At 61.8% G+C, this 55,185-nt stretch carries 58 protein-coding genes and 1 tRNA gene (1 of these 59 only partly in view); 27 read left to right on the top strand and 32 right to left on the bottom strand.

Annotated features, from left to right (window positions below; genetic code table 11):
- Nucleotides 1–10, top strand: the 3' end of a protein-coding gene (gene purC / locus B348_RS0111840) for a phosphoribosylaminoimidazolesuccinocarboxamide synthase (RefSeq protein WP_017736329.1). It extends 704 nt beyond the left edge of the window; only the last 10 of its 714 coding nucleotides appear in the window; the start codon falls outside the window, past its left edge; it ends in the stop codon at nt 8–10.
- An 84-nt stretch (nt 11–94) separates the two neighbouring features.
- A tRNA-Ser gene (locus B348_RS0111835) sits at nt 95–184 on the top strand.
- 84 nt (nt 185–268) lie between these two features.
- Here the strand turns inward: B348_RS0111835 and B348_RS0111830 are convergent.
- The 8 genes from B348_RS0111830 to B348_RS0111790 all read right to left on the bottom strand — a co-directional run bounded on the left by B348_RS0111830 (nt 269) and on the right by B348_RS0111790 (nt 6,722).
- The gene (locus tag B348_RS0111830) at nt 269–556 is read right to left on the bottom strand and encodes a type II toxin-antitoxin system RelE/ParE family toxin (RefSeq protein ID WP_017736328.1); all 288 of its coding nucleotides are present in this window, start codon (nt 554–556) and stop codon (nt 269–271) included.
- A complete protein-coding gene (locus B348_RS0111825; protein ID WP_017736327.1) occupies nt 546–785 on the bottom strand; it encodes a type II toxin-antitoxin system RelB/DinJ family antitoxin in 240 nt (79 codons plus the stop codon). The genes B348_RS0111830 and B348_RS0111825 overlap by 11 nt, the downstream gene beginning before the upstream one ends.
- 437 nt (nt 786–1,222) lie before the next feature.
- Complete coding sequence (locus B348_RS0111815; RefSeq protein ID WP_017736325.1) at nt 1,223–2,449, bottom strand: MFS transporter; 1,227 nt, start codon at nt 2,447–2,449, stop codon at nt 1,223–1,225.
- 172 nt (nt 2,450–2,621) lie between these two features.
- Nucleotides 2,622–3,647: an AraC family transcriptional regulator gene (locus B348_RS0111810; RefSeq protein ID WP_017736324.1), complete on the bottom strand. Its 1,026-nt coding sequence runs from the start codon at nt 3,645–3,647 to the stop codon at nt 2,622–2,624.
- A 28-nt stretch (nt 3,648–3,675) separates the two neighbouring features.
- Nucleotides 3,676–4,497, bottom strand: coding sequence for an SDR family NAD(P)-dependent oxidoreductase (locus B348_RS0111805; RefSeq protein ID WP_017736323.1), 822 nt, complete (start codon nt 4,495–4,497; stop codon nt 3,676–3,678).
- A gap of 176 nt (nt 4,498–4,673) precedes the next feature.
- On the bottom strand, nt 4,674–5,051 hold the full coding sequence (locus B348_RS0111800; protein WP_017736322.1) for a type II toxin-antitoxin system HigA family antitoxin: 378 nt from the start codon (nt 5,049–5,051) through the stop codon (nt 4,674–4,676).
- A 3-nt stretch (nt 5,052–5,054) separates the two neighbouring features.
- The gene (locus B348_RS0111795; RefSeq protein ID WP_017736321.1) at nt 5,055–5,357 is read right to left on the bottom strand and encodes a type II toxin-antitoxin system HigB family toxin; all 303 of its coding nucleotides are present in this window, start codon (nt 5,355–5,357) and stop codon (nt 5,055–5,057) included.
- Nucleotides 5,358–5,924: 567 nt separating this feature from the next.
- Complete coding sequence (locus tag B348_RS0111790) at nt 5,925–6,722, bottom strand: hypothetical protein (protein WP_017736320.1); 798 nt, start codon at nt 6,720–6,722, stop codon at nt 5,925–5,927.
- A gap of 201 nt (nt 6,723–6,923) precedes the next feature.
- Between B348_RS0111790 and B348_RS0111785 the strand changes: the two genes are divergently transcribed.
- Nucleotides 6,924–7,826 carry a LysR family transcriptional regulator gene (locus tag B348_RS0111785; RefSeq protein WP_017736319.1) on the top strand — a complete coding sequence of 301 codons (903 nt, stop codon included), beginning with the start codon at nt 6,924–6,926 and terminating at the stop codon, nt 7,824–7,826.
- Here B348_RS0111785 and B348_RS0111780 read toward each other — a convergent pair.
- Nucleotides 7,818–8,570 carry a substrate-binding domain-containing protein gene (locus B348_RS0111780; RefSeq protein ID WP_017736318.1) on the bottom strand — a complete coding sequence of 251 codons (753 nt, stop codon included), beginning with the start codon at nt 8,568–8,570 and terminating at the stop codon, nt 7,818–7,820. The genes B348_RS0111785 and B348_RS0111780 overlap by 9 nt on opposite strands.
- A complete protein-coding gene (locus tag B348_RS0111775; protein ID WP_017736317.1) occupies nt 8,570–9,874 on the bottom strand; it encodes an MFS transporter in 1,305 nt (434 codons plus the stop codon). The genes B348_RS0111780 and B348_RS0111775 overlap by 1 nt, the downstream gene beginning before the upstream one ends.
- A 198-nt stretch (nt 9,875–10,072) precedes the next feature.
- On the opposite strand from B348_RS0111775, the gene B348_RS1000000131755 reads away from it, so the two are divergent.
- Nucleotides 10,073–10,216 (top strand): hypothetical protein, encoded by a 144-nt coding sequence (locus B348_RS1000000131755; protein WP_177325329.1) that lies wholly within the window; start codon nt 10,073–10,075, stop codon nt 10,214–10,216.
- Between the two features lie 142 nt (nt 10,217–10,358).
- Here B348_RS1000000131755 and B348_RS0111770 read toward each other — a convergent pair whose 3' ends face one another.
- A complete protein-coding gene (locus B348_RS0111770) occupies nt 10,359–10,751 on the bottom strand; it encodes a VOC family protein (protein ID WP_017736316.1) in 393 nt (130 codons plus the stop codon).
- 40 nt (nt 10,752–10,791) lie between these two features.
- Nucleotides 10,792–10,971, bottom strand: coding sequence for a hypothetical protein (locus B348_RS0111765; protein WP_017736315.1), 180 nt, complete (start codon nt 10,969–10,971; stop codon nt 10,792–10,794).
- A gap of 128 nt (nt 10,972–11,099) precedes the next feature.
- Between B348_RS0111765 and B348_RS0111760 the strand changes: the two genes are divergently transcribed.
- A complete protein-coding gene (locus tag B348_RS0111760) occupies nt 11,100–12,023 on the top strand; it encodes a LysR substrate-binding domain-containing protein (protein ID WP_017736314.1) in 924 nt (307 codons plus the stop codon).
- Between the two features lie 55 nt (nt 12,024–12,078).
- Nucleotides 12,079–12,441 (top strand): 5-carboxymethyl-2-hydroxymuconate Delta-isomerase, encoded by a 363-nt coding sequence (locus B348_RS0111755; RefSeq protein WP_017736313.1) that lies wholly within the window; start codon nt 12,079–12,081, stop codon nt 12,439–12,441.
- Nucleotides 12,442–12,445: 4 nt separating this feature from the next.
- Here the strand turns inward: B348_RS0111755 and B348_RS0111750 are convergent, their stop codons facing one another.
- From B348_RS0111750 to B348_RS0111735, 4 genes are all read right to left on the bottom strand, one after another.
- Complete coding sequence (locus B348_RS0111750) at nt 12,446–13,381, bottom strand: LysR family transcriptional regulator (RefSeq protein WP_032864824.1); 936 nt, start codon at nt 13,379–13,381, stop codon at nt 12,446–12,448.
- 137 nt (nt 13,382–13,518) lie between these two features.
- Complete coding sequence (locus B348_RS0111745) at nt 13,519–14,706, bottom strand: cyanate transporter (protein WP_017736311.1); 1,188 nt, start codon at nt 14,704–14,706, stop codon at nt 13,519–13,521.
- A 256-nt stretch (nt 14,707–14,962) separates the two neighbouring features.
- The gene (locus B348_RS0111740) at nt 14,963–16,393 is read right to left on the bottom strand and encodes an aldehyde dehydrogenase family protein (RefSeq protein ID WP_017736310.1); all 1,431 of its coding nucleotides are present in this window, start codon (nt 16,391–16,393) and stop codon (nt 14,963–14,965) included.
- A complete protein-coding gene (locus B348_RS0111735; RefSeq protein WP_017736309.1) occupies nt 16,390–18,015 on the bottom strand; it encodes a 5-guanidino-2-oxopentanoate decarboxylase in 1,626 nt (541 codons plus the stop codon). Before B348_RS0111735 ends, B348_RS0111740 begins: the two co-directional genes overlap by 4 nt.
- Before the next feature lie 111 nt (nt 18,016–18,126).
- Between B348_RS0111735 and B348_RS0111730 the strand changes: the two genes are divergently transcribed.
- Nucleotides 18,127–19,005: a LysR substrate-binding domain-containing protein gene (locus B348_RS0111730; protein ID WP_017736308.1), complete on the top strand. Its 879-nt coding sequence runs from the start codon at nt 18,127–18,129 to the stop codon at nt 19,003–19,005.
- Between the two features lie 213 nt (nt 19,006–19,218).
- Here B348_RS0111730 and B348_RS0111725 read toward each other — a convergent pair whose 3' ends face one another.
- Nucleotides 19,219–19,833 carry an NAD(P)-dependent oxidoreductase gene (locus B348_RS0111725; protein ID WP_017736307.1) on the bottom strand — a complete coding sequence of 205 codons (615 nt, stop codon included), beginning with the start codon at nt 19,831–19,833 and terminating at the stop codon, nt 19,219–19,221.
- A gap of 34 nt (nt 19,834–19,867) precedes the next feature.
- Nucleotides 19,868–20,734: an MBL fold metallo-hydrolase gene (locus tag B348_RS0111720; RefSeq protein ID WP_017736306.1), complete on the bottom strand. Its 867-nt coding sequence runs from the start codon at nt 20,732–20,734 to the stop codon at nt 19,868–19,870.
- Nucleotides 20,735–20,841: 107 nt separating this feature from the next.
- On the opposite strand from B348_RS0111720, the gene B348_RS0111715 reads away from it, so the two are divergent.
- Complete coding sequence (locus B348_RS0111715; RefSeq protein WP_026136745.1) at nt 20,842–21,747, top strand: LysR family transcriptional regulator; 906 nt, start codon at nt 20,842–20,844, stop codon at nt 21,745–21,747.
- 100 nt (nt 21,748–21,847) lie between these two features.
- Entirely contained in the window at nt 21,848–22,024 is a 177-nt protein-coding gene (locus B348_RS1000000131750) for a hypothetical protein (protein ID WP_177325328.1), read from the top strand.
- A gap of 131 nt (nt 22,025–22,155) precedes the next feature.
- Here the strand turns inward: B348_RS1000000131750 and B348_RS0111705 are convergent, their stop codons facing one another.
- Nucleotides 22,156–23,034 (bottom strand): helix-turn-helix domain-containing protein, encoded by an 879-nt coding sequence (locus B348_RS0111705; protein ID WP_017736303.1) that lies wholly within the window; start codon nt 23,032–23,034, stop codon nt 22,156–22,158.
- 189 nt (nt 23,035–23,223) lie between these two features.
- Here B348_RS0111705 and pobA point away from each other — a divergent pair, with 189 nt between their 5' ends.
- Nucleotides 23,224–24,408: a 4-hydroxybenzoate 3-monooxygenase gene (gene pobA, locus B348_RS0111700; protein ID WP_177325330.1), complete on the top strand. Its 1,185-nt coding sequence runs from the start codon at nt 23,224–23,226 to the stop codon at nt 24,406–24,408.
- Between the two features lie 166 nt (nt 24,409–24,574).
- On the opposite strand, the gene B348_RS0111695 is transcribed toward pobA, so the two are convergent.
- Genes B348_RS0111695 through B348_RS0111685 form a run of 3 tightly spaced genes read right to left on the bottom strand, consistent with a single transcriptional unit; the run spans nt 24,575 to nt 26,602 of the window.
- Nucleotides 24,575–25,414 carry a cache domain-containing protein gene (locus B348_RS0111695; RefSeq protein ID WP_026136744.1) on the bottom strand — a complete coding sequence of 280 codons (840 nt, stop codon included), beginning with the start codon at nt 25,412–25,414 and terminating at the stop codon, nt 24,575–24,577.
- Nucleotides 25,415–25,468: 54 nt separating this feature from the next.
- Nucleotides 25,469–25,939 carry a cyanase gene (gene cynS, locus B348_RS0111690; RefSeq protein WP_017736300.1) on the bottom strand — a complete coding sequence of 157 codons (471 nt, stop codon included), beginning with the start codon at nt 25,937–25,939 and terminating at the stop codon, nt 25,469–25,471.
- A gap of 30 nt (nt 25,940–25,969) precedes the next feature.
- Entirely contained in the window at nt 25,970–26,602 is a 633-nt protein-coding gene (locus B348_RS0111685) for a carbonic anhydrase (RefSeq protein ID WP_017736299.1), read from the bottom strand.
- 112 nt (nt 26,603–26,714) lie between these two features.
- On the opposite strand from B348_RS0111685, the gene cynR reads away from it, so the two are divergent.
- The 8 genes from cynR to B348_RS0111645 all read left to right on the top strand — a co-directional run bounded on the left by cynR (nt 26,715) and on the right by B348_RS0111645 (nt 39,693).
- The gene (gene cynR, locus B348_RS0111680; RefSeq protein ID WP_017736298.1) at nt 26,715–27,578 is read left to right on the top strand and encodes a transcriptional regulator CynR; all 864 of its coding nucleotides are present in this window, start codon (nt 26,715–26,717) and stop codon (nt 27,576–27,578) included.
- A gap of 245 nt (nt 27,579–27,823) precedes the next feature.
- Complete coding sequence (locus B348_RS0111675; protein WP_017736297.1) at nt 27,824–29,194, top strand: glutamine synthetase family protein; 1,371 nt, start codon at nt 27,824–27,826, stop codon at nt 29,192–29,194.
- Nucleotides 29,195–29,295: 101 nt separating this feature from the next.
- A complete protein-coding gene (locus B348_RS0111670) occupies nt 29,296–29,901 on the top strand; it encodes a class I SAM-dependent methyltransferase (RefSeq protein ID WP_017736296.1) in 606 nt (201 codons plus the stop codon).
- Between the two features lie 123 nt (nt 29,902–30,024).
- On the top strand, nt 30,025–31,158 hold the full coding sequence (rnd, locus tag B348_RS0111665; RefSeq protein WP_017736295.1) for a ribonuclease D: 1,134 nt from the start codon (nt 30,025–30,027) through the stop codon (nt 31,156–31,158).
- Complete coding sequence (locus tag B348_RS0111660; protein WP_017736294.1) at nt 31,155–31,448, top strand: YcgL domain-containing protein; 294 nt, start codon at nt 31,155–31,157, stop codon at nt 31,446–31,448. Before rnd ends, B348_RS0111660 begins: the two co-directional genes overlap by 4 nt.
- A 107-nt stretch (nt 31,449–31,555) precedes the next feature.
- On the top strand, nt 31,556–32,488 hold the full coding sequence (locus B348_RS0111655) for a D-2-hydroxyacid dehydrogenase (RefSeq protein ID WP_017736293.1): 933 nt from the start codon (nt 31,556–31,558) through the stop codon (nt 32,486–32,488).
- Between the two features lie 145 nt (nt 32,489–32,633).
- A complete protein-coding gene (locus B348_RS01000000129925; RefSeq protein WP_157356502.1) occupies nt 32,634–36,104 on the top strand; it encodes a hypothetical protein in 3,471 nt (1,156 codons plus the stop codon).
- 49 nt (nt 36,105–36,153) lie between these two features.
- Nucleotides 36,154–39,693, top strand: coding sequence for a hypothetical protein (locus B348_RS0111645; RefSeq protein ID WP_256204292.1), 3,540 nt, complete (start codon nt 36,154–36,156; stop codon nt 39,691–39,693).
- Nucleotides 39,694–39,778: 85 nt separating this feature from the next.
- Here the strand turns inward: B348_RS0111645 and B348_RS0111640 are convergent, their stop codons facing one another.
- Nucleotides 39,779–40,363 (bottom strand): nitroreductase family protein, encoded by a 585-nt coding sequence (locus B348_RS0111640; RefSeq protein ID WP_017736290.1) that lies wholly within the window; start codon nt 40,361–40,363, stop codon nt 39,779–39,781.
- 153 nt (nt 40,364–40,516) lie between these two features.
- Between B348_RS0111640 and B348_RS0111635 the strand changes: the two genes are divergently transcribed.
- Together B348_RS0111635 and B348_RS0111630 are read left to right on the top strand one after the other, a co-directional pair.
- Nucleotides 40,517–40,966 (top strand): YcgN family cysteine cluster protein, encoded by a 450-nt coding sequence (locus tag B348_RS0111635; protein ID WP_017736289.1) that lies wholly within the window; start codon nt 40,517–40,519, stop codon nt 40,964–40,966.
- A gap of 13 nt (nt 40,967–40,979) precedes the next feature.
- Entirely contained in the window at nt 40,980–42,200 is a 1,221-nt protein-coding gene (locus B348_RS0111630; protein ID WP_017736288.1) for a hypothetical protein, read from the top strand.
- A 127-nt stretch (nt 42,201–42,327) separates the two neighbouring features.
- Here B348_RS0111630 and B348_RS01000000129920 read toward each other — a convergent pair whose 3' ends face one another.
- The 4 genes from B348_RS01000000129920 to B348_RS0111610 form a co-directional block, all read right to left on the bottom strand.
- Nucleotides 42,328–42,627 (bottom strand): DUF2892 domain-containing protein, encoded by a 300-nt coding sequence (locus B348_RS01000000129920; RefSeq protein ID WP_017736287.1) that lies wholly within the window; start codon nt 42,625–42,627, stop codon nt 42,328–42,330.
- Nucleotides 42,628–42,694: 67 nt separating this feature from the next.
- A complete protein-coding gene (locus B348_RS0111620; RefSeq protein WP_014717486.1) occupies nt 42,695–43,162 on the bottom strand; it encodes an RNA methyltransferase in 468 nt (155 codons plus the stop codon).
- Nucleotides 43,163–43,339: 177 nt separating this feature from the next.
- Nucleotides 43,340–43,714 carry a YajD family HNH nuclease gene (locus B348_RS0111615; RefSeq protein WP_017736286.1) on the bottom strand — a complete coding sequence of 125 codons (375 nt, stop codon included), beginning with the start codon at nt 43,712–43,714 and terminating at the stop codon, nt 43,340–43,342.
- Between the two features lie 59 nt (nt 43,715–43,773).
- Nucleotides 43,774–44,460 (bottom strand): spermidine synthase, encoded by a 687-nt coding sequence (locus tag B348_RS0111610; RefSeq protein ID WP_017736285.1) that lies wholly within the window; start codon nt 44,458–44,460, stop codon nt 43,774–43,776.
- A 78-nt stretch (nt 44,461–44,538) separates the two neighbouring features.
- On the opposite strand from B348_RS0111610, the gene B348_RS0111605 reads away from it, so the two are divergent.
- Nucleotides 44,539–44,823, top strand: coding sequence for a hypothetical protein (locus B348_RS0111605; RefSeq protein ID WP_017736284.1), 285 nt, complete (start codon nt 44,539–44,541; stop codon nt 44,821–44,823).
- Here the strand turns inward: B348_RS0111605 and B348_RS0111600 are convergent.
- Nucleotides 44,820–45,293, bottom strand: a complete 474-nt coding sequence (locus B348_RS0111600; RefSeq protein WP_017736283.1) for a cyclic nucleotide-binding domain-containing protein — start codon at nt 45,291–45,293, stop codon at nt 44,820–44,822. The genes B348_RS0111605 and B348_RS0111600 overlap by 4 nt on opposite strands.
- Nucleotides 45,294–45,362: 69 nt before the next feature.
- A complete protein-coding gene (locus B348_RS0111595) occupies nt 45,363–47,405 on the bottom strand; it encodes a S9 family peptidase (RefSeq protein ID WP_017736282.1) in 2,043 nt (680 codons plus the stop codon).
- A 24-nt stretch (nt 47,406–47,429) separates the two neighbouring features.
- Here B348_RS0111595 and B348_RS0111590 point away from each other — a divergent pair, with 24 nt between their 5' ends.
- The 3 genes from B348_RS0111590 to B348_RS0111580 are packed head-to-tail and all read left to right on the top strand — an operon-like array spanning nt 47,430 to nt 49,315.
- Nucleotides 47,430–47,963, top strand: a complete 534-nt coding sequence (locus B348_RS0111590; protein ID WP_017736281.1) for a hypothetical protein — start codon at nt 47,430–47,432, stop codon at nt 47,961–47,963.
- Between the two features lie 21 nt (nt 47,964–47,984).
- Nucleotides 47,985–48,761 (top strand): class II glutamine amidotransferase, encoded by a 777-nt coding sequence (locus B348_RS0111585; protein WP_026136743.1) that lies wholly within the window; start codon nt 47,985–47,987, stop codon nt 48,759–48,761.
- An 11-nt stretch (nt 48,762–48,772) separates the two neighbouring features.
- Nucleotides 48,773–49,315, top strand: coding sequence for a DUF2937 family protein (locus tag B348_RS0111580; RefSeq protein WP_017736279.1), 543 nt, complete (start codon nt 48,773–48,775; stop codon nt 49,313–49,315).
- 111 nt (nt 49,316–49,426) lie between these two features.
- Here the strand turns inward: B348_RS0111580 and B348_RS0111575 are convergent, their stop codons facing one another.
- Entirely contained in the window at nt 49,427–50,347 is a 921-nt protein-coding gene (locus B348_RS0111575; RefSeq protein WP_017736278.1) for a LysR family transcriptional regulator, read from the bottom strand.
- Between the two features lie 175 nt (nt 50,348–50,522).
- On the opposite strand from B348_RS0111575, the gene B348_RS0111570 reads away from it, so the two are divergent.
- The 3 genes from B348_RS0111570 to B348_RS0111560 are packed head-to-tail and all read left to right on the top strand — an operon-like array spanning nt 50,523 to nt 52,875.
- Nucleotides 50,523–51,263 (top strand): 5-oxoprolinase subunit PxpA, encoded by a 741-nt coding sequence (locus B348_RS0111570; protein ID WP_017736277.1) that lies wholly within the window; start codon nt 50,523–50,525, stop codon nt 51,261–51,263.
- Entirely contained in the window at nt 51,260–51,964 is a 705-nt protein-coding gene (gene pxpB / locus B348_RS0111565; protein WP_017736276.1) for a 5-oxoprolinase subunit PxpB, read from the top strand. Before B348_RS0111570 ends, pxpB begins: the two co-directional genes overlap by 4 nt.
- Nucleotides 51,961–52,875, top strand: coding sequence for a biotin-dependent carboxyltransferase family protein (locus tag B348_RS0111560; protein WP_017736275.1), 915 nt, complete (start codon nt 51,961–51,963; stop codon nt 52,873–52,875). Before pxpB ends, B348_RS0111560 begins: the two co-directional genes overlap by 4 nt.
- 106 nt (nt 52,876–52,981) lie before the next feature.
- Here B348_RS0111560 and B348_RS0111555 read toward each other — a convergent pair whose 3' ends face one another.
- Together B348_RS0111555 and B348_RS0111550 are read right to left on the bottom strand one after the other, a co-directional pair.
- Nucleotides 52,982–54,160 carry a VWA domain-containing protein gene (locus B348_RS0111555; RefSeq protein WP_017736274.1) on the bottom strand — a complete coding sequence of 393 codons (1,179 nt, stop codon included), beginning with the start codon at nt 54,158–54,160 and terminating at the stop codon, nt 52,982–52,984.
- Entirely contained in the window at nt 54,160–55,005 is an 846-nt protein-coding gene (locus B348_RS0111550; RefSeq protein ID WP_003189627.1) for a MoxR family ATPase, read from the bottom strand. The genes B348_RS0111555 and B348_RS0111550 overlap by 1 nt, the downstream gene beginning before the upstream one ends.
- Nucleotides 55,006–55,185 lie beyond the last annotated feature (180 nt).

Raw genomic sequence — 55,185 nt, 5'->3', positions numbered from 1 at the left:
ACCGCTTTAATCGACGCAAGCATCTGATAGCACGGAAAAAAATCTCCTTTCGAGCTTTGCTTTCCTGAACCACGCTGTTATGATGCGCGCCGTTGGAGAGATGCCAGAGTGGCCGAATGGGACGGATTCGAAATCCGTTGTACCTTCACCGGTACCTAGGGTTCGAATCCCTATCTCTCCGCCATTACATAGAAAAAGCCCCGTAGCTGAATAAGCTACGGGGCTTTTTTGTTTTGGTGATTTTTGTAATTGGCCACCCATTGCATGACTAGCTCAAACGATCTGCCGCCTTTTGATAAGCCTGATCACGCTCGCGCTTATCAACGGCCACCACTACCTCCGTGATTTCCTGATCAATGACTTGATAGACCAACCGGTAACCGCTGCTGCGCAGCTTGATCTTGTAGCAGTCCGGCAGCCCATGCAGGCGATTGGCTTCAATTCGTGGATTGTTAAGCATCTCCACTAACCTCTTCTTCAACTGCTGACGGATGGTGTTGCCGAGTTTTTGCCATTCCTTCAATGCGCGCGCATCAAAATCAAGGCTATAGGTCATCTATCGAAACCCTTACTCGTTGGGGGGATGCCAAACGTTCCCGCACGGTGGCCATCAAGGCTTCATCGTCTTCAGTCATGAGGACCGGCTTGAAAGGCAATTGACCGCGATCTGCCACGTATTGCAGGGCCTGGCGCATCAGTTCGGAAGGCGTGACGCCGAGTCTCTCAAGCTCGAGATAGGCGCGAGTTTTTAAGTCGTCGTCGATTCGAATGTTTATGGATGCCATGGAAGACTCCTCGTGTAATGACGTTTGTCATTGCATTGGGTCAAGACTGTCACGGTTGCAAGTCTGATTCGACAGGCATATGGCGTCCACGCCTCCCGCGCAAACCTACTTCTTATCCTTCGGCTTTGGCGAAGGTTTTTTATCCGTCTCCCTTACCGTCTCCCTCGGTCTTTTCTTTGCTTCACCCTCTGTCACGTACTCGCCGGTGACCGCATCACGATACTTCGTTGGCATATAAGCTCCTTATCAGCCTGTCGCCACGTCGGCGACTCTTTCAAGGCTAGTTCAGGCGCTTGGGCTTACACGTTCCATTGTGTGAGGGCTCATTACGAATGATTTGCCGAAACTGCGATTGCCGAAATGATGCTCCGGCCTAAAACTGAAAAAGCCTGCTGGGCTCAATGCTCAGCAGGCTTTTTTGGACGGTAACGTTCTGCTTAGGCCGGCTGAGCCACCAAGCTATTACTCACCTTGCGCCCCAACACCAGCACCGTCACAAACCCCGCACCCACCAACACCGTGGCCAGGCTCAGCAGTACCGCGCTGCCCATCTGGTCGACGATGCGCCCGCCAAAGAACGAGCCCAAGGCGATAATCACCTGGAACAGGGCGACGAACAGTGGCATGCCGCGTTCAACATCCTTGGGCGCGACGACAAACATCCAGATGCTGGCGCACGCCGGGAAGGCGCCGAAGGCGAAGCCCCAGAGCGCGATCAGCATTGCGGCGCCGGTCATGCCGGTGGCGAAGTGGGGGAACAACGCTGTGCTGGTGCCAATCATCAGCGCCACCAGCAGCAAGGTGTTGCGCACGCTGCGGTTGGCGGCGAAGCCGGCAAAAATATTACCGAATACCCCGGCCACACCGTAGAGCAGCAACAGCGAACCAATCGTCGGCCCATCGAACCCGGCGCTCTGTTTGAAGAAAGGTGCGACGTAGGTGTAGGCGGCAAAGTGCGCCAGGCCGATCAGCAATACCGCGATCAATCCAACTCGCGCTTGTGGGTTGATAAACAACGCCGGCAGGTCGCTGACGCGAATGGCCTTTTCCGGGGTCAGCCGGGGCAGCAGGAACACCTGTGCCAGCAGCACAGGCACGCCCACCAATGCGGTGACCAGGAAGGTCATGCGCCAGCCCATCAGGCCACTCAGCCAGGTGCCGACGGGTACGCCCAGCACGGTGGCCAAGGTCACGCCCATCATGATGATCGAGGTGGCCTTCGCAACGCCTACCCCCTTGGGCGCCAGGCGGCCGCTGAGGGCGATCGCCGTGGCCCAGAAGCCGCCGATGCTGATGCCCAGCAGCACGCGTCCGAACAGCAGCAGGTTGAAGTCACTGGCGAACGCCACGACCGAGTTGGCAATGATCATGATCAGCGTCAGGCTGATCAGTAGGTATCGCCGGTCCATGGTGCCAATAAACACCGACAGCAAAGGCGCGGCGAGGGCAGCCATGATGCCCGGCAGGGTCACCATCAGGCCGGCGTGGCCGGCGCTGATGCCCAGGTCGCTGGCGACGTCATTGAGCACGCCTACCGGCAGAAACTCACTGGTGACCAGGGCGAAGGCGCCCACGGCCACCGAGAGAATGGCCAGCCACTGCTGTTTGACGCTTTGTTGATTATGTTCGGGAAGGCCGCTAGGGGCCTGGCTGGCGCTTGGCATGGTGTCGGGGTTCCAGGGTGCATGTCGCCTGAAGCCAGGCGAGGGGAGGGAGTCAGGCGAGGATTATATGAATCGGTTGCGAATATCGAGCAGGCGCTCGTTTCGATAGTAATCATCAGTGCTATCGATGCGAAGCGTCTGGCCAGGCGCTTTTGTGTTCGCGCGGGCTGATTCAGTGGGGCGTCGCGAGGTGTTCCGCCCGCCAGCGCGCCGGAGTCGTGCCCTCCCAGGCGCGAAACGCGCGATAAAACGAGTTGGTGTCTTCGTAGCCCAGCAGGCAGGCAATCTCGTCGATTTCTACCGAGGGTTGACTGAGCAGGTGGCGCACCATCTCTTGGCGTGTCTCCAGCATCAGTTGGCGGAAGCTCGTGCCTTCTTCGGTCATACGCCGTTGCAAGGTGCGCTCGCTCATGCCGATTTCCCGCGCCACCTCGGCCATTTCCGGGCGGCCACTGGCAAGGGTGCGCTTGAGGGCGCTTTTCACTTGAAGGCTGATCGTGGACGGCGCGGTGGCTTCGGCCAACGCGGCGACCAGGGCCGGATTGAGCATGTCGAGCAGTTCGGGGTTATGACTGGGGAAGGGGCGGTTCAGATCGGCGGCGTCAATTATCAGGGCGTTGCGTTCGGCGCCGTAGCGTACGGTGCAGCCATAAAAATCGGCCAACGCGTTATCGCCGCTGTACGGTCGAGCCAGTTCGACACGGCGCGGGATGATATGCACCCTGGAGCCTCGTCTGCCCAACTCGACGAATGTGGCAAATGCCGCGTCGATCAATAGCGCAGGAGGCGGGGCTTGGGTGCGCAGCCAATCGATAGTGACGGTGCAGGTGGTGCCTGTTTCTGTGACCTGTAAGCGTTCAAGTGTGCACAGCTGTTTGAAGCGTGCGAGGCGGTGCAAGCCATCGCGAAAATCGCGGGCGATAAATGCCACAAAACTGGAGGGTGGCAGTGTGGCGCTATCCAGTTGGGTGACCATCAGGATCGCGGCGGCCGGGTTCGCATTGAGCGTCGCGACCGCTTCCCACAGACGGAAAAACTCCTCGGTACTGACCTGGCGACGTTCCCTGTGTGCATGCAAGTTGAGCGTGCCGGGCAGCCGCGCCTGACGCAACACCATCGCTGGTTCGAGGTCGATGGCTTTCAGGGCCTGCCAAAAGACATCGGAAATAGTGAAGCGCGATTGGCGTGCGTCAGGCATGGGTCACCTTTTGTTGCAAACAATCAAATCAGTCAGAGGCTGACACGCTGAGGTCACGCCATTTTTCGTCGGAGGCGGCCAAGTCTTCCGCCGCTATGGCGGCGTAGTGCACGGCATCGCTGCCGATCAGCAGGCGCAGCGGGGCGTCTTTGCTCAGCGCCAATTCAATCACGATCTCGGCAACCCGCGCCGGGCTGGTCGGTAAAATGCCAGGGGAGTTGAGCAGGTCAACCAGGAAGCCGACGCTTTGCTGGTAAGGCTCGCTGATCGGTCGGATGGTCATGGACGAACCTGCCCAGTCTGTGCGCATGCCGCCCGGCTCCAACACCGTCACTTGAACCCCCAGCGGGCTTACCTCTTGCGCCAGCACGGTCGAAAAACCGCTGACGGCCCACTTCGCGCTCTGGTAAGCCGCGAGCCCCGCCATGCCAATACGCCCGCCCACGGACGATACCTGAAAGATGTGCCCACTGCCCTGGGCGCGCAATACTGGCACCACGGCCTTGGTCACGTGTACCACGCCATACAGGTTGGTATCGATCTGCGCCTTGAAATCATCCAGCGTCACATCTTCAACCGACGCTAAATCGCCATAGCCTGCGTTGTTGACCACCACATCCAGGCGGCCGAAACGTGACACCGCAGCGTCGACAGCGTGCAAGACCTGTTGGTTGTCGGTCACGTCCAATTGCACGGGGAAAATCGCCGTGCCGTACTCGGCTACCAAATCATCGAGTTGGCGCAGATTGCGCGCAGTGGCAACCACGCGATCACCGTCGCGCAACGCCGCCTCGGTAATGGCGCGGCCAAGGCCACGGGAACTGCCGGTGATAAACCAGATCTTGGACATGTGAACACCTCTTCGTGGGGGACGCTTGAGTTAGCCAGCGCACGAAGGATGGTCGATGGAGGGGGCTTCTACACTAGCAAGAGGGGGCCAGTTGACTTGCAAAGTGCGCCAATTGTTGGATGGGTAATTGGGGAGGGGACTTGACCCAATACAAACCGGGGGCATCGTTTTCACATCTAACCTGGGACGTGTTTTACCGGCTTGATCAGACTTTCGGCAGGAATTCCAAACATTTCATGCAGCTTCCAGATCATTGGCAATGTCAGCGCTCGTTTGCCATTCAGCACCTCATAAACCCGATTTTGGCGACCAATCGCAGGCACTAGATCGGCTGCCGATAGCCCGGACTGTTCCATTCTGAAACGAATGGCATCGACCGGATTAGGCAGGTCCACGGGGAAGTGCTTCGCTTCATAGGCCTCGATCAAGGTGATCATCACATCAAAATAATCACCTTCCGGCGTGCCGGGTTCGGGCTCATTGTCGAATAGCGGGGAAACAGACTTGAGCGCGTCTTTGTAGTCCTGCTCAGTGTGGATAGGTCGGATATTCATGGGTTACTCCGTTTCAACGGTATCGGCGTCTATCGTGTCGTACTGCTTATGCGTGCCGACAAACTTGATATAGAGAGCGCCGTAGCGGTAAGCCACAGCGACCACGAGCCGGTAATCGTTGCCTTTGATATTGAAGACGACCCTTCGGCTCTTGAGAATGCTGACGTTTCGAAACTGCTCCTTGATCTCTGTCGGGTTGGACCAGTCGGCGTTTTTTGCTTCGTCTATCCAGGCGAGTAGTGTCTGTTCAGAATCAGGGTACTTCTGCCAAAACGCCTTGAGTTGGCTGATCGCGATAATTCTCATGGGAGGATCCTAGTCCCGCGATGGGACTTGTGCAAGCGGGGGGCTAGTACAACCATTTTTTTCTTGTCGCCTGTAGCTATCAAAGAAATTTTCCACAGAAGAAATTTCCCTCGTAGCTATGCATGATCGGCCCCAGGAACATGAAAGGGCCGCATGCGTACAGGTAGGACGGAGGCGGTCGTGACTGGCAAACGGGCAGTTTCAACGGCAGTGGCAACCCAACCCAAAGGGTCATGCCACACCATTCGCGTTCGGTTTCTTTCGCGGATGATTCCCGGTGACCTGGAACGGCTTCGTTTTTTTCATCGGGGACTGAAAGTTGGGCACCGACACAGCCAGCCAGGCAGGTGATCACTACAAAGGCGAGTAGAGTTTTTTCCATTTCAAACCGACTTGGGGGGAAGTTTTCGACGTTCTCAGTATTGTCGTTCGCCGGTGTTGTGCTCGTGAGTAGCACAAATAACTTATTGATATTTATGACTACTCGTTTCCCACTTGCGCCAGCGAAACGCTGACACCTAGCCAGCGTCGCAATGTCAGCCGCCGTGATCTGCGTCGGGATAGACGCTACTCAGGCGTCAGCTCCAACACCCGACTTCTGCCACCCTCGGCCACCAGATACGTCCCACGCCCGCTCGGCACAATCGACTGGGGGGCTTTGAGGAACGACAGAATGGTCTGCTGGCGCCCCTGCTTATCAATCAGCAGCAACCGCGCCCGGTGCGTGGCATCTTCGTTGATCCACAGCCCGCGCTCGTCGCACATCAGGAAGGTCGGCTGGTTCAAGTTGCTCAGCACCACCGGGTCGCTGCCGTCGGCAGTCAGTTCACGCACCACGCCCTTGCTCTTCTCGTTGTAGAGCAGGCGCCCGTCCGTGCAGCGCACGATGGCTTCGCCTTCCTGCACCTGGTCGCGCACTACGGTCAGCGATTGGTCGCTCCAGCGGTAGCGCAGCAGGCGCCCGGCCGGCTTGCGGTCTTCGATGGCATAGAGGTCATCGCCCTCAACCCACAAGCCTTGCACGCTGTCACCCTTGAACAGTTCGGTGACCACGCCGTCCTTGTAGAAGCTGACGGGCAAGTCGGCGGACTCCTGGCTGAATAACCAACCGCCACGGGTTGGCACCATGCCGTCGGGTTTCGACAGGTTGGCCACCACCACCTCACGCGAGCCGTCGGGGTGGATGCGCACGATGCTGCCCTTGCCTTTGTCGAGTTCCTGGCTGACCACCAGCGAACCGTCCGACAACGGCATCAGCGATGCCGCTTTCGCCACGTCGCGATGTACCACTTGCACGTTCCAACCGGCCGCCGCACTCACGGGGTAGAAGCTTTGCCAGGCGAAGAAACCGAGGGCGGCGATCACTGGAGCACCTGCAAGACAGGCCCCGCGTCGCCAGAGACGCAATGGGTTTTTGTTATTGGATGCGGTGGTCATTGATCGCTCAGTCAATTGGATTCGGCATGCAGACTACGCAGGTGAGGGGTTTTTTTAAATGCGCGTAGGCCTGTTGTCGGGATATTCGTACGATACTGTCCGGCAAATCGACCTCACTGGCCCCTCCTCGTGATCATCAACTTCGACCTCAACGATCTCCAAGCCTTTCGCGCCGTGGTGGACAAGGGCAGTTTTCGCGGCGCCGCCGAGGCTATCCGGATTTCGCAGCCAGCCCTCAGCCGGCGCATCGAAAAACTGGAGTCCGCCCTCGACGTCAAGCTGTTCGAACGCACCACGCGGCGAGTCAGCCTGACCATGGTCGGGCGCGCGTTCCTGCCGCAGGTGGAGCGCATGCTCGACGACCTCGACATCGCGCTGATGGGCATCAGCAACGTGGCCTCGACGCGCATGGGCAACGTCACCATCGCCTGTGTGCCGTCTACCGCGTACTACTTCATGCCCCACGTGATCTCCGAATTCCACAAGCTGTATCCGAAGATTCGCCTGCGTGTGCTGGATGCCAGTGCCGGCGAGGTGTGCAATGCGGTGGAAAGTGGCGAGGCGGATTTCGGCGTGAGTTTCAGCGGCAGCCTGGCCGACGAAGTGGAGTTCGAGTTGCTGTTGCAGGAGCGCTATGTGCTGGCCTGTCGTCGCGATCATCCGCTGGCGGGGCGCGAGAGCGTGCCGTGGGCCGAAGCCTACGAGCACGACTACATCACCGTGGACAAGACCTCCGGCAACCGTTTCCTGCTGGATCAGGCGCTGCGTGGCGTGCGGGTGAAAAAGCCGAGCATCTGCGAGACGCACCACGTGACCACCATGATCGGCCTGGTGGAGGCGGGGCTTGGGGTGGCGATGGTGCCATCGATTGCCATGCCGGCGAACGAGCATCCGATTCTGGTCAGCGTGCCGCTGGTGGAGCCGCAGGTGATGCGCAATGTGGGCTTGATCAAACGCCGCGGGCGGACATTGCCACCGGCGGCGCTGGAGTTGGAGCGGTTGGTGCGGGAGATGCCGTTTCGGTCAGCGTGACACCGAGTCCAGCCCGGTGGACTGCACCACCGGTTGTGCTGCGGGCGAGGCGAGGAATTGCAGCAGCGCCTTGGCCTCGGCCGGATGTTCGGCATTCACCGGAATGCCCGCCGCAAAACGCGTCACCGATTGCACGTCTTCCGGGATCTTGCCGACGTAAGTCACCCCCGGCACCGGTAACAATTCCGCGACCTGTTGCAGACCGACTTCGTAGTCCCCCTTGGCCACCACGGAGGCCACCGGGATGCGTTCGATCATGTTGCCCTTGGCCGGCATGCCGAGTTTGTGGAACAACTCCTTCTGCACATACACGCCGCTGGCGCTGTCGGAATACGCCACCGACTTGGCCTGGCTGAGCACGGCCTTGAGTTCGGCATCGGTGCCGATCGCCGGTTTGGCCGCGCCGGCCTTCACCACCAGGCCGATGCGCGAGTCCGCCAGTTCCACGCGGGAGGCCTTGTCAACCTTGCCTTGTTTGATCAACTCATCGAGGGCATAGCCGACCATGATCACCACGTCCGCATGTTCGCCACGGGCCAGGCGGTTGGGAATCGCTTCCGGCGCCTTGCCCATCGACGGGCCGAGGATGGTGTCCAAGGTGTCGCCACTCTGCTGGGCATACTGCGGGCCCAGCAGTTTATAGGCAGCGGTGAAGCCGCCGGAGGTCATCACCTTGAGCTCTTCGGCCTGGGCCGTCAGCGCCAGCGCGCCGAAAGCCAGGGCCATCAGGGGCATAAGCTTCATTACGAAGCCTCCTGCATCACCTGCCCGCGCGTGTTGGCGCGGCGATACAACGCCAGGGTCGAGCACAGGGCGCAGGCTGCCGCGAACATCATCCAGTAGGCCGGCGAGGCCTTGTCTGCGGTGATGTGGATGAACCAGGTGGAGATCGCCGGGGTGAAGCCGCCAAAGATCGCGGTCGCCAGGCTATAGGCCAGGGAGAAACCCGCCACCCGCACTTCCACCGGCATGATCTCGGTGAGCGCCGGGATCATCGCGCCGTTGTACATGCCATAGAGGAAGGAGAACCACAGCAGGGTCTCCAGCATATGGGCAAAGCTGGGCGCGTTGACCACGTAGGACAGCGCTGGATAAGCCGTCAGAACAGTCAGCGTGGTCATGGCGATCAGCACCGGCTTGCGGCCGAAACGGTCGCTCAGGGTGCCGCCGATGGGCAGCCAGACAAAGTTCGACACGGCCACCAGCAACGTCACCAGCAACGCATCGGAGGTACTCAGTTGCAGCACGGTCTTGCCGAAGGTCGGCGCGTACACGGTGATCAGGTAGAACGCGGTGGTGGTCATCGCCACCATGAGCATGCCGCCGATGACCACGGTCCAGTTCGTCACCAGGGTGGCCAGCACTTCGCGCATGGTCGGGCGATGCTTGCGGTTGGCGAACTCTTCGGTTTCCTGCAGGTTGCGGCGCAGCACAAAGATAAACGGAATGATCACGCAACCGACGGCAAACGGAATGCGCCAGCCCCAATCGGCCACCACGGCCGGTTCCATCCACACGTTCAAGCCATAACCCAGCGCGGCGGCGACCACGATGGAGATCTGTTGGCTGCCCGATTGCCAGCTGGTGTAGAAGCCTTTGCGGCCCGGGGTGGCCATTTCCGCCAGGTACACCGACACACCGCCGAGTTCCGCACCGGCCGAGAAGCCTTGCAGCAGGCGGCCCAGCAGCACCAGCAGCGGGGCCCACAAGCCAATGGTGTGATAACCCGGCACCAGCACGATCAGCAGCGTACCGCTGGCCATGATCGACAGGGTCACGATCAACCCTTTGCGGCGGCCGACGTCATCGATGTAGGCACCCAGAATGATCGCGCCCAGCGGACGCATCAGGAAGCCCGCGCCGAACACGGCGAAGGTCATCATTAATGACGCAAACTCATTAGCGGCGGGGAAGAACGCGGCAGCGATGTAGGTGGCGTAGAAACCGAACAGGAAGAAGTCGAACTGTTCGAGGAAGTTGCCCGAAGTAACGCGAAATACCGCGCCAACTTTCGAGCGGGCAGCGTCGGGCCTGGTAGGGCTAGTCATGGTTTTGTGTCTCCAGCGTTCTTTTTGAAGTGCTTGTTTCGCCTAAGACCTAGGATAGTGGCTGACACATTTAGAAATGATAAGTGACAATTTTGGATGGATTAATGCGCATTGGCTATCAATCGCCAGACCCGTCGAAAAGGCCGGCCCTGTTCTATGCTTGAAGGTGCGACCCATTCTTAAGGACAGGAGATGGACATGACTGACGAACAGAAACCACGGGAAGCGCCAAAGGCTGAGCAGCCTCGGCGACGAGAGGAAGAAAAGCCACAGACCTGGAAGCATCCGGATGACGGTACAGAACTTTCCGAACGGGATCAGGAGCGGCCGCTCAAGCCCTGATCCGTCAGACAGCGAAGGTCATTCCTGTGGGAGCTGGCTTGTGTGGGAGCGGGCTTGCCCGCGATAGCGGAGGGTCAGCTATGAATTCATTGGCTGACCCTCCGCCATCGCAGGCAAGCCAGCTCCCACAGGGGCTCTATGTTCAGCCCTGAATGGGGGTACACAGCTCCACCAATGTGCCATCCGGGCAACGCACATAAGACACCACTTGCCCCCAAGGCTTGGCGCTCGGGGCCGACAACTCGGTGGCGCCCTGCGCAAGAGCGTTGGCATGGGCGACAAGCACATCTTCAGTCACAAACCCCACCTCCATGCCCAAGGGTTGTTTGGACGCATGCGCCTGCACATGCCCGCCCTTGAAATTCATCTCGCCCAGTTCATGCGCGGCAAACGAAAGGGTGGTCTCACCGGTTTCCAGCTCACCGTACGTCCCCGACTCATGCAGGAAACGGCGACTGAAACCGAAGGCCTTTTCGAAAAATTCCAGGGAGGCGGCCACGTCGGGCACGTAGAGGATGGTGTACGCAAATTTCATGATTCAGCGTTCCTTGCTCAAAGAGTGACAGTAAGTTGGGTTATGAGACCAACAGCGCAATGGGAAACCCCCAGGCCAGCACCAGGAAAGCTAACAGTGCCGCCAGGCACAAACCGACAAATACCCGCAGCAATGTCCTCACCGTGGGGTGTGCGACAAATCGGATAACCCACAGGCAGAACCCGGCCACGACAATGGCCAAGGCAATAATGACCAGCACGATGGTGTTCCTGTGACCCGGGAAAGCTGATTTATAGTCCCAAAGCCCTCCGATGAACAGTGTGCACATAGACGCAGCCCCACGGGCTTTCTAAACTGCGGCTTGTCTTGGGGAAGGGGCAGGCGCCGATGAATCGCAATGAATTACGCAAGGCCGACATCAACCTGATGGTGGTCTTCGAAGCACTGATGCTGGAGCGCAACGTCACGCGGGTCGCCGAAAAGCTGTTTCTCGGCCAGCCCACCATCAGTTCGGCGCTCAACCGTTTGCGCACCTTGTTCAACGACCCGCTGTTCATTCGCGTCGGCCACCGCATGGAACCCACGGCGCGCGCCGAGGAAATCATCCAGCACCTGTCGCCGGCCCTGGATTCGCTGTCGTCGGCCTTGAGCCTGACCCACGACTTCGACCCGTCCATCAGCACCATGACCTTTCGCATCGGCCTGTCCGATGATGTCGAGTTTGGCCTGTTGCCACCGTTGCTGCGCAGCTTGCGCCAGGAAGCGCCGAATGTGGTGTTCGTGGTGCAGCATGTGGACTACTGGCGCATTCCCGATCTGCTCGCGTCCGGTGACATCACCGTGGGCATCACCCAGACCCGTGGCCTGCCGGCGAATGCCAAGCGCAAGCTGCTGCGCCATATCCTCCCGCGCATCCTGCGTGCCGACGCGTCCGACACACCGCTGACCCTCGATGAATATTGCTCACGCCCCCATGTGCTGGTGTCCCACACCGCCAACGTGTCGGGTTTTGCCGATGAGTGGCTGGCGGAAATCGGTCGCAAGCGCCAGGTGGTGTTGTCGGTGCCGCAATACAGCGCGTTGCCGGCGCTGCTGGCCGGCACCGACCTGATCGCCAGCCTGCCGGACTACACCGCCGAGGCTATGGCCGTGTCGGGCCACTTGTTTTGTGAGCCGTTTCCGTTCGAGACGCCGACCCTGGATTTGTCCATGGTCTGGCTCAGCCATGTGGACACCGACCCGGCCGAGCGCTGGGTGCGCTCACGGCTGGAAGCGTTTATGAGTGACCGGGGGCAGGCAAGCCAAGCCTGAGGGTTTTATCCGTGATATATCTAGGAATCTTCCCACGTTTGTCTCGGAGCCACCCATGCCACACCTGCACCTGGAATACACCGCCAACCTGACAGGCCTTGCCGTTGAGAAAACCCTGTTGCGGCTCAATAACGTGCTGATGGTGTCTGGCCAGTTCGGGTCCGAATTCGATATCAAAAGTCGAGCGGTCAAGGTTGAGACTTTCCAGGTGGGCACGTCCCTCGATCCACGCGGCTTTGTCGCGGTGAAGTTGTCACTGCTCAGCGGTCGCTCGCCGCAGGTCAAGAAGCAGTTGTCGGAAAGCCTGCTGGCAGCCTTGCAGGATCTGGGCGACTGGCCAGAGGGTATCCAGGTTCAGCTGAGTGTCCTGCTGGTAGACATGGATCGCGATTCCTACAGCAAAGTCGCCATCGGCTGATGGATTACAACAAGCCCTGATCCGCGCACACCTTCACCACCTGCTCACGAAACCAGGTATTGGCACTGTCCTGTTCACTGGTTTCATTCCACTGCATGTCCAGGGTGAACCCCGGCAACCCGTTGGGCGCTTCGCAATGGCCAAACACGCTGGCCGGTGCCAGCAGTTTTTGCACGCGGCGCGGCAGGGTCACGATGAAGTCAGTGCCGGTGATCATCTTCAGCGCCGCGCCGTAGCTGTTGGCGCGGGCGATCACCTGGCGCTTGTGGGCCTGGCGCCCCAGCCAGCCGTCGATCATGTTGGTGTCGGACGTCCACGGCGTGGGAAACACATGGCGCCGTTCGACAAAGGATTGCAGGCTGAACGCCGGCTCCCTCGGCGCTGAGCGCTTGTCGAACACACACACCAGGTCGTCTTCCAGCAGCATCTGCGTCTTGAAGTCTTTGTGGGCGCGGTGAAAGTTCGGGCCGAAGCAGATCACCAGGTCCAGGCGGCCTTCACGCAGGTCGTCGGCGGGGATGTCGGTTTCCAGCTTCTGCACATTGACGATCACCGGCAGGTCGGCGCGGTCGAAGGTCTTCAGCAGGCGCGGCAGGATCAACTGTTCGAAGTATTCCGGCGCGCACACATTGAAGGTCACCGCCTTTTGCGTCGGATCGAACGCCTGGCCACCGGCGTGGCACAGGTTGATGCTTTCGAGGATCTTCTGCACATGGCCATACATGCTGGTGGCCTTGTACGTCGGACGCATGCCCGCCCGCGTGTTGATAAACAACTCATCTTCAAAACTGGTGCGCAGTTTCTTCAGGCTGTAGCTCACGGTGGACTGGCTGACGAACAACGTTTCGGACACATCGGTAACGCTGCTCTGGTCGTAGACGGCGATAAACACCATCAGGTCCTGCATATCGAGCTTTCTGAGCAAGTTACTGTTTAACATCGGTTTCGTCCGTAAACCCGTTGTACCGAACTCAGTACAAGACAGCGCAAAAGCTTAACGGAACGGTCGTGCCATTAGAAAGCTCTGTAGGGCGATTCTATGTTTGGCGTGGGACAAATACTGTTAGCAACACGACCTCAGCGGATATGCCGCGCGTAATGCTGGGGATTGAAGCGTGTGACGATCAGCAGCATCACCACCACCACCGCCGTCAGCGCCCACCAGGCCCATTCGAAGCTGCCCAACTGGTCACGGATCATCCCGGCGATCAGCGGTGACAAGCCCGCGATCAGGTAGCCGATACCTTGCACAAAGGCCGTCAGGCCGCCGGCGCGGCGCGGGTTGTCCAGGTGGTCGAGGGACAGGATCAGGCTCATCGGGAACAGGCCGCCAATGCCCAGGCCCAGCAGGCACGGCCACAACAGGCTGAGGTGTTGCGGGCTGAGGATCAGGCCGCAGAAGCCGAGGATGATCAGCACCAGCAGCACCGCGACCACGCCGCGTTTATCCTGGCGCCGGTTGGCGATGGCCGGGGTGACCAGGCCGGAGACCACTTCCATCGCGGTCAAAAAGCCCAGCAGCAAACCGGCGTTCTGTTCACTCCAGCCTTGCTCCACGTAGTACGGCGCCAGCCAGGCGAGTACGCAGGTGTAGGACGCCGTACCGAGACCAAAAAAGATCGCCAGCAGCCAGGCGCGCCGGTTGCCGAAAAACGACTCCTGCTGAGCGGAACCGGCCTGTGGCAACGGCGGCAATGCCGCGCGTTGCGCGTACCAGAACACCAGCGCCAACCCGGCGAGCACCGCCCACACCGCCAGGCCGATCCGCCAGCTGCCGGTCTGCACCTGCACGAACGGCGCGAACGACGCCGCCAGCGCCGCGCCGCCCATGATGGCGGTCACGTACAAACCCATGAACAGCGAAACGTTGGCGCTGAACCGCGACTTGATCAGCGCCGGCATCAACGCCTGGATCAAGGCAATCCCGACCCCGGCGGCAATCGCGCTGACGATCAGCTCCAGCGCCGAATCCAGGAACAGCCGCGACAGCGTCGCCACGCCAATCACCACCAGCGACAGCACAATGCTGCGGTGCTCACCGAGGCGCCTGGCCACGCCCATGCCAAAAAACATCGCCAGCCCCATGGCCATCACCGGCAACATGGTCAGCAGCGCGGCGCTGCTGAAACTCAGCGGCACATCGCCACGAATCGACGACAGCAACGGGCCCACGGCCGCCATCGACGGACGCAGGTTAAGGGCGACCAGCACCACGCTGATCATCAGCCAAACGGCGGTGGTGGGTTTTGCCTGAACGTTTTCCATGGGCCTGCCTTGAATGAGCGAGGGCGAATCAGGCCATGGGCGGGGCAGGGGGGGCAAATGAGAAAGTCGCAGGCACTATTGAAAAAATGCGGGTCTCTGAAACACCACTTCTCTAAATGTGGAAACTGGTTTATGTGGGAGCTGGCTTGCCTGCGATAGCGGTCCATCAGTCAACATCTCCAGCGACTGATACACCGCTATCGCAGGCAAGCCAGCTCCCACAGTTGTTCCTCATTTCACAGGGGGATTTTCGGTGTCAGATGGATCTGATCACATGCTTGATCTCCTGAAACGCCGCCAACCCCCACGGCCCCAGCTCTCTCCCGATGCTGCTCTGCTTGTAGCCGCCCCACGCCGTCTGCGGGAAGATCACCTGCGGCGCGTTGATCCACACCAGCCCGGCCTGCAAGGCATTGGCCACGCGCTCGGCGGTGTCGGCATCGCCACTGACCACGCTGGCCACCAGGCCGAAATCGCTGTCGTTGGCCAAGGCAACAGCCTCGTCCTCAGTGGCAAAACGTCTGACACACAACACCGGGCCAAAGATTTCTTCGTTCCACAACGCACTGTCCAGCGGCACCTCGGTGAACACCGTCGGCCGAATGAAAAAGCCTTTCTCCAGCCCCGCCGGACGCTCCCCGCCACACAGCAACCGTGCGCCGTCCTTGATGCCGCGCTGGATATGCCCGAGCACCCGCTGGTACTGCGCGCGGTTGATCAGCGCGCCCATTTCCACGTCGTCGGCAAAGGGGGCGGCGACACGAATGCCTTCAGCCCGAAGCTGCAAACGCAGTAGGAATTCGTCCGCCAAATTGTCAGCCACCAACACACGACTGGTCGCCGAACACATCTGCCCGGCATTGAAAAAGCCACCGCCACACGCCAGCTCCACGGCCAGGTCGAGGTCGGCATCGGCCAATACCAGTAGCGAAGATTTACCGCCCAATTCCAGGCTCACGCCCTTGATGGTTTCGGCCGCGCGTTGCATCACCTGCACGCCCACCGCGTTGCTGCCGGTGAAGGAAATCTTCGCCACCCGAGGGTCCGCCGCCAGCGGTGCGCCCACCGCCAGGCCAGTGCCGCATACCAGGTTGAACACGCCCGCCGGCAAGCCCGCGTCGGCGATGATCCGCGCCAGTTGCAGTTCGGCCAGCGGCGTGACTTCCGACGGTTTGAGCACCACGCAGCAACCGGCGGCGAGAGCCGGTGCCAGTTTCCAGGCGGTGGTCACCATCGGGAAATTCCACGGCACGATCAGCCCGACCACGCCGCAGGGTTCACGGCGCAGACGTGCGCTGAAATCCGTATTGGGCAGTTCCACTGGGCGGTCTTGCTCGGCATCCATGTCTTCGGCGATAGCGGCGTAGTACTCGAAGGTGGCGATCACGTCATCCACATCGATACCCGCTTCGAATAGCGGCTTGCCGTTGTTGCTCGATTGCAGGTGCATCAGTTGTTCACGCTGCGCGCCCACGCCCTCGGCGATCTTGCGCAACAGCGCGGCGCGATCACGCCCGGTGCTTTTCGACCAGTCGGCAAAGGCGGCACTGGCGGCATCCACCGCCAGTGTCACCGCTGCGGCGTCGCCCCCGCTGACGTGCGCCAGCAGCGCTTCGGTGGCCGGGTTGATCACCTCCAGCACCTGGTTGCCTTCACGCCACTCACCGTTGATATACACACCGTTCATTGCGCCACCGCCTGCATCCAAAGTGTCTGGTCGATTTCAATCAGCGTCGGCCCCTGGCGATCCGTGGCGGCGCGCAAGGCGCTGCGCAAATGCTCAATGCCCTGGATGCGTTCGGCGGTGCAACCGAGTGCCTGGGCCACGCCGATAAAGTCCGGGGTGTAGATGTCCACGCCGACCGGTTCGATGGCGCGGTTGACCATGTATTTCTTGATCTCTTCGTAGCCCTGGTTATTCCACAGCAGCACGATGATCGGCGTGCGCGCTTCCACGGCGCTGGCCAGTTCCGCCAGGGTGAATTGCAGACCGCCGTCGCCGATCAGGCACACCACCGGTTGCCCGTCGCCACGCCCCAGCCACGCGCCGATGGCGGCGGGCAATGCGTAGCCCAGGGTGCCGTAGCCGGTGGACGAGTTGAACCAGCGGCGCGGGTGGTCGAGGTTCAGCGTGAGGTTGGCGCTGTACACCGGTTGGGTGGAGTCGCCGACGATGACGGCGGCGGGCAGCTCTTGCAGGACGGTGTCGAGGAACAGGGTTTGCGCGCGGGTGGCGGCGTCCCAGGTGGGCGCCAGTTCCGCCCACAATTGCGCGACACGCTGCGCGCCCCAGTGGGTTTCGCGCGGTGCCAATGGCTGGCTGCTCAATGCCTGTAGCAGCGCCTCGGCGGCGATCTGCGCGTCGGCCACCAACGCCACCTGCGGCGGGTAGTTGCGCACGGTCTGGTCGGCGTCGATATCGATACGCAGCAAGGCGCCGGGGATCTTGAAGCCGCCGGCAAAGGTGACGTCATAGTCGGTCTCGGCCAGCTCGGTGCCGATGGCCAGCACCACGTCCGCTTCGGCCACCAGGGCGCGGGTGGCGACCAGGGTTTGGGTCGAGCCGATCAGCAACGGATGGGTCGACGGCAACATGCCCTTGGCGTTGATCGTCAGCGCGACCGGCGCGCCAAGCGCTTCTGCAAGCTGGGTCAACGCGGGCGCTGCATCGATGGCGCCGCCACCGGCCAAAATCAATGGCCGCTTGGCCGCCGCCAGCAACTGGCTCATCTGCTTCACCGCCGCCGGCGCGGCCCCTGCGCGCGCCACGCTGGCCGGCTCACTGCCCAGCAGCGCATCGGCGTTTTCCACCAGCACATCCAGTGGAATCTCGATGTGCACCGGTCGCGGTCGCCCAGCCTGGAACAGCGCAAACGCCCGCGCCAACACACCGGGCAACTCCGCTGCCGACATCACCGTATGGGAGAACGCCGCCACCCCGGCCATCATCGCGCCCTGGTTCGGCAGCTCATGCAACTTGCCCCGCCCGCCGCCCAATTGGCTGCGCGATTGCACGCTGGAAATCACCAGCATCGGGATCGAGTCGGCATAGGCCTGGCCCATGGCCGTGGTGATATTGGTCATGCCCGGGCCGGTAATGATGAAACACACACCGGGCTTGCCGCTGGTGCGCGCGTAGCCGTCGGCCATAAAACCGGCGCCCTGTTCGTGGCGCGGGGTGACGTGACGGATGCCCGAGCGGGCCAGGCCGCGATACAACTCCACGGTGTGCACGCCAGGGATGCCAAACACCTGGTCCACGCCGTAGCCTTCGAGGAGGTTGACCAATACTTCGCCGCAGGTCGCCATTGAGGTCGCTCTTGTTAGGGATTCGAGGCGGTATTGGAGCGGTTGGCCGGTAGCGGCAACAATCGATAAAAAGTCATACTAGCCATGTCCTCACGTCATGGCTGAACCGCGATGAAACGCCTTCCACCGCTGCCCGCGCTGCACACGTTCTGGGTTACCGCGCAGTGCTGCAATTTCACCCGCGCCGCCGAGCAACTGCACATCACCCAAGGTGCGGTGAGCCGGCAGATCGCCGGGCTGGAAAGCCATTTGGGCTACGCCCTGTTCCAACGCCAGGCGCGCGGCTTGAGCCTCACCGACGAAGGCCGCGAATGGTCACTGCGCGCGCAGCAGGTATTCGGCCTGATCGGTGACGCCGTGGAACAGATCGGCCGTCGCCGCCAGACCCTGCAACTCAAGGCCTCCACCTGCGTGATGCGCTGGCTGCTGCCGCGCCTGATGCAATGGCAAAAGGAACGCCCGGACGTGCCGGTGGAACTCACCACCACCGTGGCCTACAGCGTGGATTTTCGCCGCGAACAATTCGACGCGGCGCTGGTCTACGCGCCCATCTTCGAGCAACCGGGCGAGGCGCGGCATTTGTTCGATGAGCAACTCACACCGGTCTGCGCGCCCGCATTGCTCGGCGACTTGCAGCGCCCGCTGGATTTGCAGCAACAGGTGCTGCTGCACCCCACGCGCGACGAGCGCGATTGGGCGTTGTGGCTGAAAGCCGCGAACACGCACTTGAGCAACCTGGCCCAGGGGCATCATTTTGAAACCCTGGATCTGGCGATGACGGTGGCGTCCCAGGGCTCGGGAGTGGCGATTGGCGACAGTGCGCTGATTGGCGAGGATGTGAAGGCGGGGCGGTTGGTGATGCCGTTTGAATTGAGGGTGCCGACGGGGATGGGGTATTACCTGGTGTACCCGCCGGGGACGGCGCCGTCGGAGGGGCTTGAGGCTTTAATGGATTGGTTGGTCAGCGAGGCACAATCTTCACAACACTGAGCATCCAAGTGTGGGAGCTGGCTTGCCTGCGATAGCGGCCTGTCAGTCAACACAGAGGCAGCTGACCCACCGCCATCGCAGGCAAGCCAGCTCCCACAGTTTGACCGGTGCAAACCTGATCTGGCCTGTGAACCCAATCCCCTGTGGGAGCGGGCTTGCCCGCGATGGCGGTGTATCAGTCACACCAGCCCCACAGTTTTCGACCGCGTTGTGTCAGTAGCCCACGGTGAAGCGTTGGCGCGAGTGTTTTGGCGATTCCACTTCATCGATCAACGCAATCGCATAGTCGGCAAAGCTGATCCAACTGCGGCCTTCACTGCTCACCAGCAAATCATCCTGGCCCACGCGGAATTTACCCGTGCGCTCGGTCTCCACAAACTCCGCCGACGGCGACAGGAAGGTCCAATCCAGTTCCTGCTCCTGGCGCAGCGCTGCGAGGAAGTCAGCACCCGCACTGGCTTCCGCCTTGTACTCCGGCGGAAAGCCCGGGCTGTCAATCACACGGCTGCCATCCGGCAGCAACAGCGAACCCGCGCCGCCCACCACCAGCAGGCGTTTCACCCCGGCTTTTTTCACCGGGCCGATCACGGCGCTGGCGGGCAGGGTGGCGAAGTGTGCGGCGCTGATCACCACATCGTTGCCGCTGACCGCGTGTTGCAGGGCCTCGGCGTCCAGCGCGTCGACCTGTTTGACGGTGACGCCCGGGCGTGGGGCGAGCTTGTCGGTATTGCGGGCGATGGCGGTGACGGTATGCCCACGACGCAGCGCTTCTTCCAGCAGTTGGCTACCGGCACGGCCGGTGGCACCAATGATTGCAATCTTGCTCATGACGTTCTCCAGTTCGTTAAGGGTTTAAAACCATTCACCACTTCATTTCGCCCTTGGCGACTTTGGCGCTGAGTTCCAGCGAGCTTTCGTCGGCGAGGGTCGGGTAACGCTTTTTCATGGCCGCGATCAGGGCCGCGGAATCCTTCGCTTTGGCCGTCTCGATGTCGAAGGCCTTGATGTAGTCGGCGGTAAAGGCCACGGATTTCAGCGTCGGGGTGCCGAGGTAGTGGCCCGGGATCACGGTCTTTGGTTTCAGCTGTTGGATGCGTTGCAGTGTCGCCAGCCAGTCTTTATGGGACTGCGCGCTCTGGGTGTCGGCCATCCACAGGTGGATGTTCTCGGCGACGACCACGCCACCGATCACGGCCTTGATCGACGGAATCCACACAAAGCTGCGGTCCGGCTGCGCGCCGTCGAGGCCGATGACTTCCAGTTGCTGGCCTTCGAGGCTCAGGCTGTGGCCGGGCAGCACGTCCGGCACGATGGTTTTGGCCGGCTTGTCGGCGCCCATTTTCGGGCCCCAGAATTCCAGCTTGCCGGCGACGGTGGCCTTGATGTGATCGACCACCGGTTGCGGCGCCAGCACCTTGGCGTCGGGGAACGCGGCGGTGAGGGTGTCGAGGCCGAAGTAGTAATCCGGGTCACCGTGGCTGATGTAGATGGTGGTCAGGTGCTTGCCGCTGGCGCGGATCTTCTGCACCAGCTGTTCGGCCTGGGCCTTGCCGAATTGCGCGTCCACCAGGATCGCGTCTTTCGCGCCGCTGACCAGCACCGAGCTGACCGGGAAGATCGCGGCTTCGCCGGGGTTGTACACGTCGAGGGTCAGGTCGGCCGCGGCCGCATGGGCGGCGAACGCCAGGGCGGCGGTGGCCAGGGTCAAGCGTTTGAGGGTGGACAGCATCGGGCAGCTCCAGCAGTCGATTCAAAGGATGCACAGAGCTTAGTTGCACCAAACGCAACTAAAAATGCGATGCTGGGACATAGTTTGTTTCTGAAATCGGGCAGATCATGGATCGTCTTCAAGCAATGCGCGTGTTTGTCACTGTGGTGGACCTGGGCAGCCAGTCCGCCGCCGCCGACCATCTGGACCTGTCGCGCCCGGTGGTCTCGCGCTACCTGGCGGAGCTGGAAGACTGGGTCGGCGCGCGCCTGCTGCACCGCACCACGCGCAAGCTCAGCCTGACCGCCGCCGGCAGCGAAACCCTGCCGCGTTGCCGGCAACTGCTGGAACTGAGCTGCGACATGCAGGCCGCCGTCAGCGAACCGGATGACGCGCCCCGTGGCCTGTTGCGCCTGAGCGTGAGCACCTCGTTCGGCCAGGCGCAGTTGGCCGACGCCATCGCCGACTACGTCAAGCGCTTCCCGCTGGTGACGGTGGACATGCAAATGCTCGACCGCACGGTGAACCTGGTGGATGAACGCATCGACCTGGCCATCCGCACCAGCACAGACCTGGACCCCAACCTGATCGCCCGGCGCCTGACCGTCTGTCGGTCGGTGGTGTGTGCCAGCCCTGCGTATCTGCTGGAGCATCCGGCGCCGCAGAAAGTCGAAGACCTCGCGCGGCACAACTGCCTCACCCACTCCTATTTCGGCAAAAGCCTGTGGCATTTCGAAGAGGGCGGTGAGCACGTGTCGGTGCCGGTGCACGGCAATATCACCGCCAACGAGGCCAGCACCCTGTTGCGCGTGACGCTGGCCGGGGCCGGCATCGGCATGCTGCCCAGTTATCAGGCGGGTGATCACATCCGCCGTGGCGAACTGGTGCGCCTGCTGCCCGCGGCCGAGCCCCGGCAGATGAACATCTACGCGGTGTACGCCTCGCGCAAGCATATGCCGTCGGCGTTGCGCAGCCTGTTGGATTTTCTGGTGGAGAGGTTTCCGCAGGAGCCTGCGTGGGACGTCGGTCTCTGAGCCAATATAAGCAGATTGAATAGGGGCCAATAATGGCAACTCGCCCTGGCTGGCCTATGCTTTAAACAGCACCCTGTAGTCCCGCTCAGAGGTCTGTGCCATGAGCATTAAAACCAGAAAGTACCTGATGATTTTCTCCCTCTGCGCGGTTGCCAGTGCGCTGTACGGCACTGCCGCCTACCGCGTCGAGCAAACCCGCATGCAGCCGAGCTTTGCGATCAGCTGTCATCAGGACCAGTGTGTACCGCATACCGGCAGTTTCAGCGCGTTGCGCTAGAAATTGTGGCGATGAAGATCTAAATGTGGGAGCGGGCTTGCCCGCGATTGCGGTGTGCCAGCCAAAGCTGTTTCAACTGAACCACCGCTATCGCGGGCAAGCCCGCTCCCACACAAGCCAGTGCCCACCTTTTAGCTCGGTGTTACTTCGGCCTTCAATTGCTCACGAAACGCCTTCGGCGAAAACCCCACCCGTCGGCGAAACAGTCGCGAGAAGTTGGTCGGGTCGGAGAAACCCAGCACCTCGGACATCTCATTGATACTCATGCTGGTGTAAGTCAGCAGGCGCTTGGCTTCCAGCAACTGGCGGTCATGCATGATCTGCAACGCCGGTTGCCCACCCAACTCCCGACACGTGCCGTTCAGGTGTGAGACCGAGATCCCCAGCTTGTGGGCCAGATCCTCGATCTTCGGATGCTCGCGGTAATGCTGCTCGACCAGTTGGGTAAACCGCCGGAAATACTCGCGCCCGCGGGGTGCCCGTGGGTGGCGGCGCTGGATCGCCTGGCGGCTGATCCACACCAGCAGCACGCTGACCAGGGCATGCATCATCATGTCCCGCGCCGGTTGTTCATCGGCGTATTCGTCCTGCAGGCGGGCGAACTGGTGGTTGAGGTAGTCGCTGTCCTTGCCCGCCGGATAATTTCCCAGTGCCTGCAGGCCGTCTACCGTGGCCCCCAGTTGCGCCTGCAAGTGGCTGACCAGTGGCGCCGCCAGTGTCACCACATAACCCTCGACGTCTTCGGCAAACCGAAACCCATGCACGCACAGCGGCGGCAGCACTTGCAGCGTCGCTTCGTTGATCGTGGTGCGTTGGCCTTCGATTTCCAGGTGAGCCTGGCCTTTGTGCACATACAACAACTGGCACAGATCCGCGTGCCGGTGGGGCTGGATTTCCCACTGGTATTCCCGACTGCGCCGGGAAATGGTTTCGCAGTGCAACAAATCGGGGGTCGGCCATTGCTGATCCTCCCCGTAAAGCTTGAAGACCGGAATCGCGGTTTTGGTCATGGTTTCAATCCGATACCCAGGAGAGTGGTGCGGTAATCGCCCCGATTGGCAAAAAGCGCAGGCTTTGGCTCAGTTTTCACCTTCTTATGCCGGCCACTCAAGTGAAAAATGTCAGCCACAAGACCAATGACAACTCTTTCACTCAATCCGTTCGGGTTGAATGGACAGGCGATAAAAATAATGAAAACCCTGAAAACCCAAGTCGCCATCATCGGCGCCGGCCCCTCCGGGCTGTTGCTCGGCCAACTGCTGCATAACGCCGGTATCCAGACCCTGATCCTGGAACGCCAGAGCGCCGATTACGTGCAAGGCCGCATCCGCGCCGGGGTGCTGGAACAAGGCATGGTCGATCTGCTGCGCGAGGCGGGTGTGAGCCAGCGCATGGACCGCGAAGGGCTGGTGCACGATGGCTTTGAGCTGGCCCTGAACGGCCAACTCACCCATATCGACCTCAAGGCCTTGACCGGCGGCCAGTCGGTGATGATCTACGGCCAGACCGAAGTCACCCGCGACCTGATGAGCGCCCGCGCCGCAGCCGGTGCCAGCACGTTCTACGAAGCACGCAACGTGCAGCCCCACGATGTGAAAAGTGATCGGCCGTGGCTCACCTTCGAACACCAGGGCGAAACCTATCGCCTGGAGTGCGATTACATCGCCGGTTGTGATGGATTCCACGGCGTTGCCCGTCAGTCGATTCCGCAGGAATCACTGAAAATCTTCGAGCGCGTGTACCCCTTCGGCTGGCTCGGCATCCTCGCCGACACCCCGCCGGTGCACGCTGAACTGGTCTACGCCAAACACCCGCGCGGCTTTGCCCTGTGCAGCATGCGTTCGCCGACCCGCAGCCGCTATTACCTGCAAGTGCCGGTGGAGGAGCCGCTGGATGAGTGGTCGGACGCACGCTTTTGGGCCGAACTGAAAACCCGCCTGCCTGGCGAATTGGCTGAGCAGTTGGTGACCGGGCCGTCCATCGAGAAAAGCATCGCGCCCTTGCGCAGCTTTGTGGTGGAACCGATGCAGCACGGGCGCCTGTTCCTGCTCGGCGATGCGGCGCACATCGTGCCGCCCACCGGGGCCAAGGGCTTGAACCTGGCGGCGAGTGACGTGAGCACCCTGTACCGGATTTTGCTCAAGGTGTATGGCGAGGGGCGCGTGGACCTGCTGGAGAAATACTCGGCGATCTGCCTGCGGCGGGTGTGGAAGGCGGAGCGGTTTTCCTGGTGGATGACGTCGATGTTGCATCAGTTTCCCGAGGCGGATGGGTTCAGCCAGCGGATTGCCGAGAGTGAGCTGGAGTACTTCATTCATTCCGAGTCGGGGCGTAGGAACATTGCCGAGAACTATGTCGGACTGCCCTACGAAGCCATCGAATAATAGGCATATCGAAGATTCAACTGCAGGAACATGGCCCCTGTGGGAGCTGGCTTGCCTGCGATGGCATCAACTGGGTGTGCCTGATGTACCGAGGTGTCTGCATCGCAGGCAAGCCAGCTCCCACACAAGCCAGCTCCCACAGTTTTTGACCGCATTTCAATCTTGCTTAAGGGCTGTAGTACCCGACCGCCACCATGAAATGCCCGCTCTTGCGCAAATACGCATGCTTGTTCTCAACCTTGCCGGTCACCGGGTTCTTCCAGCGGTATTTGTATTCCCCCTGGTCCTGCTCGGCCATCAGCTTGAGGATCGGTTCGCCCACCGGCTTGCCGTCGGGGTCCTTGATCTTGCTGAAGTCGGTGTTGATCAGCCGCAGGTTGGTGCCATGGGCCACGTAGCGCCCGGTGTTGAGATCGACCACAAACACATACAGGTCATCCTGGAGGAAGCCGCCCTGCAAGGAATTGATCGCCTTGAGCGTGCCGGCCTCATCCTTGACCAGCGCGTCCACCGCCTTGTTGCGCAGCGCCCGCGCCTGTTCCGGGGTGGCCCGGGGCAAGTAGTAACCCACGGCGAGGATGCGTTCGCCGATGCGCTGGTAGAACACGTGTTTGTGTTCGACCTTGCCGTCGTTCCAGTTTTGCCAGCGGTAGTCGGCCTGCTGGATGCCTTGGCTTTCCGGCACCTTGAGTGCGTCCTTGAATGACTGGCGCAGATCCGGCCCGAGCACTTCGCTCACCTCACGCCCGATCAAGGCGGAAGAGGGCCCGCCGCTGGCCAGCAGCACGCCCTGGGTATCGACCACGAATACATAGCGGTCCTGGTCGATGAATTCGCCCTGGCGACTGAAGGCGGCGAACGCCTTGTCGCCCTGGGCCTGGTAGTACGCCAAGGCTTTTTCCAGCAAAGCCTTGGCGGCTTGCGCGTCCGCTTCCTCAACGGTTGCGGCGTGTACCTGGCTGCAACACAACAGCAGCAGCCAGGTGATGCGCAGCATTGCCTTCATGGTCCGTCCCTCGTTCTTGTCTGTGTGCCAAGAGCGTAGACGGTCGGCGCCGATTCAGAAGGGTTTGGTGGGCAGGTACTTGCCATCCAGGGTGATCACCGCGCGGGAGCCACCGTCCGGGTCTGCGACTTTCTTGATGTCCAGCTTGAAGTTGATCGCGCTGATGATGCCGTCGCCAAATTGCTCGTGCACCAGGGCCTTGAGGGTGGAGCCGTAGACCTGCAGCATTTCGTAGAAACGGTACATCGTCGGGTCGGTCGGCACGCCACCGGGGAAGCTGCCGCGCAGGGGCACGCTTTGCAGCAGGCGGCTGGCGTCCTGGTCGAGGCCGAGCTTGTCGCAGACCACGTCGGCGGCTTCTTTAGGCAATGGATGCTGGCCGAGCAGGGCGGCGGTGACAAACGCCAGGCTCAGGCCGGTGCCGTCGGTGAGGTCCTGCCAGGACAGGTTCTTGCGCGCCTTGAGGTCGATCACGGTATCGGCCAGGGCCAGGCGTGGGGTTTGTGCGAATTGAGCTTGCAACATGGTGATGTCCTCTGGGTTTGGAAAGGGGGTTCAGGCGTGAACCTGGGGTTGATCCAGCAGCGCGACGAAGCGCCCGCTGCGGTGGTCGAGGGCGTCGATGGCGCCGGTTTCGATGTCGTACACCCAGCCGTGCAGGGTCAGCCGGCCTTGTTCCAGCGCCAGGGCGACGGAGGGGTGGGTCTTGAGGTTGGCCAGTTGTGCCACCACGTTTTCGCGCACCAAGGCGTTCAAGCGTGCGGCGTCCGAGAGGTGGTCACGGGCGGCGTTGATCACCTTGGCCGATTCGGCGTGGCGCAACCAATTGGCCACGGCCGGCAGGTGATCCAGGCATTTGCAGGTAGAGATCGCGGTCATCGCGCCGCAGTCCGAGTGGCCGCAGATCACAATGTCGCTGACCCCCAGCACCGCTACCGCGTATTCGACGGTGGCCGACACGCCGCCAGGCTCCGGTCCGTAGGACGGCACAATGTTGCCGGCGTTGCGGATGACGAATAGATCGCCAGGTTCCTGCTGGGTCAGCAGCTCCGGGACGACACGGCTGTCGGAGCAGGACACAAACAAGGTGCCGGGGCTTTGGGTGGTCGCCAGGTGTTTGAACAGGTCGCTGCGTTGGGCAAAGGCTTCGCTCTGGAATTTGCGGAAGCCGTCGATGAGATGCTGCATGGTGATTCTCCTTGCGTCGCTGATGGGGCAAGGATGGAAGTTTTCAGCTATAGCGTCCAAGACCGGCTTGTTATAGTTTCTATAAGTCATGCCTATAGTTGGAGTGCCGTTGATGTTGTTGCGCCATATCCGTTACCTGCTGGCCGTTGCCGAGCATCGCAATTTCACCCGGGCTGCCGAGGCGCTGCATGTGTCGCAGCCGACCTTGTCGCAACAGATCAAGCAGCTCGAAGAAACCCTGGGTGCGCCGCTGCTGGACCGCTCCGGGCGCAGCATCAGCCTGACCGACGCCGGTGAGGCCTATGTGCGTTTTGCGCGCCTGGCCTTGCAGGACCTGCAGGCCGGCACCCGCGCCATGCATGACGTGCAGGACCTGAGCCGCGGCCACCTGCGCCTGGCGATGACACCGACCTTTACCGCCTACCTGATCGGCCCGCTGCTGGCGCGCTTCAACGCCCTGTATCCGGGGATCACGGTCAGTGTCGAAGAGCTGACTCAGGACCGCATGGAAGCCGCGCTGACCGAGGACGTGCTGGACATCGGCATCGGCTTTACCGGCGAACACCTGCCGGATATCGCGTGTGAGGCGCTGTTCGTCGAGGCGCTCAGCGTGGTCGTCAGCGCCAGCCATCCGGCGTTGCAGGCGCCGTCGTGGCTGGAACAGCCCATGGTGCTGTTGAACCCTGGCTTCGCGACCCGCCGCTATATCGATGATTATTGCCGCCAGCAGGGGGTGAAACCGCCCATCGCCATGGAGGCCAATTCCATCAGCGCGATCATTGAAATCGTGCGTAATACCGCGTTGGCCACCATCCTGCCCAGCGCGATTGCCTCGGCCCATCCGGGGTTGCACGCGGTGACGATCACCCCCGCGTTGCCGCAGCGCACGGTGGCCCTGTTGAGTCGCCAGGGCGCCTATCGCAGCGCTGCCTGCACGGCGTTTGTCGAGCTGATCAAGGCGACGGTGAATGTTTAGCCAAACTGCAACCAAACTCCGTCAACCCTGAATTTATCCAACTATCCGGGCGTGTGACGCTGCGGGCATCGACCTCACAGTGATCCCCCATGGACGGTTCCCCCGACACGCTTCCCGAGCTGGCTTTCTGGGCATTGTTCCACTGCCGGCACGCGCGCCCACCAGATTCCTTTCTCCTACGTTGATCCATCCCATCGATGGCGTGCCTCTGCGCGCCTGTCTGACGCAAACGTATGAGAATTCCCATGAGTGTTTTTGCCTGCCTGCACGAAGCCCACACCTTCCTTGCGCAACACCCGGACATCGAGATGTTCGAGCTGTTTATCCTCGACAACAACGGCGTACCACGGGGCAAGTTGCTGCACCGCGATGAGCTGTTGGCGGTGTACGAAAGCGGGCGGCCGTTGCCCAGCACTATCCTCGGCCTGACCATCAATGGCGATGACGTGGAAAACTCCGGGCTGGTCTGGGATGTGGGCGACATCGACTGCCGCGCCTACCCGATCAGCGGCAGTTTGCAGCGCATGCCGTGGCGCTTGATTCCGACGGCGGCGGTGCAAGTCAGCATGCATCCGACAGAAGGATTACCCGCCACCGTGGCCGATCCCCGGCATGTGCTGGCCAAGGTGATCGACGGGCTCAAGGCCGACGGGTATTACCCGGTGATGGCGGCCGAGCTGGAGTTCTACCTGCTCGACCAAAAGCCCGACAGCCATGGCCGCCCGCAACCGGCGCGGGATGTAGACGGCGGGCGCCCGCGTTCCACCCAGGTTTACGGCCTGCGTGAGCTGGAGCAGATCGAGCCGTTCCTCGCCGACCTCTACAGTGCCTGCAAACTGCAAGGCATCCCGGCGCGCACGGCGATCTCCGAATACGCCCCGGGCCAGGTGGAAATCACCCTGGAACACCGCTCCGACGCCCTGCAAGCGATGGACGAAGCCGTGCGCTACAAGCGCCTGGTCAAGGGCGTGGCGCACAAACACGGGATGACCGCCTGCTTCATGGCCAAGCCGTTCGACGACCTGGCCGGCACCGGCATGCACATGCACGTGAGCCTGGCGGACGCCGAGGGCCGCAACCTGTTCGCCAGCGAGGCCGCCGATGGCACGCCGCTGCTGCGCCAAGCGGTGGGCGGCATGCTCAGCACCTTGCTCGACTCGCTGCTGCTGTTCTGCCCCAACGCCAACTCCTATCGGCGTTTCCAGACCAACAGCTACGCGCCGCTGGCCGCCACCTGGGGCGTGGACAACCGCACCGTCAGCCTGCGCGTGCCCGGCGGGCCGGCCAACTCCCGGCACATCGAACACCGCATCTGCGGCGCCGACGCCAACCCTTACCTGGCGGCCGCCGCGATCCTCGCCGGCATCCATCGCGGCATCCGCGAAAGGCGCGACCCCGGCGCGCCGGTGGAAGGCAACGGCTACGCCCAGGCCAAGGAGCTGTTGCCCACCGACTGGCTGACCACCTTGCGTGCGCTGGAAGCTTCCAGCTGGGCGCGGGACGCGTTTGGCAGCGAGTTCCTCAACGTCTACCTGGCGGTCAAACGCGCCGAATACCGCCAGTTCATGGGCGAGGTCGGCGAGCAGGATTGGCGTTGGTATCTGCATCAAGCCTGATCGGGTTTGCGGTGGTGAAGGCTTCGACCTTTTTTTCACGTTGCAGTGGTTAAGCTGCGGCATAAGGTCGTTCACTATCGTTTCCTTCATATGGGCCCGTGATGTCGCCACAACCTCCATCCTCCATCGAGATCGAATACGCCGAGCGCTGTGATCGTGAGCACGCGCGGGTCTGTGGCGACACACGTCCGCCCGGGCTGTTGCAGCGCCTGGCGGCGTGGCGTGATGAACGGTTGGTGCGCCACGCGCTGAAGGTGGCGGGCGAGCCGGGGTTGATCCTCGACCTGGCCTGCGGCTCGGGGCGCTTCTGGCCGGTGTTGGCCGAGCACGTCAACCGCGTGATCCTGGCCTCGGACAATTCCCAGGCCATGCTCGACCACGCCCGCACCCACCACCCGGCGGCGCTGCTCAAGCGGATCAAGACGTTCCAGGGCTCGGCGTTTTCCATCGGCCTGTCGGCGAATGCCGTGGACTGCATTTTCTGCCTGGAGCTGTTTCGCCATGTGCCCAGCAGCGAAGGGCGCCTGGCCTTGCTGCGCGAGTTTCATCGAGTCAGCCGCGACACGGTGATCGTCTCGGTCAATTCGGCGGTGGCCGTGGCCGTGGAGGACGAATTTCGTCAGGCCGGTTTCAGCGTGCTCAACCACCAGGAATTCATGCCCGGCTCCAAGCTGTGGCGGGTCTACGTGCTGCGTAAGAGAGGATAACTGCCGCCTGTCGGACTATTCTTTCGTCTCTTGTCGGAGTTTTCATGATGGCGGGGGTATTGCGAGTGCTCGCGAGGCCCTTTCGCGATATATACTGCGCGCCATTCTTCAAGGGAGAGCCGTGTGGCCATCGATATTCACTGGATCTGCGACAACGATAGCCTCGGCCAGCATTGCGCCGAATGGCAGCAGTTGCCATTCGTCGCCCTCGACACCGAATTCATGCGGGTCGACACCTTTTATCCCATTGCCGGGCTGATCCAGATTGGTGATGGCGTGCGCGCTTACCTGATCGACCCCCTGACCATCGACAACTGGCAACCTTTGGCCGCTTTGCTGGAAAACCCGGCGGTGATCAAGGTGGTGCACGCGTGCAGCGAAGACCTGGAAGTGTTGCTGCGCCTGACTGGCAGCCTGCCGGTGCCGTTGTTCGACACCCAATTGGCCGCCGCGTACCTGAACCTCGGGTTCTCCATGGGCTATTCACGGCTGGTGCAAGCGGTGCTGGACATCGAACTGCCCAAGGGCGAGACCCGCTCGGACTGGTTGCAGCGACCGCTGTCGGAGACGCAGATCAGCTACGCCGCCGAAGACGCGCTGCACCTGGCCGAAGTCTATGTGCGCCTGCGCCCGCAGCTGTCCGACGACAAATACGCCTGGGTGCTGGAAGACGGTGCGGAGCTGGTGGCCAACCTGCGCCGCGAAACCGATCCGTACGAGGTGTACCGCGACGCCAAGCTGGCGTGGAAACTGTCCCGCGCCCAGCTCGCCGTATTGCGTGAACTGTGCGCCTGGCGCGAGCAGCAAGCCCGTGCCCGTGACCTGCCGCGCAATCGCATCATTCGCGAACACTCGTTGTGGCCCCTGGCCAAGACCCAGCCGGATAACCTCGCCGCCCTGGGCAAGATCGAAGACATGCACCCGCGCACCGTGCGTCAGGACGGCCAGTTCCTGCTGGACCTGATCAAGCGTGCCGGCAGTGTGTCCATCGACCAATGGCCGCCGGCCGTGGCCGAGCCGTTGCCGGTGGACGCCGCCACGCTGATCAAGCAACTGCGCGCCCTCGGCCAGGCCGAAGCCGAGCGCCTGGACATGGCCCCGGAACTGATGCTGCGCAAGAAAACTCTCGAAGCCCTGGTCAAAAGTGGCTACCCCGATGGGCCTTACCAATTGCCAGACTCGCTGCGTGGCTGGCGCCGCGAGTTGATGGGCCAGGCGCTGCTCGACAGCCTGGCCACTGCCGGAGAACAGCCTTGAAACGTATTTGCTCCATCTACCGCAGCTCCAAACGCGCCGGCATGTACCTCTACGTGCTGAAAAGCGACGAACTGGAACGGGTGCCCGAAGGCCTGCTTGCTGTATTCGGCAAACCGCTGCTCGCGTTCAACCTGGTGCTGACGCCTGAGCGCAAGCTGCAACAGGAAGACATCGCGCAGGTCCTGGAAAACCTCGACAAGCAGGGCTACCACCTGCAAATGCCGCCGCCCGAGGACGAGTACATCGAACACTTGCCCGAAGAATTGCTGCGCCGCAACGACCCGATGTGATCGGTCAGTGCCCCCTCCGGGGCACATTTTTCAATGCAATCGTATTGGTGGGCGGTGGCCGTAAGGATGCGGGCGGCCGTCTGCACTGTTTTTGAAAGGTTTTAAGCATGCGTGTTCTGATTGCTGAACAGGATCACCCGCTCTACGCCCAATTGCTGGGCGAAGCGGCACCGGACCTTGAGGTGTTGACCAGCGGCGACTCGGCCGAATTGTCCCGCCTGGCCGCCGATTGCCCGGTCTGGCTGGGCCAGCCCGACCTGCTGGCCACCCTGTTGCGCCAGGGCCATCAGCCGCAGTGGCTGCAATCGACCTGGGCGGGCATCACGCCGCTGCTGGCCGAGGGCTTGCCGCGCAACTATCGCCTGACCCGTGCGGTGGGCATCTACGGCCAGGTCATGGCGGAGTTTGTGCTCACCTACATGCTCGGCCACGAGCGCGAAGTGCTGGCGCGGCTGGTCAGCCAGGTCGAGCGCAAGTGGGACAGCCGCATGGGCCAGAGCCTGGCGGGGCGCAAGGTGTTGATCGTCGGCAGCGGCGATATCGGCCAGAGCGTTGCCGAGTTCCTGGTGCCGTTTGGCGTCAAGCTGTATGGCATCGCCAGCACGGTGCGCGAGCAGGCGCCGTTTGTCGAAGTGGCCGGCCTGGATCAGTTGGGCCGCTTGGTGGGGGAGGTGGACTACGTGATCAACCTGCTGCCGAACACACCAAACACCCATGACCTGTACGACGCGGCGCTGTTCAAGCAATTCAAGCCGACCGGGTTGTTCATCAATGTCGGGCGCGGGGTGGCGGTGGTGGATGCCGATCTCGTCGAGGCGCTGAAAGAAGGGCATCTGGCGGGCGCAGTGATCGACGTGTGCCGCCAGGAGCCGCTGCCGCAACGCCATCCGTTCTGGACCGCCTGGGGCCTGTTGTTGACGGGTCATAGCTCGGCGCCGACATCGCCGCCGATGATGGTGGCGTTGTTCCTGGAGAACCTGCGGGCCTATCAGGCCAAGGTGGCACTGCGTGGCGAAGTCAGCTTCGAACGCGGTTACTGAGCCGGTTTTCAGATTTGTTCCGTTGACATAAAGCCTGACATTCACGCTGGAACTTCGTCCTTGGGTTTTAACACCCATAGAGCCCGGGAGGCGCCGACAAGCGCCTCCCACTCGACGACGTTTTCAGCTATGGACAGGTACTTTCATGTCAGCCATCACGGCTACGCGTTTCACGCCTTCAATCGCGGCTTTATTGCCTGTTGCGTCATCGACGACGCCTGATCAGCCCAGCACCTCGGCCCCCAAGACCCTCGACAACCCGGCAGCCTTGCACCGCGCATTCGGTGACAACTGCAATTGGCAGACCCTGGCCAGGCATCTCCAGGCCATTATCCAGGCCATGGGCACGCACGACAGTGACCCGGCCTCGCGCCTGAAGAGCGCCGCGATGTTTGTCTGCGAAGACTCAGCCTATTTCCGCCAGCACGCACTGACGGCCATACACACGGTGAGCCTGGAGGACTTTATCCGCGGCAGCGGCCTGAATGTGCCCAGGACCCTGGCGGAGCTGGTCACACTCAATAGCCGGGTGGTCAAGTGGGCCCAGACGCCCCCCCTGGGCAATTTCGGCGGTGCGCTGGCCTGGCCCGCACCCTTGACGCAGCAGGACCAGGCCGCCATCCAACACCTGCTGCAGGGCACGACCACGGGGTTGCCGGGGCTGCCCCTGGTTGACCGTGACAAAGGCGTGCTGGGGTATTTGCTCAGTGGCAGTTCAGTGACCGCTGCCGACCTGGGCGTCGCCAGCCGCGCCTTGGAAAAACTGCTCGGTTCACCCAAGGCCCAGGCACTGGGGCACGCCATCCAGGCTGAACGGGGTGGCGTGCCGACGGACACGAGTGTCAATGACTACCTGATGGCGGCGATCCAGTTGGGGCTGGACCCCGAGTCGAGCCAGGAAACCCGCCCGAACAAAACCGCCGGTTTTGACTTGGCGCAGGCCAGTCACCGCGGGCAACCTGCGAGTGAGGTGATCGAGGGCCTGAGCCGTCACCTGATTGCCAGCGGCCGCGCCAGCTTGCACACCGCCAGGCTCGCGGCACAGTTGCTGCTGGCCAGGGTCGCGCCCGAGTTTTTAGTCCGGCAAATCCCCGCGAGCGTGACCTACGGCAGCCTGACCTGGGCTCAATTGGCGATTGCCACCGCCAGGATCGAAGCGGACACACCTGGACGCTCGCTCTCCATGAGCTACGGCGAAGTGTTGGCGTGTGCTGCGCAACTCCACACCAGCAACACCCTGTTGCAAGGCATCCAGCAAAAGGCACTGACGGACTGGGGCGTGGCGAACGGGGTGCTCAGCCACGATGCGCCGACGGACACCGAGCGCGAGTCAGTGCGCATCGCATACAACCGCCAGATGCAGGCCCTGACCACGGCCAGCAGCCTGGCGCAGACGCCCATCCCCAGCCGTCGGCAGATGGCGCTGGCCGCGCTCAAGGCGGCGTTCCCGGACCTGGCCCCCGCGCTGTTTGAAGCCAAGGCGTTGGTCGGTGTGTTCCGGACTTCCGGCAGGGCCGGGCGGGTTGATGGGCCGCGCTCCATGCTGGACATTGTCATGCACGGCAAAAAACTGGGTGCCGATGTGCATTGGGAGTCGGCCGACAAACGCATCCCCGCCACGGCGTTTTGCCAGCTGTATGACAGCGGCAAGCTGGACATAGCCGAGACCTTCAAGACCCGATATGAACAGGCGATCTCGGCCACTGAAAAGGGCCACCAGGGGCTGGCGCAGTACCTGTTGTCCACGCTGCCACCGCAAGACCGCAAAAACCTCGAGTACGGGGCGTTGGAGTTCTTTCACACCAACGACTACACGATGGCCATGGACCTGTTTTCCAAACCCACCCTGAAAACCCGTGGGCATACCTTGCGGGTCAAAACCACGCTGGGGGGGGAGGTCAATGTCTATGAGATTGACACTGCCAAAGCGACGATCGAGAAACAGAACTTCTGGATCAGGCGCTACACACCGCCTTACACGGACAACAACCTGCATCAGACAGAAGCCAACGTGATCAGCAAGACAGTGTTGTTCAACCCCTTCAAGGATGCGCAGCCCGACCTGGCCAAGGCGCAACCGTCCACTGGCGCAGACAGCCCCGACGCCGGCTCGGCGCGCAGTGATTACATCGCCAGGGTGTTCGCAAAGTCCCTGGACCTGGGCAATGACGACCTGTTGCGCCAAGCCAGGGGCAACACGTCCTATGACGACCAGCAAGCCAGCAGCCAGGCGGTCGGGGAATTCTTCCTGAACCTGATTCCCTTGAGGTCCGCCATCGTCAACTTCACCCACGGCAATATTGCCGAAGGCCTGTTCGACTTGAGCCTTGATCTGATTGGCTTGGTCACCTTGGGCGCCGGCAAGGCCGCACAAGCGGGCAAGGCGGTGTCAAAGGGCGTCACCACGCTCGGCGGGGTGGCGAAAGTGGCACGATTTGTCGGTGCCAGCACCATCGCTGCATTCAACCCACTGAGCGGTGTCGGTGATGTGGCCATGGGCGGCGCCAGGTTGATCGGCAACGGCGGCCGCCGTCTGATTGCCAAAGGCCTCGAGGGGGTCAACCGGCTCAGAGGCGCCAGTGGCAGTTACGACCTGCTGAAGGCCGCCAGCAAACAGCACGCTGAAGTGGCCATCGGCACCTTTGAGGTGGCAGGCCAGGCTTTTGAAGGCGCCGCCGTGTTGCGCAATGGCAAATGGCATGGCTTTGACGTCGACCAGCTGCGTGCTTTTGGTGGCGAACTCGATCACTTCAAGGCCCATGCACGGGCGGTAGACGGCGTACTGGTCAGGGCGGAGGTTGCCTCGGGTCGGGAGCTGAGCAACGGGCTGTTTGCCGAATACAGATTGCCCGAGTCCACCCTCGCCGGACGCTCGCGTAACAGCCAGGGTGTGTATGTGGCGGCTGATGGCCACGTTTCCCATATCCGGCATATCGACAGCAGTGGCCAATCGGCAGTCTATGACGTCCGCGAGGTTAGCCATACGCCTGAGGGGAGGGTCCAGGCGCGGGTTTACAGCGCCAATCGGCAAACCCCGTTGTTGCTCCAGCATGTGCAGGGCGACCAGTGGATGCGCCTGGGCGCCAGCGGCGGCAGCCCGTCCGGGGTGGCGGCGGATCTCGGACGGGTGATTGGCGGCGGGTCAGAGGGCCGCCTTTACGAGAGCCTTGATGGGATGCATGTCTACAAGGAGACCCGTAGCCCGGGTCATACAAAAGTCCCCGGTTACTTCGAGAGCCAAGCCGCCAGCCTGAACCAGTATTACGGCGAAGGGTTTGCCAGCGCGATGCTCGAAAACGGCCATGGCTACCAGAGGATGAAAAAACTGCCTGGGGTGAGCCTGGAGCAGATTCCCCCGCGCAGCTTGCCGCCGCAGGCCCGGCGCGCACTCGAAGACATGTTGGACACCCTGCAACACAAGGAGCTGTTCCACGACGATATGCAGCTGTCGAACTTCCTCTACTCGGCCACGGAAAACAAAGTCTACCCCGTGGACCTGTCCGCTCCGCCTCGCGACCTCCTGCACGTTGATGAGGCGACCTACGCGATACACCGGGATGACTTCCTGCGCGATGCCCAAAAACTGCGGGCGCAGTTCCGTGAGTTGATCGCGTGAGCGGCCACGGCAGGTTTGTCCTGTTTTTTTTCCTTGGAGCGACACTTACATGACCGTCATCCGTCCCCCAGGCGCTTTCAGTCACAGACCTTCACTGGCCCCGCCGATCCAGTCTTCGTTGACGAGCGCCAAGCAGACTCGAATACCTATCGTGCCGCCCCGTGCGGCCAGCCTCGATAACCCGGCCGCACTGAAAACAGCGTTTGGCGACAGCTGCAACTGGAAAGCACTGGCGCAGAAGCTTCAGGCAGTGATGGCATCTTTGAGCCCGCGGTTTTCCCCGGACGCTTCCCCCACACCAGGGCAGTACACAACCGCCTTTGCCGCCGAACTGGCGTCGTTGTTGCACGGCATGACAATGCCTGTGTGCGAGGATTCCACCTACTACCGCCAGCACGCACTGACGCCGCAAAGCCTGGTCAGCCTTCAGTCTTACCTCCAGGGCAGTGGCTTGAGCGTGCCCGAGTCCTGGGCCGAACTGGTCGATCTGAGCCAGCGTGTGGCGCGGCATGCGCAGGTCCATCCACTGGGTAATTTCAGTGGTGCATTGGCCTGGCCCGTGCCGCTCGGCACCGACGATCAGCGCTCGATCATTGCACTGATGCAAAACGCCAACCCTGCGTTGCCTGGGTTGCCGCTGGCGGATGAGCGCAAAGGTGCGCTGGGGTATCTGCTCAGTGGCAGTGCCGTGTCCGATGCCGACTTGCTGGCCCCGACCCGCGCCATCGAAAAACTGCTCGGCTCGCCCAAGGCTCAAGCGTTGGGGCTGGCCATCCAGACGGAACTGGGCGCGATTGCCACCGACCGCAGCCTCAATGAGTACCTGCTGGCCGCGATCCAACTGGGCCTGGATCCCGAATATGGCCAGGCGCCCGTGCGCAATAGCGTCGCCGGGTTCGATCTGGCGCAGCCCCAGCACCGGGGCCAACGGCCTTCGACAGTGATCGAGGGGCTGCGTCGGCACCTGCTGGATAAAGGCCGCGTGAGCGAGCAAACCGCGCTCTTGGGCGCGCGGCTGGTATTGGCGAAGTCGGCACCGCAGTTTCTGGTCAAGGACATTCCGCCGAGTGTGACGTATGGCAGCCTCACCTGGACCCAGTTGGCGATTGCCACTGCGCGGATCGAGGCCGATTCGCCGGGGCGCTCGCTCAACCTGAGCTACAGCGAAGTGCTGGCGTTGGCCGAGCAGGTCGAGACCCCTGAGCCCGTGCTCCAGGACATCCGCAAAAATGCCTTGGCAGACTGGGGCGTGGCCAATGGTTTGCTCGGCAACGACACGCCATCGGATGCCGAGCGCGAGACTGTACGGGGCGAATACAACCGCCAGTTGCAGGCGCTGACCACGGCCAGCAGTTTGGCGCAGACGCCCATCCCGAGTCGCCGAGAGATGGCGCTGGCCGCGCTCAAGGCCGCATTCCCGACGCTTGAACCCGCGCTGTTTGAAGCGCAGAGCCTGGTGAAAGTATTTCGAAATGAAGGCGGTGACCGGCGTTTTCCCGGGGCACGTTCGATGCTGGATGTCGTGATGCATGGCGACAAGTTGGGCGCTCAGGAGCATTGGGTGTCCGCAGACAAACGCATTCCGGCGGCAGCGTTTTGCCAGCTGTACGAAAACTCGAAATTGCAGGTCGCCGAACCGTTCAAGGCCCAGTACGACCAGGCGATCACCGCGATTGAACAGGGCCAGCGGGGGCTGGCCCGCTACCTGATGTCGACATTGCCGCCGCAAGACCAGAGGAACCTCGAATACGGGCAACTGGAATTCTTCCATACCAACGACTACACGATGGCCATGGACCTGTTTTCCAAGCCCTCCCTCAAAACCCGTGGGCACACGTTACGGGTCAAGACCACGCTTGAGGGTGAGGTGAATATCTATGAGATCGACACCCGGCGCGCCACGATCGAAAAGCAGAACTATTGGAAAACCCGCTATACCCCGCCTTATACCGACAAGAACCTGCACCAGGTAGAGGCCAACGTCATCAGCAAAACGGTGCTGTTCGACCCGTTCAAGGATGAGCCTGACCTGGCGAAGGAGCGCCCGGTGCCTTCGCAAGGCAGCGCAACGTTCGGCTCGCCGCGCAGCGACTACATTGGCCGGGTCTTTGCCACGTCCCTGGATTTGCACAATGACGATGTATTGCAGCAAGCCAGGGGCATCACGTCGTTTGACGAGAACGCGGCAGCCAACAAGGCGATCGGTGAGTTTTTCCTCAACCTCATCCCCCTGCGGTCCGCCATCGTCAACTTCAGCAACGGCAACGTCGCCGACGGGTTGTTTGACCTGAGCCTGGATGTCATTGGCTTGGTCACCTTGGGCGCGGGCAAGGCCGCACAAGCGGGCAAAGCATTCTCCAAGGGCATTTCCAGCCTGAGCGGCGCGGCAAGAGCGGCGCGATTTCTAGGGGCCGCAGCGATTGAAGCCTTCAACCCCTTGAGCGGGGTCGGCGACTTGACGCGGGGCGCCGCCGGACTCATCAAGCAAGGTGTCAGGCAGTTGGCTTTCAAAAGCCTTGAGGGTGTGAACTGGCTCAGAGGGGCAAGCGGCAGCTATGACGTCTTGAAGGCAGCGAGCCAGCAGCATGGCGCGGCGGCAATAGGCACCTTCAAGGTCGCTGGGGAAATGGTGGAGGGCGGGGCGATCTTACACAAAGGGCAGTGGTATGCCCTGGATGTAAAAACGTTGCGTCCCTATGGCCGTCCCCTCGAAGCATTTGCGCCCAGCACCCATGCAATCAAGGGGGTGGTCCAGGCCAAGGCCATACCGCGCGGTGCGCAGTTGAACAATGAGTGGCATGCCGCTTTCAAGGTGCCGGAGTCTTCGATCACCGGGCTGTCGCGCAACAGTCAGGGTCTTTACCGTGCGGCGGATGGGCACACGACGTATATCCGTCACACCGATCATCTGGGTCAGTCTGCGGTGTATGAGGTTCGACAAGCCACCCGAACCGAAGAGGGGATGGTCCAGGCACGGATTTACCACAACAATCGGCAAACCGAACTGCTGGTACAACATGTGCAGGGTGACCAGTGGCAACGCCTTGGCGCGAAGGGGGGGTATCCGTTTCCGGTGAATAGCGATTGTGGTCGAGAGATCGGCTCGGGCGCAGAGGCGGTGCTCTATGAAAGTCGCGATGGCACCAGCGTGTACAAATGTTTCGACACAGAGGTTGAGTCATTTGATATCAACGCCGTCATGGATCAAGCGTATTACTTGAACGCTTACTATGGCGAGGGCTTTGCCGAGGCGTTTACTGACATGGGGGATGCCTATATCAAGATGAAAAAGCTGGATGGCGTCAGTCTTAAAGGCATTCAGCGCAATAGTCTGCCGGTAGACGTGCGAGCGCTTTTGGATGACGCCTTCAAAACCATGGAGGACAAAGGCATCTTCCATCGCGATCTGCACTTGGGGAATTTCTTGTATTCAGCCAAGGATAAGAAAATCTACCCGCTGGATATCAGCACCAGAAAACACAGCAACGGGGTTGACGGTGACCCTTTGCCGGATGACCTGATGGATGACTACGAACTTGAAAAGGCTGACTTGTATGCCGAGTTCAATAAATTGTTGATGGCAGCCTGATCGTCGCGTTGCCTGGCTGCCCACGTGGTCATTCAATCGCCGGCGGTGACTCACGAATGATTCACCGCCGGGAGAGCGTTAGGCGTTACAGGCTGAAATCACCTTCCGACACCAGCTCGCTCAACGGCCGGCGCGGGCTCGGCACTTCACGGCCTTGCAGGTATTCCGGCAGGGTCGACTTGTCCCCCAGCTTGCCCACCGCAACGGCGGCATGCAGGGCATAACCTTCCGGGATTTTCAGTTCTTTGCGGGTCAGTTCCTGATCGAAACCGGCCATGCCGTGGGTGTGCCAGCCGCTGAGGCTGGCTTGCAACGCCAGGTGGCCCCAGGCCGAACCGGTGTCGAAGGTGTGCCACAACGCCGGGGTTTCTTCGCTGGCGCCGGGGGCGGTGAAGTCGGTCTTCGAGGCGATGATCACCAGCGCCGAGGCGTGTTGCGCCCAGCCACGGTTGAATTCATTGAGCAGGCCGAGGAAACGCTCCCAGTCCGGCGTGTCGCGGCGCGCGTAGAGAAAACGCCATGGCTGCGAGTTGTAGGCCGACGGCGACCAGCGCGCGGCTTCGAAGAAACTCAGCAGGGTTTCCTGCGGGATGCTCTCGCCGGTAAAGGCGCGGGGCGACCAGCGTTCGGTGAACTGGGTGTGGATCGGGTAGTCGGCAACACGTGTCATGGGCGCTTCCTGAGGGTCAATTCGGCGTTCAAAGCTACTGCGCGCCCGCTAGACTGACAAGTGTTGTTACACCGCCAGTCGTAAGCGCTTGGTTCCCGGGGCCTTGGGCACTAGACTGGCGGCCTTTTCACCGACCGATACTGATGTAGAACCATGGCCGCCATAGTCGAACCTTTCTGGAAACGCAAAACCCTTGAACACCTCGATCAGGAGGAGTGGGAGTCGTTGTGCGACGGCTGTGGCCTGTGCTGCCTGCAAAAGCTTGAGGATGAAGACGACAACAGCGTCTATTACACGCGCATCGCCTGCAAACTGCTCGACCTGAAAACCTGCCAGTGCACCGACTACCCCAACCGCCGCGACTCGGTGCCCGACTGCATCCAGCTCACGCCCGGCCAGGCCGACCAGTTCAAATGGCTGCCGCCGACCTGCGGCTACCGCCTGGTCAGCGAGCGCAAGGACCTGCCGCTGTGGCACCACCTGGTCTGCGGCGACCGCGACGCCGTGCACCACGAACGCATTTCCCAGTCCGGGCGCATGCTCGCCGAAGGCAGCGTGCCCGAAGACGACTGGGAGGATTACCTGATCTTCCGCGCAGGCTGATAAAGGAGTCGCTATGACGATGGCAGGCAAGCTGGCCACCACCCTGGTGTTGCTGGCGCTGAGCGGGCCGGGGTGGTGCGCGAAGAAAGTCGATCTGGATTATCACGTCAAGTTGCTGCCCCAGAGCGATCAGGCCGAAGTGCGGGTGAGCCTGTCCCAGGGTTCGGCAGTGCGCAGCCTGGACTTTGACCTGGGCCATGACGGCGACTACAGCGACTTCAAGGCCGACGGCCAGTGGCAAGTAAAGGACCGCCGAGGCGTGTGGCAACCCGGCGCCGACAAGGCCAGCCTGACCTACCGCGTACGCCTCACCCACGCGCGCAAGGCGGGCCTCTATGAAGCGCGCATGACGCCGAGCTGGGCGCTGTTTCGCGGCGAAGACCTGGTGCCCACCGCACGGCTCGACCAGCAGGACGGTGTCGAGTTGGTCTCGCGGCTGGTATTCGAATTGCCCGCCGGCTGGAAAAGCATCGAGACCGCCTGGCCGCGCATCGGCAAGAACAAGTTCCGCATCGACAACGTCTCGCGCCTGTTCGACCGACCCACCGGCTGGATGCTTGCCGGCACCCTTGGCAGCCGCCGCGTGCGCCTGGGCGAAACCGAAGTCACCGTGGCCTCGCCCAAGGGCCAGGCCATGCGCCGCATGGATGTGTTGACGTTGCTGACCTTCGTCTGGCCCCAGGTGGAAGCCGCGTTCCCACGGCATCCGGCCAAGTTGCTGATTGTCGGCGCCAGCGACCCGATGCGCCGTGGCGCGTTTTCGGCCCGCGACTCGATCTACCTCAACAGCCGCACGCCGCTGATCAGCGAAAACGGCAGCAGCCCGTTGATCCGTGAAGTGGTGCAGGCGATCGGGCGTTTCAACGACCATGACACCAGTGACTGGATCAGCGAAGGCCTGGCCGAGTATTACGCCATCGAACTGGTGCGGCGTGCCGGGGGCATTACCGATGAGCGTTATCAGGCGATCCAGGCGCGGCTGGTGAAGGAAGGCAAGGACGTGACCACCTTGCGTGGCGAGCAGGTCAGTGGCGCCACGGTGTCGCGAGCGGTGGTGGTGTTGCAGGAGCTGGACCGCGAGATTCGCGTGAAGACCCACAACAAGCGCTCGCTGGATGATTTGACGCAGGCGGTGATGCGGGCCAATAGCATCACCACTGCCGAGTTTGTGCAGCTTGCAGAAAGCGTGATCGGCGAAGGGTCGGTGGTGCTGGACAGCAAATTACTGCGTTGACGCAAAACCCAATGTGGCAATGATCAATGTGGGAGCTGGCTTGCCTGCGATAGCGGTCTACCTGTGCCAGATGTATTGGCTGACACACTGCCATCGCGGGCAAGCCCGCTCCCACATGGGATTGGGGTTAGCCGATTGATTTAACCGGTTTTTCGGCAGCCACTTCAGCCGGAGTCTTCAGGTTTTTCAGCTCAGCCCCCACGCGCTCGATCTTCGTGCGAACCGTATTCATCTCCTGGCGCCCCTGCTCCAGCTTGTCCTTGAGCGAGCTGTGCCCCGTAAACCCACGGGCCAGCGCCACGCCGCCAATCGCCACCTGGATCAAACCGAAAATCCCACCACGGCGCAGGCCTTTGCCCACCATCATCACGCCACCGGCCACGGAGCCGATGCGTTCCAAGCCGTGCACGTTTTTGCTGTCGTTCATGATCTGTCTCCAACAAGGCGAGTGATACGTAGCTGACCGCCCGCAGGCGCCGGATGTTCCCGCAAACTCAGTACTTGGGGCCTGAACGGGTGTTGTTGCCCTTGGCCAGGCGGTCGTAGAGCACCACGTTGACGGTGGCGGCGAGGTTCATGCAGCCGGTGGTCGGGATGTAGACCACGTCTTCACACCAGTCGCGGATCTCTTTGTCGAGGGAGCCGTCCTCGGGGCCGAAGATGTACAGCGCGCGGTCGGGGTGGGTGTATTCGGGCAGCGGCCGGGCGCCGTCCACCAGCTCCACGGCGACCGGGATGCAGCCCAGGGGCAGGATCTTTTTCAAGTCATCGATGCCGATCAGCGGAATGTCGTGGTGGACCTTCTTGGTGTCGGTGATGAAATCCCGCGCACGCTCGTAACGCACGCCGGTGTAGAACACCGAGGCCACGCCGTAGCAGCCGGCGGCGCGCATCACCGAGCCGACGTTTTCGGGGGATTTGGGGTTGTACAGACCGATGCAGCTGTAGCGTTTATTGCCCACGGGGAAGGGTGCCTTGGCGGAAAAAACGCGATTATACGGTGCTGAGGGTTGTGGTGCTTGGGGGATCGCTATCGCAGGCAAGCCAGCTCCCACAGTTGACTGCATTCCAACGTTGAAATGCAGTCAACTGTGGGAGCTGGCTTGCCTGCGATGAGGCCAGTACCGACAAAGAAGATCTCAGTCGTCTTTCTTCATCAGTCCAGCCAACGCCGCAAACGGGTTATGCGTGGCCTTGGCAATCGTCGGGCTGCTGGTCGACCCTTCGCTGAAATACTGCTGGTCGGTATACCGCGAGTGCTCGTTATCGTGGCAATACAGGCACAGCAACTCCCAGTTGGAGCCGTCCTGGGGGTTGTCATCATGGTTATGGTTGCGGTGGTGCACGGTCAGTTCGCTCAGGCGCTTGCCGGAGAACTCACGGGTGCAGCGGCCGCACACGTGGGGGTACATCTTCAGCGCTTTGTCGCGGTAGCCCATTTCCCGGTCGCGCTGGGCATCGGCGAGGATGCGGTCCAGCTTGGCGGTGTGGGAGGGCGGGTTGGTTGAGCTCATCATGGCTCCTATATTTTGGTGGTCACGGTAAGGCTTGATTCTAGCCGTTCTCGGCGCAGTTAGCCCTTGAGCTTTTCGGCAATCCAGATGGTATGGCGGGTGCCTTTGTTGCCGTGGGCGAACACCTGCACTTCTTCGGCCTTGAAGCCGGCCTTGCGCAGTTTGTCGCTGAACAGCTTGTCGGCACTGGCCGACCACACCGCCAGCACGCCCTTGGGCCGCAGGGCCTTGGCGCAGGCGGCCAGGCCACCGGCGGAGTACAGCCAGCTGTTGGCTTTTTGCGTGAGGCCTTCGGGGCCGTTGTCGACGTCGAGCATGATCGCGTCAAACCCCTGGGGTTCGGCTTGCAGCACTTTGGCCACGTCTTCCATGCGGATCACCGTGCGCGGGTCCAGCAGCGGGCGGCCGGATTTTTCCCCCAGCGGGCCACGGTTCCACTCCACCACGCCGGGTACCAACTCGGCGACCACCACTTTGGCGGTCTTGCCCAGATGCTTGAGCGCCGAGGCCAGGGTGAAGCCCATGCCCAGGCCGCCGATCAGCACCCGCGAATCCGCGCGCCCGGCGACCTTGCGGCAGGGGATCTCCGCCAGCGCGTCTTCGGAGCCGTGCATGCGCGTGTTCATCAATTGGCCGCCGTCACCGCCCTGGATCTTGATCACAAAATCCTCGCCGTATTCGAACAGGCACAAGGCACCGCCGTTGTCGGGGATCGGGGTGGTGTCCAGCAGAACGAAACGTTTCATGGAAATCTCATTGGGAAGGGCATTCTTGCGCGGTTGGGAGTAGCCTTGTGGCATTCCGGTCAGGCCATGGAGCCATCGATGAAGTGCAGCATTCTAACGGTCATTGTGTTGAGCGCGCTCACATTGGGTGCGGCGCAGGCTCAGGAGTTGCAAACCGTGCCGGTCGCGCCGGCGCCAACCCCAGGCGCACCGGGCACGCCGACGCCGACGTTGTACCCGCAGGTCACCCCGCCGGTCGCGCCCAAGGCCACGGCCAACGGTTCCCCCGCGCTGGTGCCGATCGTATTGCCGACGCCGCCGAAAGACCAGACCGTGCCCGGCTTGCAGCAGAACGACAGTAAACCGAAGACCCCGGGCGGTTAAAACTGCTGGGAGAGCAATTGCCCGTCGGCCATGCGCAGGCGCTTGGACAGGGCAATGGCGATGGCGCGGATAATCTTCGCGGCAACCCTGGGTGCGTCATTGAGCATTTTTTCCAGGGAGTCCTTGCCCAGGTTCAACAGCACACACTCCGAAGCGGCCACGCAACTGGCGGAGCGCCGCTCGCCATCGAGCACCGCCATTTCGCCAAACGCCCGCCCGCTGCGCAGGGTGGCGATGGTCAGGCGCTGACCGCTGGGGTTGGCTTTCTGCACCGCCACCTGGCCGCTGTGGATGATGCACATAAAGGTGCCGGCATCGCCTTCGAGGAAGATCACTTCGTCCCGGGCCATGCTGCTGATATTGAAGTAGCCGGCGGCGATGTGAAAATCTTCCGGCAGCAGGGCATCGAACAGGCCGCAGTCCATGAGCATGTCGCGGATTTCGTTATTGAGTAAGGTCGGTTCTGGCATAGCGGCAATCTGGGTCCGTCAATCGTGTAGGGCGGTCCTGTGTTCAGACAGGACCGCCGCGCATAGTTCCTAAATCAGCCCCAGCGCCTTGAACACAAATGCATATTCGAGGGCTACGTCACGTAATCCCTGGTAACGCCCGCTCATGCCCCCGTGGCCGGCGCCGAGTTCGGTCTTGAGCAGCAGCAGGTTGTCGTCGGTCTTGGTATCGCGCAGCTTGGCCACCCACTTGGCCGCTTCCCAGTACTGCACGCGGCTGTCGTTGTAGCCGGCGATCACCAGCAGGTGCGGATAAGCCTGGGCGCGGACGTTTTCGTACGGCGCGTAGGCTTTTATCCGCTCGTACACTTCAGGCTCTTGCGGGTTGCCCCACTCGTCGTACTCGGTGATGGTCAGCGGCAGGTCGGGGTCGAGCATGGTGTTGAGCACGTCGACGAACGGCACTTCGGCAATCGCAGCCTGGAACAGCTCCGGGCGCTGGTTGAGCACCGCACCGATCAACAGGCCGCCGGCGCTGCCGCCGCTGATGGCCAGTTGCTTGGAGGTGGTCAAGCCCTCGGCGATCAGGTGTTCGGCGCAGGCGATAAAGTCGCTGAAGGTGTTTTGTTTATGTTCCTGCTTGCCGTTGCGGTACCAGGCCTCACCCAGCTCGCCGCCGCCGCGCACATGCGCAATGGCAAACGCGACGCCGCGGTCCAGCAGGCTCAGGCGCGCGTGGGAGAACCATGGGTCGAGGCTCGAACCGTAGGCGCCGTAGCCGTACAGGTACAGCGGCGTCGGCTTGCCCAGCTGGTCACGCTTGACCACCAGGCTGATGGGCACCTGGGTACCGTCGGCGGACGTCGCCCACAGGCGTTGGCTGACATAGTCGTCGGCGTTGAACACGCCCAGTACCGGGGTTTCCTTGAGCACGACTTGCGTGCCACTGGCCAGTTCCAACTGGCGTACCTGGGCCGGACGGTTCAGGGCTTCGTAGCGCAGGCGGATCTTGTCGCTGGGAAATTCCAGGCTGTTTTGTACGTAGAGGCTGTAGGCGGCGTCGGGCAATTCCACGCGATAGGCAGGCAGACCCTCTGGATGCACTTCGATCACCGGCAGGCCACCTATGCGCAGGCTCAAGGTCATGGCGTGGGCATTGAGGCTCACGCCGTCGAGCATCACGTCGTCGCTGTGGGGGATCAGGTTCTGCCACTCGGCCTCGGTCGGCACGTCGCCAATGTCGGTCGCGGTGAACAAGGCGTAGTTGATGCCGTCACGGTTGCTGCGGATAAACCAGGTCCAGGCGCCATTCAGTTGGCCGTGGTCGACGTCGTATTCATGGTCCTCGACCCGTGGTGCCAGGCAGGTGAAGTCGAGGTGTGGCTGCTCGGCGTCCAGCGCCCAGATTTCGCTGGTGGTCTTGCTGCCCAGGGCCAGCAGCAACTGGCGTTCGGAGCTGGAACGGTAGCAATGCAGGAAGAAACGTCCGTCGGGCTCGTGGAACACTTCCTGCGCCGCCGTGCCGTCCAGGCGATAGCGATACAGCTTGTGCGGGCGATGGGTATCGTCCAGCTCGCCGAAGAACAGGGTCAGGCTGTCATTGGCCCAGGTCATGCTGCCGTCGCAGTCTTCGAACTCCAGTTCGCTGACTTTGCCGGTGGCCAATTCCTTCACGTACAGGGTGAAAATCTCTTCACCACTGGTATCCAGGCTGTAGGCCAGGCGCTGGTGGTCGGGGCTGATGCTGAACGCGCCCAGGGAGAAAAAGCCGCCGTTGGCCAGCACGTTCGGGTCCAGCAGCAGCTCTTCGCTGCTGTCGTCCACCTGGTTGCTGTCATCCGCCGGGCGGCGGCAGCGGTAGTGGCGGGCGTATTCGTCACCGGCGGTGGTGCGCGTGTAATACAGGTACGGCCCCCACGGTGAAGGCAGGGACAGGTCGGTTTCGAGGATGCGGCCCTTGATCTCGTCGAACAGGGTTTCACGCAGGGCCTGCTGGTCGGCGAGCTGGGCTTCCTGCCAGGCGTTTTCGGCCTTGAGGTAATCGAGGACTTCAGTGCTGTCGCGTTCCTGCAACCAGGCGTAAGGATCCTGGCCTGGGGCCTTGCGGGCAATCGGAGCGGGCGATGTAGGCATGGATTAATCTCTATCTGGCGGACGGTGGCAGGCTTTACAGCCGCGACACGCAAAAGCCGTTATCATAGCCGCCTGTTTGCCTACGTTGCCATGGACACCATGACCGAGAACGACTATCTGACCGCTTGGGGCCTCTACGCCTTCGCCGCTTTGGGCTGCCTGTTGGTGTGGTGGCGCATGACCCGCTGGATCTGGCGCTGGCTGCGCGAGCCGCTGCAATTGCTGATGGCGGTGTTGCTGTTCAGCCCGACCATCGTCGACCCGGTCAAGACCCAGTTCGCCCCCGCCGTGGCCATCACCGCGCTGGACCTGGTGCTCAAGGTCGGCAACAACGCCTGGCGGGCCATTTCCGACTTGTTCATGTACACGATGATCGCCTTTGCCGTGTACCTGGTGATCGTGCTGATCCGCTGGCCCATCGAGCGCGCCGCCAAGGCCCGCCGCGAGCGCAAGGCCGCCGCCGATGCCGCCCTGGCCGCCGAGCCGGCCGAGGATGATGACGAACCTTTCCACCGCCCGGCCCCTGTGAGCGGCATGCGCGTCGAACCGCGCCTTTAACGTTGTAGCGAGAGCCCTGGCATGTGTGAATTATTGGGCATGAGTGCCAACGTCCCCACCGACATCGTGTTCAGCTTTACCGGGCTGATGCAGCGTGGTGGCCGCACCGGCCCCCATCGTGACGGTTGGGGCATTGCCTTTTATGAAGGCCGTGGCCTGCGTCTGTTCCAGGACCCGGCGGCGAGCAGTGAGTCGGAAGTCGCGCTGCTGGTGCAGCGTTATCCGATCAAAAGTGAAGTGGTGATTGGCCATATCCGCCAGGCCAACGTGGGCAAGGTGTGCCTGTCCAACACCCACCCGTTCGTGCGCGAGCTGTGGGGGCGCAACTGGTGTTTCGCCCACAACGGCCAACTGGCGGACTTCAACCCGCGCGCCACGTTCTATCGGCCGGTGGGCGATACCGACAGCGAAGCGGCCTTCTGCGACCTGCTCAACCGCGTGCGTGAAGCCTTCCCCGAGCCGGTGGACATCGAGCAGGTGCTGCCCGACCTGATCGCCGCCTGCGCCGAATACCGCAGCAAAGGCGTGTTCAATTGCCTGCTCAGCGACGGCGACTGGCTGTTTTGCTACTGCTCGACCAAGCTGGCACAAATCACCCGTCGCGCGCCGTTTGGCCCGGCGCGCTTGAAAGATGTCGACGTGATCGTCGATTTTCAGGCCGAAACCACGCCCAATGACGTGGTCACGGTGATCGCCACCGAGCCACTGACCGACAACGAAAACTGGACCCGCTACGAACCGGGCCAATGGAGCCTGTGGCGACGCGGTGAATGCGTCAGCCAGGGCATCACCGAGTAAGGATATCGACCATGTTGCTCAGCTATCTGCGGTTGGTGTTGTTTGCCATCGGTTTGTTGGTCGGCGTACAGGTGCCGGGGTTTATCAACGACTACGCCAAGCGCGTCGAAGCTCACCTGATCGAGGCCCAGACCGGCTTGCGCGGGTTTGACGCCACCGCGCAGCAGTTCTTCAAGGGTGACTTGCAGGCCCTGGTGGCGCATTACCGCGCCAGTGATGACCCGGTGTTCCAGAGCGACGCCAACAGCCTGGGCGCGATGCTTGACCGCCAGGTGGCGTTGGACAAGCAATTCCAGGCGATGCAAGGGCCGTGGTACATCCGCGTGCTGCAAGTGGCGGTGGCGGCTGACCCGGATATCCGCCTGGAGACCTGGAACGGCTACAGCTACCAGATCCTGCTGACGCCAGAGGCCATGGGCTGGGGGCTGGGCGGGGCGATGCTGTTGTCGTTCGGGCTGGAATGCCTGTTCCGGCTGATCGATTGGGTGGTGTTGGGCGGCAAGCGCTTGCGCCAGAGCCGGCCGATTGAAGAGCGTGACCTGAAAGGTTTGTAAGTCAAACACAGTTCAAAATGTGGGAGCTGGCTTGCCTGCGATAGCGGTGTGTCAGCTTGCTTATCTGCCACTGATTCACCGCCATCGCAGGCAAGCCAGCTCCCACAGTTTTCAATCGGGTTTTGCCAGTTGCATCCGCTCGGGGCCGACTTCCTCCGCATACCGCGCCACCACCTTCTGGCACAACCCGACAATCTCCTCCACCAACTCCACCCCCACGCGCCATGACACCACCACCTGCAAGTTCGGCAGTTTCTGCGCCATCGGCAACATCACCAATTCCCCCCGCGCCAGCTCTTCCATCACCAGCACCGGCGGCAGCGCGCCGATGCCGAAGCCATCGCGCAGCAAGCGGGTAATCGCCGACACCGAATTCACGCAGTTCATCCGTGGCGCGGCCACGCCGTTGGCCTGCATCAGGCGCAGCACGTCCTGGTGCGGGTGGGAGTTTTTCGAGTAGGTGATGATGCGCTCCTGGGCCAGTTCGGCGAGGGACGCGTAGTCGCGGTGGTAGATCGACTGGCTGGCGACGATCCAGGCCATGGGGTGGCTGCACAGCTCCAGGCTGCGCACGGTTTCGAGGCGTAGCAGGTCGGTTTGCAGGATCAGGTCGAGGAAGCCTTTTTGCAGCTGATCGCTGAGGTTCAATGCGGTATCGGCGACCAATTCGATTTCCACCAGGGGGAAATGGTCCATCAGTTCCGCCACCAACGGGCTGAGCCAGGTGTGGATCACCGTGTCCATCGCGCCGATGCGGATGCGCCCGACCTTGCTGCTGGTGGTCTCCAGGGACTGCTTCAAGCCCTGCATGGTCACCATCATCTGCTCGGCGTAATCGAGCACCTTCACGCCTTCCGGGGTCAGGCTCACGCCGCGTGAATCGCGCAGAAACAACTTCACCCCCAGTTCGCTTTCCAGCACCGCGATGCGGCTGGAGATCGAGGCCTGGGTGGTGAACAACTTCTCGGCGGTCAGGCGAAAGCTCTTGAGCTTGGCCACCCAGACGAAGGTTTCGAGGAACTTCAAATTCATGGGATCAACTTTTTCTTATGCATGGATCGGTTTTTATTAGTTGGACGCCGCACCGGGACAGCGCCAAAAATCGAGCTATTCCACGATAAGCGTCGTAGGGGGGTCAGGACAAGTTGCGAGTTCTGTGTAAAAAATCCCACACTACAAAAAAATAAAACCTACAGGAGCGACCACTGTGAGCCGCCTGCTACTGAATTGCGACATCGGCGAAAGCTTTGGCAACTGGACCCTGAGTCTGGACGCCGAGGTCATGCCGTTCATCGATTGCGCCAACGTGGCCTGCGGTTTCCATGCCGGCGACCCGAGCATCATGCGCAAGACTGTCAGCCTGGCGCTCAAGCACGGCGTGCAAGTGGGCGCACACCCCGCCTATCAGGATTTGCAAGGCTTCGGCCGCCGCTCCATGACCTACACGCCGCAGGAAATCCATGACCTGCTGCACTACCAGATCGGCGCCCTCGACGGCATCTGCCGGGCGCAAGGCGGGCGGGTGAGCTACGTCAAACCCCACGGCGCGATGTACAACGACATGATGGCCAACCCGACGCAATTGCGCGCCGTGATCCAGGCCGTTGCCGCGTACGGCGACCTGCCGCTGATGCTGCTGGCCACCCGCGACAACAGCGCCGCGCAGGCCCTGGGCGATGAGTACGGCGTGACCCTGTGGTTCGAAGCGTTCGCCGACCGTGCCTACGACAACAAGGGCCATCTGGTTTCGCGCCAGTTGCCCGGTGCCGTGCACCATGATGCCGAAACCATCGTGCAGCAGTCCCTGACCATTTCCCGTGGCGAAGCGCTGATCGCCAGCGACGGCAGCCCGCTGGTATTGCAGGCCGATACCCTGTGCGTCCACGGGGACAACGCCAGTTCGGTCGCCGCCGTGCAGCGTATCCGCGAGGCATTGAAGAACGCATGAAGCCACGCATTGAAGTAGTGGCCATCGACTGCCTGATGGTGCGTCTGTTTGACGCCATCGCCGAAGCCAATATGCCGTGGATGCTCGCCGCCACCCAGCGCTTGCGCGAGGGCTTTGGCGCGGCGCTGGTGGACCTGGTGCCGTCCTACACCACGCTGATGGTGCATTACGACCTCACCGCGTTGAGCCCGGCCCAGGCGCGGGCATTGATTGATCAAGCCCTGACGGATCTGCAACCGCAAGCCCAGGGCAGCGGCCAGTGCCATGTGCTGCCGGTGTGGTACGACCTGAGTGTCGGCCCTGAGCTGACCTTGCTCAGCCAGCGCAGCGGCTTGAGTGTCGATGAGGTGATCCGCCAGCACAGCGCCCACGAATACCAGGTGTTTGCCCTTGGCTTCGCCCCCGGTTTTGCCTTTATGGGGCTGGTGGACGAAATCCTCGCCACGCCGCGCCTGAGTACGCCACGCAAACGCGTGGCGGCGGGTAGCGTCGGTATCGCCGAACGGCAAACCGCCGCCTATCCGGTGGTATCGCCCGGCGGCTGGAACCTGATCGGCCGCACCCCGGCCAAGCTGTTCGACCGTGATCGCGATGGCTACAGCCTGATGCAGCCCGGCGACACGGTGCGTTTCGCGCCCGTCGACCACGCCGAATTCATCAGGCTGGGTGGCGACGACACCGCGTTGGAGGCCCAGGCATGAGCCGCTTGATCATCGAGGCCAGCACACCGCTGTGCCTGTTGCAGGACGCCGGACGCTTTGGCGTGCGCCACCTCGGCGTGACCCAGGGCGGCGCGCTGGATTGGGTGTCGATGTCTTGGGCCAACTGGCTGCTGGACAACCCGTTGCACGCGCCGGTGGTGGAAATCACCCTGGGCGGCTTCACCCTGCAGGCCGAGGAGTATTGCTTGCTGGCGTTGGCCGGTGCGGATCTGGGTGCATACATCGACGAACGGGCCATCAGCCCCGGCCGCAGTTTTATCCTGCAAAAGGGTCAGCGTTTGCGCTTTACCCAGCCGTGCAACGGTGCGCGGGCGTATCTCGCTGCACCGGGCGGGTTTGACGCGCCAGATGTGCTGGGCAGTTGCGCCACGGTTGTGCGTGAGGAACTGGGCGGTGTGGATGGTTTTGGCAAGGCATTGGTCGAAGGCGGGCGCCTGGCCTATTCCGGTACAGGCGGCGCCATGAAGGTACTGAGTGCGCAGGATCTGCGATCCGATAAACCGTTGGATGTGATCGTCGGCGCGCAGATCGGCCAGTTCAGCGGGCAAAGCCTGTTCGACGCGTTCAACACCGAGTGGTCCCTGGACAGCCGCGCCGACCGCATGGGCATGCGCCTGCTGGGCACGCCGTTGCAGTACCAGGGGCCGTCGCTGATTTCCGAAGGGATTCCGTTGGGGGCGATCCAGGTGCCGCCGGATGGGCAGCCGATTGTGTTGCTTAATGATCGGCAGACGATTGGCGGTTACCCGCGCTTGGGCGCGTTGACGCCGTTGGCGCTGGCGCGGCTGGCGCAGTGTTTGCCGGGGGAGAAGGTCAGGTTGGCGCCAGTGGTGCAGGAGACGGCGCATCGGCAGCACATCGACTATTTGCAGCGGTTTTTGAATGGCTAAAAGCATCGCAGGCAAGCCAGCTCCCACAGTTGAATGCATTTCAAAGCTGGAATGCATTCCCCTGTGGGAGCTGGCTTGCCTGCGATAGCGCCAGCGAATACACCGCTTATTTGGACAGAAAACGCATCCCTTCTTCCAACCCTCGAAGGGTCAGCGGATACATCTGATCCTCCACCAACTCCCGCACAATCCCCGTCGACGCCGTATACCCCCAGGTGTCCTTCGGATACGGGTTAATCCAGATCAGCTTCTTGTACTTGGCCATGAAGCGCTGCATCCACACATACCCCGGCTCTTCATTCCAATGCTCGACACTGCCGCCGGCCTGGGTGATTTCATACGGCGCCATCGACGCATCGCCGATAAAGATCACTTTGTAGTCCGCGCCGTACTTGTGCAGCAGGTCCTGGGTGGAGGTGCGTTCCGAGGTGCGGCGCTGATTGTTCTTCCACACCGACTCGTACACGAAGTTATGGAAGTAGAAGTACTCCAGGTGCTTGAACTCGGTCTTGCACGCCGAGAACAGCTCTTCGCAGATCTTCACGTGGGCATCCATCGAGCCGCCGATGTCGAACAACAGCAGCAGCTTGATGGTGTTGCGCCGCTCCGGGCGCATCTGGATATTCAGCAAACCGGCGTCGCGGGCGGTGTGGTCGATGGTGCCGTCGATGTCCAGCTCTTCCGCCGCACCCTGGCGCGCGAATTTGCGCAGGCGGCGCAGGGCGATCTTGATGTTGCGCGTGCCCAGTTCCACCTGGTCGTCGAGGTTCTTGTACTCGCGCTGGTCCCAGACCTTCACCGCCTTGCCCTGGCGCTTGCCCGCGTCGCCGACGCGAATGCCTTCCGGATTGTAGCCGCCGGAACCGAACGGGCTGGTGCCGCCAGTGCCGATCCATTTATTGCCACCGGCATGGCGTTCTTTCTGTTCTTCCAGGCGTTTCTTGAACTCTTCGATCAGCTTGTCGAGGCCGCCGAGGGATTGGATTTGCGCGCGTTCTTCATCGCTCAGCGAACGTTCGAACTCCTTGCGCAACCAGTCTTCGGGGATCAGCGCCTGCAAGTGGTCGTCGAGTTTTTCCAGGCCATTGAAATAGGCGCCGAAAGCCCGGTCGAACTTGTCGAAGTGCCGCTCGTCCTTGACCAGGATCGCCCGGGCCAAGTAGTAGAACTCGTCCATGTCGGCGAAGGTCACGCGCATTTTCAGGGCGTTGATCAAGTCGAGCAGCTCGCGCACCGACACCGGCACCTTGGCGGCGCGCATTTCATTGAACAGGTTGAGCAGCATCAGCGGTTACCGCGACGGCTCATGAACGCCAGACGCTCCAGCAGCTGCACGTCTTGCTCGTTCTTCACCAAGGCGCCGGCCAGCGGCGGGATCGCTTTGGTTGGGTCGCGTTCGCGCAACACGGCTTCGCCGATATTGTCGGCCATCAGCAGCTTGAGCCAGTCCACCAGTTCGGAGGTGGACGGCTTCTTCTTCAGGCCGGGCACCTTGCGCACGTCGAAGAACACGTCCAGCGCTTCGCTGACCAGGTCCTTCTTGATGTCGGGGTAGTGCACATCGACGATCTTTTGCAGGGTGGTGCGGTCGGGGAAGGCGATGTAGTGGAAGAAGCAGCGGCGCAGGAACGCGTCCGGCAGTTCTTTTTCGTTGTTGGAGGTAATGATGATGATCGGGCGTTTCTTCGCCTTGATGGTCTCGTCGATTTCGTAGACGTAGAACTCCATCTTGTCGAGTTCTTGCAGCAGGTCGTTGGGAAACTCGATGTCGGCCTTGTCGATTTCATCGATCAGCAGGATCACCCGCTCCTCGGACTCGAAGGCTTCCCAGAGCTTGCCCTTTTTCAGGTAGTTGCGCACGTCGTGGACCTTGTCCACGCCCAGTTGCGAGTCGCGCAGGCGGCTCACCGCGTCGTACTCGTACAGGCCCTGATGGGCCTTGGTGGTGGACTTGATGTGCCAGGTGATCAGCCTGGCGCCGAAGGATTCGGCCAGTTGCTCGGCGAGCATGGTCTTGCCGGTGCCGGGTTCGCCCTTGACCAGCAGCGGCCGCTCCAGGGTGATGGCGGCGTTGACGGCCAGTTTCAGGTCGTCAGTGGCAACGTAGGCCTGGGTGCCTTCGAACTTCATCGGTGTTTCCTCGCATTCATCAATGCCCGGACTATACCGCGCAGCCCCGGCGACTGTGAACGCAGACGGGTTATTCAGTCTCTGAATGGGCGGTCACGACCTAAGTGTGTACTCGTACCCATGTGGGAGCTGGCTTGCCTGCGATAGCGGTGTATCAGCTAAAGATGTTCAAGCTGACAG

The sequence above is a fragment of the Pseudomonas sp. CBZ-4 genome (genome assembly GCF_000346755.1).
Classification (GTDB): domain Bacteria; phylum Pseudomonadota; class Gammaproteobacteria; order Pseudomonadales; family Pseudomonadaceae; genus Aquipseudomonas.
Note: the sequence above shows the minus strand (reverse complement) of the source record. Positions and strands in the feature narration are given on the sequence as shown.

Bases quoted from the DNA above. Each gene is read 5' to 3' on its own strand.
- B348_RS1000000131750 (WP_177325328.1), top strand. From the start codon at position 21,848: ATGAGCATTAAAACCAGAAAGTACCTGATGATTTTCTCCCTCTGCGCG.
- B348_RS0111795 (WP_017736321.1), bottom strand. From the start codon at position 5,357: ATGAGAATTATCGCGATCAGCCAACTCAAGGCGTTTTGGCAGAAGTAC.
- cynR (WP_017736298.1), top strand. From the start codon at position 26,715: ATGTTGTTGCGCCATATCCGTTACCTGCTGGCCGTTGCCGAGCATCGC.
- B348_RS0111815 (WP_017736325.1), bottom strand. From the start codon at position 2,449: ATGCCAAGCGCCAGCCAGGCCCCTAGCGGCCTTCCCGAACATAATCAA.
- B348_RS0111740 (WP_017736310.1), bottom strand. From the start codon at position 16,393: ATGAACGGTGTGTATATCAACGGTGAGTGGCGTGAAGGCAACCAGGTG.
- B348_RS0111720 (WP_017736306.1), bottom strand. From the start codon at position 20,734: ATGCTGTCCACCCTCAAACGCTTGACCCTGGCCACCGCCGCCCTGGCG.
- B348_RS0111560 (WP_017736275.1), top strand. From the start codon at position 51,961: ATGAGCCGCTTGATCATCGAGGCCAGCACACCGCTGTGCCTGTTGCAG.
- B348_RS0111780 (WP_017736318.1), bottom strand. From the start codon at position 8,570: ATGAAGCTTATGCCCCTGATGGCCCTGGCTTTCGGCGCGCTGGCGCTG.
- pxpB (WP_017736276.1), top strand. From the start codon at position 51,260: ATGAAGCCACGCATTGAAGTAGTGGCCATCGACTGCCTGATGGTGCGT.
- B348_RS0111670 (WP_017736296.1), top strand. From the start codon at position 29,296: ATGTCGCCACAACCTCCATCCTCCATCGAGATCGAATACGCCGAGCGC.
- B348_RS0111685 (WP_017736299.1), bottom strand. From the start codon at position 26,602: ATGCAGCATCTCATCGACGGCTTCCGCAAATTCCAGAGCGAAGCCTTT.
- B348_RS0111760 (WP_017736314.1), top strand. From the start codon at position 11,100: ATGAATCGCAATGAATTACGCAAGGCCGACATCAACCTGATGGTGGTC.
- B348_RS0111610 (WP_017736285.1), bottom strand. From the start codon at position 44,460: ATGAAACGTTTCGTTCTGCTGGACACCACCCCGATCCCCGACAACGGC.
- B348_RS0111675 (WP_017736297.1), top strand. From the start codon at position 27,824: ATGAGTGTTTTTGCCTGCCTGCACGAAGCCCACACCTTCCTTGCGCAA.
- B348_RS0111715 (WP_026136745.1), top strand. From the start codon at position 20,842: ATGGATCGTCTTCAAGCAATGCGCGTGTTTGTCACTGTGGTGGACCTG.
- B348_RS0111600 (WP_017736283.1), bottom strand. From the start codon at position 45,293: ATGCCAGAACCGACCTTACTCAATAACGAAATCCGCGACATGCTCATG.
- B348_RS0111810 (WP_017736324.1), bottom strand. From the start codon at position 3,647: ATGCCTGACGCACGCCAATCGCGCTTCACTATTTCCGATGTCTTTTGG.
- B348_RS0111585 (WP_026136743.1), top strand. From the start codon at position 47,985: ATGTGTGAATTATTGGGCATGAGTGCCAACGTCCCCACCGACATCGTG.
- B348_RS0111555 (WP_017736274.1), bottom strand. From the start codon at position 54,160: ATGCTGCTCAACCTGTTCAATGAAATGCGCGCCGCCAAGGTGCCGGTG.
- B348_RS0111805 (WP_017736323.1), bottom strand. From the start codon at position 4,497: ATGTCCAAGATCTGGTTTATCACCGGCAGTTCCCGTGGCCTTGGCCGC.
- B348_RS0111725 (WP_017736307.1), bottom strand. From the start codon at position 19,833: ATGAGCAAGATTGCAATCATTGGTGCCACCGGCCGTGCCGGTAGCCAA.
- B348_RS0111635 (WP_017736289.1), top strand. From the start codon at position 40,517: ATGGCCGCCATAGTCGAACCTTTCTGGAAACGCAAAACCCTTGAACAC.
- B348_RS0111800 (WP_017736322.1), bottom strand. From the start codon at position 5,051: ATGAATATCCGACCTATCCACACTGAGCAGGACTACAAAGACGCGCTC.
- B348_RS0111645 (WP_256204292.1), top strand. From the start codon at position 36,154: ATGACCGTCATCCGTCCCCCAGGCGCTTTCAGTCACAGACCTTCACTG.
- B348_RS0111655 (WP_017736293.1), top strand. From the start codon at position 31,556: ATGCGTGTTCTGATTGCTGAACAGGATCACCCGCTCTACGCCCAATTG.
- B348_RS0111825 (WP_017736327.1), bottom strand. From the start codon at position 785: ATGGCATCCATAAACATTCGAATCGACGACGACTTAAAAACTCGCGCC.
- B348_RS0111580 (WP_017736279.1), top strand. From the start codon at position 48,773: ATGTTGCTCAGCTATCTGCGGTTGGTGTTGTTTGCCATCGGTTTGTTG.
- B348_RS0111730 (WP_017736308.1), top strand. From the start codon at position 18,127: ATGAAACGCCTTCCACCGCTGCCCGCGCTGCACACGTTCTGGGTTACC.
- B348_RS0111595 (WP_017736282.1), bottom strand. From the start codon at position 47,405: ATGCCTACATCGCCCGCTCCGATTGCCCGCAAGGCCCCAGGCCAGGAT.
- B348_RS0111605 (WP_017736284.1), top strand. From the start codon at position 44,539: ATGAAGTGCAGCATTCTAACGGTCATTGTGTTGAGCGCGCTCACATTG.
- B348_RS0111550 (WP_003189627.1), bottom strand. From the start codon at position 55,005: ATGAAGTTCGAAGGCACCCAGGCCTACGTTGCCACTGACGACCTGAAA.
- B348_RS0111830 (WP_017736328.1), bottom strand. From the start codon at position 556: ATGACCTATAGCCTTGATTTTGATGCGCGCGCATTGAAGGAATGGCAA.
- B348_RS0111735 (WP_017736309.1), bottom strand. From the start codon at position 18,015: ATGGCGACCTGCGGCGAAGTATTGGTCAACCTCCTCGAAGGCTACGGC.
- B348_RS0111640 (WP_017736290.1), bottom strand. From the start codon at position 40,363: ATGACACGTGTTGCCGACTACCCGATCCACACCCAGTTCACCGAACGC.
- B348_RS0111630 (WP_017736288.1), top strand. From the start codon at position 40,980: ATGACGATGGCAGGCAAGCTGGCCACCACCCTGGTGTTGCTGGCGCTG.
- B348_RS01000000129925 (WP_157356502.1), top strand. From the start codon at position 32,634: ATGTCAGCCATCACGGCTACGCGTTTCACGCCTTCAATCGCGGCTTTA.
- B348_RS0111755 (WP_017736313.1), top strand. From the start codon at position 12,079: ATGCCACACCTGCACCTGGAATACACCGCCAACCTGACAGGCCTTGCC.
- B348_RS1000000131755 (WP_177325329.1), top strand. From the start codon at position 10,073: ATGACTGACGAACAGAAACCACGGGAAGCGCCAAAGGCTGAGCAGCCT.
- B348_RS0111770 (WP_017736316.1), bottom strand. From the start codon at position 10,751: ATGAAATTTGCGTACACCATCCTCTACGTGCCCGACGTGGCCGCCTCC.
- B348_RS0111615 (WP_017736286.1), bottom strand. From the start codon at position 43,714: ATGAGCTCAACCAACCCGCCCTCCCACACCGCCAAGCTGGACCGCATC.
- B348_RS0111695 (WP_026136744.1), bottom strand. From the start codon at position 25,414: ATGAAGGCAATGCTGCGCATCACCTGGCTGCTGCTGTTGTGTTGCAGC.
- B348_RS0111745 (WP_017736311.1), bottom strand. From the start codon at position 14,706: ATGGAAAACGTTCAGGCAAAACCCACCACCGCCGTTTGGCTGATGATC.
- B348_RS0111705 (WP_017736303.1), bottom strand. From the start codon at position 23,034: ATGACCAAAACCGCGATTCCGGTCTTCAAGCTTTACGGGGAGGATCAG.
- cynS (WP_017736300.1), bottom strand. From the start codon at position 25,939: ATGTTGCAAGCTCAATTCGCACAAACCCCACGCCTGGCCCTGGCCGAT.
- B348_RS01000000129920 (WP_017736287.1), bottom strand. From the start codon at position 42,627: ATGAACGACAGCAAAAACGTGCACGGCTTGGAACGCATCGGCTCCGTG.
- B348_RS0111750 (WP_032864824.1), bottom strand. From the start codon at position 13,381: ATGTTAAACAGTAACTTGCTCAGAAAGCTCGATATGCAGGACCTGATG.
- B348_RS0111775 (WP_017736317.1), bottom strand. From the start codon at position 9,874: ATGACTAGCCCTACCAGGCCCGACGCTGCCCGCTCGAAAGTTGGCGCG.
- B348_RS0111575 (WP_017736278.1), bottom strand. From the start codon at position 50,347: ATGAATTTGAAGTTCCTCGAAACCTTCGTCTGGGTGGCCAAGCTCAAG.